The sequence below is a fragment of the Shewanella sp. HN-41 genome (assembly GCF_000217915.1).
Lineage (GTDB): Bacteria > Pseudomonadota > Gammaproteobacteria > Enterobacterales > Shewanellaceae > Shewanella.
Genome location: NZ_AFOZ01000018.1, coordinates 1 through 57,671 on the forward strand (window position 1 = coordinate 1; position 57,671 = coordinate 57,671).

The 57,671-nt window shown below is 46.0% G+C and carries 44 protein-coding genes and 3 pseudogenes; 27 read left to right on the forward strand and 20 right to left on the reverse strand.

From position 1 onward, the window contains the following. Together SOHN41_RS20080 and SOHN41_RS06890 are read left to right on the forward strand one after the other, a co-directional pair. Positions 1–145: pseudogene (locus tag SOHN41_RS20080) on the forward strand (IS3 family transposase); the annotation flags it as partial. Between the two features lie 66 nt (positions 146–211). Continuing rightward, on the forward strand, positions 212–1,654 hold the full coding sequence (locus SOHN41_RS06890; protein ID WP_237703912.1) for a carotenoid oxygenase family protein: 1,443 nt from the start codon (positions 212–214) through the stop codon (positions 1,652–1,654). A 64-nt stretch (positions 1,655–1,718) separates the two neighbouring features. Here SOHN41_RS06890 and SOHN41_RS06895 read toward each other — a convergent pair whose 3' ends face one another. Next, positions 1,719–2,441, reverse strand: coding sequence for a YebC/PmpR family DNA-binding transcriptional regulator (locus SOHN41_RS06895; protein ID WP_007647002.1), 723 nt, complete (start codon positions 2,439–2,441; stop codon positions 1,719–1,721). Between the two features lie 418 nt (positions 2,442–2,859). Here SOHN41_RS06895 and SOHN41_RS06900 point away from each other — a divergent pair, with 418 nt between their 5' ends. Then, positions 2,860–4,428 (forward strand): methyl-accepting chemotaxis protein, encoded by a 1,569-nt coding sequence (locus SOHN41_RS06900; RefSeq protein ID WP_007647005.1) that lies wholly within the window; start codon positions 2,860–2,862, stop codon positions 4,426–4,428. 320 nt (positions 4,429–4,748) lie between these two features. Next, complete coding sequence (locus tag SOHN41_RS06905; protein ID WP_007647006.1) at positions 4,749–4,973, forward strand: TIGR02922 family protein; 225 nt, start codon at positions 4,749–4,751, stop codon at positions 4,971–4,973. A gap of 146 nt (positions 4,974–5,119) precedes the next feature. Here SOHN41_RS06905 and SOHN41_RS06910 read toward each other — a convergent pair whose 3' ends face one another. Beyond that, a complete protein-coding gene (locus tag SOHN41_RS06910; RefSeq protein ID WP_007647008.1) occupies positions 5,120–5,701 on the reverse strand; it encodes a TetR/AcrR family transcriptional regulator in 582 nt (193 codons plus the stop codon). A 132-nt stretch (positions 5,702–5,833) separates the two neighbouring features. On the opposite strand from SOHN41_RS06910, the pseudogene SOHN41_RS06915 reads away from it, so the two are divergent. Then, positions 5,834–6,888: pseudogene (locus SOHN41_RS06915) on the forward strand (alkene reductase). 56 nt (positions 6,889–6,944) lie between these two features. On the opposite strand, the gene SOHN41_RS06920 reads toward SOHN41_RS06915, so the two are convergent. Then, the gene (locus SOHN41_RS06920; protein WP_007647013.1) at positions 6,945–9,380 is read right to left on the reverse strand and encodes a Lon protease family protein; all 2,436 of its coding nucleotides are present in this window, start codon (positions 9,378–9,380) and stop codon (positions 6,945–6,947) included. Positions 9,381–9,768: 388 nt separating this feature from the next. Between SOHN41_RS06920 and SOHN41_RS06925 the strand changes: the two genes are divergently transcribed. Together SOHN41_RS06925 and SOHN41_RS06930 are read left to right on the forward strand one after the other, a co-directional pair. Next, the gene (locus SOHN41_RS06925; protein ID WP_007647014.1) at positions 9,769–12,411 is read left to right on the forward strand and encodes a bifunctional diguanylate cyclase/phosphodiesterase; all 2,643 of its coding nucleotides are present in this window, start codon (positions 9,769–9,771) and stop codon (positions 12,409–12,411) included. An 89-nt stretch (positions 12,412–12,500) separates the two neighbouring features. Continuing rightward, entirely contained in the window at positions 12,501–13,730 is a 1,230-nt protein-coding gene (locus tag SOHN41_RS06930) for a DEAD/DEAH box helicase (protein WP_007647015.1), read from the forward strand. A 493-nt stretch (positions 13,731–14,223) separates the two neighbouring features. Here SOHN41_RS06930 and SOHN41_RS06935 read toward each other — a convergent pair whose 3' ends face one another. Continuing rightward, a complete protein-coding gene (locus SOHN41_RS06935; RefSeq protein ID WP_007647017.1) occupies positions 14,224–15,258 on the reverse strand; it encodes a transposase in 1,035 nt (344 codons plus the stop codon). Between the two features lie 900 nt (positions 15,259–16,158). On the opposite strand from SOHN41_RS06935, the gene SOHN41_RS20495 reads away from it, so the two are divergent. Further along, the gene (locus tag SOHN41_RS20495; protein ID WP_272941526.1) at positions 16,159–16,293 is read left to right on the forward strand and encodes a hypothetical protein; all 135 of its coding nucleotides are present in this window, start codon (positions 16,159–16,161) and stop codon (positions 16,291–16,293) included. Positions 16,294–16,520: 227 nt separating this feature from the next. Here SOHN41_RS20495 and SOHN41_RS06945 read toward each other — a convergent pair whose 3' ends face one another. After that, positions 16,521–16,916: a VOC family protein gene (locus tag SOHN41_RS06945; protein WP_007647021.1), complete on the reverse strand. Its 396-nt coding sequence runs from the start codon at positions 16,914–16,916 to the stop codon at positions 16,521–16,523. 160 nt (positions 16,917–17,076) lie between these two features. Here SOHN41_RS06945 and SOHN41_RS06950 point away from each other — a divergent pair, with 160 nt between their 5' ends. The 3 genes from SOHN41_RS06950 (at position 17,077) to SOHN41_RS06960 (ending at position 20,498) form a co-directional block, all read left to right on the forward strand. Further along, the gene (locus tag SOHN41_RS06950) at positions 17,077–17,685 is read left to right on the forward strand and encodes a DUF502 domain-containing protein (protein WP_007647023.1); all 609 of its coding nucleotides are present in this window, start codon (positions 17,077–17,079) and stop codon (positions 17,683–17,685) included. Positions 17,686–18,056: 371 nt separating this feature from the next. Beyond that, on the forward strand, positions 18,057–20,033 hold the full coding sequence (locus tag SOHN41_RS06955) for a BCCT family transporter (protein WP_007647025.1): 1,977 nt from the start codon (positions 18,057–18,059) through the stop codon (positions 20,031–20,033). 102 nt (positions 20,034–20,135) lie between these two features. Then, complete coding sequence (locus tag SOHN41_RS06960; protein ID WP_007647030.1) at positions 20,136–20,498, forward strand: YajD family HNH nuclease; 363 nt, start codon at positions 20,136–20,138, stop codon at positions 20,496–20,498. A gap of 26 nt (positions 20,499–20,524) precedes the next feature. On the opposite strand, the gene SOHN41_RS06965 is transcribed toward SOHN41_RS06960, so the two are convergent. After that, positions 20,525–20,755, reverse strand: coding sequence for a DUF1289 domain-containing protein (locus tag SOHN41_RS06965; protein ID WP_037458369.1), 231 nt, complete (start codon positions 20,753–20,755; stop codon positions 20,525–20,527). Between the two features lie 149 nt (positions 20,756–20,904). Between SOHN41_RS06965 and SOHN41_RS06970 the strand changes: the two genes are divergently transcribed. The 14 genes from SOHN41_RS06970 (at position 20,905) to SOHN41_RS07035 (ending at position 38,721) form a co-directional block, all read left to right on the forward strand. Then, the gene (locus SOHN41_RS06970; RefSeq protein ID WP_007647034.1) at positions 20,905–22,206 is read left to right on the forward strand and encodes a methyltransferase; all 1,302 of its coding nucleotides are present in this window, start codon (positions 20,905–20,907) and stop codon (positions 22,204–22,206) included. A 253-nt stretch (positions 22,207–22,459) separates the two neighbouring features. Continuing rightward, positions 22,460–23,509 carry a 3-oxoacyl-ACP synthase III gene (locus SOHN41_RS06975; RefSeq protein WP_007647036.1) on the forward strand — a complete coding sequence of 350 codons (1,050 nt, stop codon included), beginning with the start codon at positions 22,460–22,462 and terminating at the stop codon, positions 23,507–23,509. A gap of 116 nt (positions 23,510–23,625) precedes the next feature. Beyond that, positions 23,626–24,537: an alpha/beta fold hydrolase gene (locus tag SOHN41_RS06980; RefSeq protein WP_007647038.1), complete on the forward strand. Its 912-nt coding sequence runs from the start codon at positions 23,626–23,628 to the stop codon at positions 24,535–24,537. A 62-nt stretch (positions 24,538–24,599) separates the two neighbouring features. Continuing rightward, a complete protein-coding gene (oleC, locus tag SOHN41_RS06985; protein WP_007647040.1) occupies positions 24,600–26,333 on the forward strand; it encodes an olefin beta-lactone synthetase in 1,734 nt (577 codons plus the stop codon). A gap of 128 nt (positions 26,334–26,461) precedes the next feature. Continuing rightward, positions 26,462–27,619 (forward strand): 2-alkyl-3-oxoalkanoate reductase, encoded by a 1,158-nt coding sequence (gene oleD / locus SOHN41_RS06990; RefSeq protein WP_007647041.1) that lies wholly within the window; start codon positions 26,462–26,464, stop codon positions 27,617–27,619. 28 nt (positions 27,620–27,647) lie between these two features. Next, positions 27,648–27,887 (forward strand): DUF3624 domain-containing protein, encoded by a 240-nt coding sequence (locus SOHN41_RS06995; protein ID WP_007647042.1) that lies wholly within the window; start codon positions 27,648–27,650, stop codon positions 27,885–27,887. Between the two features lie 223 nt (positions 27,888–28,110). After that, positions 28,111–28,659: a hypothetical protein gene (locus SOHN41_RS20355; RefSeq protein WP_007647043.1), complete on the forward strand. Its 549-nt coding sequence runs from the start codon at positions 28,111–28,113 to the stop codon at positions 28,657–28,659. A 165-nt stretch (positions 28,660–28,824) separates the two neighbouring features. Then, a complete protein-coding gene (locus SOHN41_RS07005; protein WP_007647045.1) occupies positions 28,825–29,811 on the forward strand; it encodes a TerC family protein in 987 nt (328 codons plus the stop codon). 211 nt (positions 29,812–30,022) lie between these two features. After that, positions 30,023–31,561 (forward strand): hypothetical protein, encoded by a 1,539-nt coding sequence (locus SOHN41_RS07010; protein WP_007647047.1) that lies wholly within the window; start codon positions 30,023–30,025, stop codon positions 31,559–31,561. A 191-nt stretch (positions 31,562–31,752) separates the two neighbouring features. Next, the gene (locus SOHN41_RS07015) at positions 31,753–33,474 is read left to right on the forward strand and encodes a phospho-sugar mutase (protein WP_007647050.1); all 1,722 of its coding nucleotides are present in this window, start codon (positions 31,753–31,755) and stop codon (positions 33,472–33,474) included. Between the two features lie 153 nt (positions 33,475–33,627). Next, complete coding sequence (locus tag SOHN41_RS07020; RefSeq protein ID WP_007647056.1) at positions 33,628–34,011, forward strand: VOC family protein; 384 nt, start codon at positions 33,628–33,630, stop codon at positions 34,009–34,011. A gap of 84 nt (positions 34,012–34,095) precedes the next feature. Further along, positions 34,096–34,545, forward strand: a complete 450-nt coding sequence (locus SOHN41_RS07025; protein ID WP_037458385.1) for a GyrI-like domain-containing protein — start codon at positions 34,096–34,098, stop codon at positions 34,543–34,545. A 109-nt stretch (positions 34,546–34,654) separates the two neighbouring features. Continuing rightward, positions 34,655–35,326, forward strand: coding sequence for a helix-turn-helix transcriptional regulator (locus SOHN41_RS07030; RefSeq protein ID WP_007647059.1), 672 nt, complete (start codon positions 34,655–34,657; stop codon positions 35,324–35,326). Positions 35,327–35,814: 488 nt separating this feature from the next. Then, positions 35,815–38,721 (forward strand): TonB-dependent receptor domain-containing protein, encoded by a 2,907-nt coding sequence (locus SOHN41_RS07035; RefSeq protein ID WP_007647062.1) that lies wholly within the window; start codon positions 35,815–35,817, stop codon positions 38,719–38,721. 333 nt (positions 38,722–39,054) lie between these two features. Here the strand turns inward: SOHN41_RS07035 and SOHN41_RS07040 are convergent, their stop codons facing one another. Further along, entirely contained in the window at positions 39,055–39,570 is a 516-nt protein-coding gene (locus tag SOHN41_RS07040) for a lactoylglutathione lyase family protein (protein WP_007647064.1), read from the reverse strand. A 200-nt stretch (positions 39,571–39,770) separates the two neighbouring features. Here SOHN41_RS07040 and SOHN41_RS07045 point away from each other — a divergent pair, with 200 nt between their 5' ends. Continuing rightward, positions 39,771–40,715 (forward strand): LysR family transcriptional regulator, encoded by a 945-nt coding sequence (locus SOHN41_RS07045; protein WP_007647066.1) that lies wholly within the window; start codon positions 39,771–39,773, stop codon positions 40,713–40,715. A gap of 7 nt (positions 40,716–40,722) precedes the next feature. On the opposite strand, the gene SOHN41_RS07050 is transcribed toward SOHN41_RS07045, so the two are convergent. The 11 genes and pseudogenes from SOHN41_RS07050 to SOHN41_RS07110 form a co-directional block, all read right to left on the reverse strand. Then, positions 40,723–41,097 (reverse strand): hypothetical protein, encoded by a 375-nt coding sequence (locus tag SOHN41_RS07050; protein ID WP_007647068.1) that lies wholly within the window; start codon positions 41,095–41,097, stop codon positions 40,723–40,725. A 241-nt stretch (positions 41,098–41,338) separates the two neighbouring features. Further along, positions 41,339–41,641 carry an AzlD domain-containing protein gene (locus SOHN41_RS07055; RefSeq protein WP_007647070.1) on the reverse strand — a complete coding sequence of 101 codons (303 nt, stop codon included), beginning with the start codon at positions 41,639–41,641 and terminating at the stop codon, positions 41,339–41,341. After that, complete coding sequence (locus tag SOHN41_RS07060) at positions 41,638–42,417, reverse strand: AzlC family ABC transporter permease (RefSeq protein WP_007647072.1); 780 nt, start codon at positions 42,415–42,417, stop codon at positions 41,638–41,640. The genes SOHN41_RS07055 and SOHN41_RS07060 overlap by 4 nt, the downstream gene beginning before the upstream one ends. A 144-nt stretch (positions 42,418–42,561) precedes the next feature. Beyond that, a pseudogene (locus tag SOHN41_RS07065) lies at positions 42,562–42,854 on the reverse strand (helix-turn-helix transcriptional regulator); the annotation flags it as partial. 223 nt (positions 42,855–43,077) lie between these two features. Then, positions 43,078–43,542, reverse strand: coding sequence for a hypothetical protein (locus SOHN41_RS07070; protein ID WP_007647076.1), 465 nt, complete (start codon positions 43,540–43,542; stop codon positions 43,078–43,080). 1,402 nt (positions 43,543–44,944) lie between these two features. Further along, complete coding sequence (locus SOHN41_RS07085; protein WP_007647078.1) at positions 44,945–46,651, reverse strand: HEPN domain-containing protein; 1,707 nt, start codon at positions 46,649–46,651, stop codon at positions 44,945–44,947. Positions 46,652–47,139: 488 nt separating this feature from the next. Next, positions 47,140–48,789: a pyridoxal-dependent aspartate 1-decarboxylase PanP gene (gene panP / locus SOHN41_RS07090; protein WP_007647082.1), complete on the reverse strand. Its 1,650-nt coding sequence runs from the start codon at positions 48,787–48,789 to the stop codon at positions 47,140–47,142. Between the two features lie 229 nt (positions 48,790–49,018). Then, positions 49,019–50,191, reverse strand: coding sequence for a glycerate kinase (locus SOHN41_RS07095; RefSeq protein WP_007647088.1), 1,173 nt, complete (start codon positions 50,189–50,191; stop codon positions 49,019–49,021). An 82-nt stretch (positions 50,192–50,273) separates the two neighbouring features. After that, on the reverse strand, positions 50,274–51,632 hold the full coding sequence (locus tag SOHN41_RS07100; RefSeq protein ID WP_007647089.1) for a GntP family permease: 1,359 nt from the start codon (positions 51,630–51,632) through the stop codon (positions 50,274–50,276). 321 nt (positions 51,633–51,953) lie between these two features. Next, on the reverse strand, positions 51,954–52,961 hold the full coding sequence (locus tag SOHN41_RS07105; RefSeq protein ID WP_007647091.1) for a catalase family peroxidase: 1,008 nt from the start codon (positions 52,959–52,961) through the stop codon (positions 51,954–51,956). A gap of 274 nt (positions 52,962–53,235) precedes the next feature. Next, positions 53,236–54,465: a sugar diacid recognition domain-containing protein gene (locus SOHN41_RS07110; protein WP_007647093.1), complete on the reverse strand. Its 1,230-nt coding sequence runs from the start codon at positions 54,463–54,465 to the stop codon at positions 53,236–53,238. A gap of 244 nt (positions 54,466–54,709) precedes the next feature. Between SOHN41_RS07110 and SOHN41_RS07115 the strand changes: the two genes are divergently transcribed. Next, positions 54,710–56,197 carry a M4 family metallopeptidase gene (locus SOHN41_RS07115; RefSeq protein ID WP_007647095.1) on the forward strand — a complete coding sequence of 496 codons (1,488 nt, stop codon included), beginning with the start codon at positions 54,710–54,712 and terminating at the stop codon, positions 56,195–56,197. A gap of 56 nt (positions 56,198–56,253) precedes the next feature. Here SOHN41_RS07115 and SOHN41_RS07120 read toward each other — a convergent pair whose 3' ends face one another. Beyond that, positions 56,254–56,943, reverse strand: coding sequence for a uracil-DNA glycosylase family protein (locus tag SOHN41_RS07120; protein ID WP_037458387.1), 690 nt, complete (start codon positions 56,941–56,943; stop codon positions 56,254–56,256). Between the two features lie 73 nt (positions 56,944–57,016). Next, entirely contained in the window at positions 57,017–57,631 is a 615-nt protein-coding gene (locus SOHN41_RS07125; protein ID WP_007647099.1) for a hypothetical protein, read from the reverse strand. Between the last annotated feature and the right edge of the window lie 40 nt (positions 57,632–57,671).

Consider the following 57,671-nt stretch of genomic DNA (forward strand, 5'->3'; position numbering starts at 1 on the left):
GCAACACGCGTTGTCGATAGGTCGAGATAAGCTGTTTACCCTGCTGCGCGTGCACCGGCTGTTGGTAGCAACCAAGCGTGCATATCATCGCACCACGAACAGCCATCATCGGTTTCGTTGCCATCCTAATTTACTGAAATCAGGGTATAAAGCGACCAAGCCGTGGGCGATTGGCTTTAATGGGGCTGAAGGCGACTATCCGCCGCTCACTATGCAGGTCTCGGGTGAGTGGCCGGCGCAATTGAGTGGCAATTTATATCGTAATGGACCAGCGAAAATGTCTCGGGCGGGTAGGGCATACCAGCATTGGTTCGATGGCGATGGTATGGTGCAGCAGTTCAGTCTGGCCAATGGGCAAATTCAGCATCAGGCCAAGTTTATCCAAACAAAGAAGTTTAAAGTGGAGGAGGCCGCTGGCGCATTTAAATATTCTACCGCTGGTACTGTGATCCCTAATGCTTTGCCCATTCGCAATAACGATGATTTGAATGTCGCTAACACCAGTTTATTGCCGCGCCACGGCGAGTTGCTTGCCTTATGGGAGGCGGGTTCGCCCTATCGACTCGATACGAAGACCTTAACCACGCTTGGCGTGAAAAGCTTTGGTGACAAGTTTAAGGGCTTGCCCTTTTCTGCTCACCCGCTTGCTGACGGACAAGGTGGGCTGTGGAATTTTGGCGTCTGGTATGTCGGTGGCGAGAAGCAATTACGTGTGTACCAAGTGGCCGCCGATGACAGCATTGCCAGAATGGAAGTGATTGAATTACCACAGGCGAGCTACTTACATGCCTTCGCTCAGAGTGAAAATAAGCTAGTGTTTTACATTTCCTCCTGCGTCTATGATGAGGGCGAAACCTATATCGATGCCTTTAAATGGCGCCCCGAATTGCCGTCACAGTTACTGGTTATAGACAAAGCCGATTTTAGGGCGCGCCAGTTACACCCGTTGCCTGCAGGATTTGTGTTTCACTTTGGTCAAGCCATTGATAAAAATGATGAACTTTCAGTGCAGCTTTGCCTCTACCCTAATTCGGCCATTTTAACTCAAGGGATGAAGGGGTTACTGACAGGGGTGCGTAAAACTAAGACACCCCATGCAGAGTTAGTGACTATCACTGTACCTTTGGCTGAGGCGCAGTCTTCCCCAGCACGCATTAACCGCAGCGGCGTGATGATGGAGTTTCCCCAGTTTGGGCAGCAAACTATGAGTAATAAAGAGTTTGTGCAGCAAACTATGAGTAAAACAGAGTTTGTCCCTCTATTTGGCATCGAAGCACGCTCAGATCTTGGCTCTCACTCTGAATTAGAGGCTGAATTAGCGTCTGAGTCAGGGCTGAGTAACACCCTGTATTGTATTCATAATACAAAGGACAGCAGCAAGCTTGCTGCCGATACGCTTGGTAACAGGGGACTTAGTGTTGACAGCTATAGTGCGTATTATCTGGGTAAAGGCAAGATAGCCGAAGAGCCGCTTTATATCCCCGCCACTGAGCAGCATGAAGCCTATGTTTTGATGACTTGGCTCGATTACCACAATGCACGGTCCGGTCTATCTTTGTTTCGTGCCAGTGATATCTGCGCTGGCCCTATCGCCTCGGCACAGATGAATAGGGTATTACCCTTAGGGTTTCATGGCTGTTTTATTAATGCTTAATATCTTGACCTATAAACGAAAAACGCAGCCAAGGGCTGCGTTTTCATTTCAGGCGAAAGGGTGATTACTCTTCAATTTCCGCATTGTGGTAGACGTTTTGCACATCGTCACAATCTTCTAATGCGGCGATAAACTTATCGAATACGGCCACATCCTCACCAGTCACTTTAGTCATAGTTTGCGGGACGAAGGTGATGTTTTCTATTTCAAAGTTAATCTCTGGCATGGCATCGGTCAGTGCCGTTTTTACCTTGAAAAATTCAGTGTGTGGGGCAAATACGCTGATCATGCCATCTTCAACTTCGACATCACTCACATCCACATCGGCCATCATTAGGATTTCTAAAATAGCGTCTTCATCATCGCCAGGGAAAACAAAAACGGCTGAATGATCAAACATATGGCCAACAGTGCCTGGGCTACCGAGTTTGGCATCGTTCTTCACAAAGGCTTGACGCACTTCGGTGAAGGTACGTTTTACGTTATCGGTTAAACAGTCGACAATCACCATGCAGTTGCCTGGGCCAAAACCTTCATAACGGGCTGTATCGTAATCTTCACCGCCGCCACCTTTGGCTTTTTCAATAGCACGTTCAATAACATGCGCTGGAACTTGGTCTTTCTTCGCACGCTCAATTAAACGACGTAGTGATAAGTTACCATCTGGCTCTACACCACCTTGTTTAGCGACAACGTAAATTTCTTTACCGTAGCGCGAGTAAAGGCGGGTTTTCTGGCCTGCAGTTTTCGCCATGGATTCTTTACGATTTTGATATGCTCTGCCCATCTTGATCTCGTTAGCTCAAAAAAATTGCGCCGATATTAGCAGTTTTCTTGATAGAAGTGCAGTCGTCTAGGAGGGAATATTGCCTAGAAGACGATACGGACCGCATTTCTGAGCACTTTAGGGAGATAAAGTTTTAACCTCCGATAGAGAGCAATATGTGACTTTTCATACTAAGGTCTAATGCCATAAGTTCGATAGACTGTCGATGATATGCTATTGGTCTTATTTTTAGCCAAAGCGTGAATTGTTTTCTGAGTCAGAGGGATAGGCTAGTTGCATCTGCCTTAAGATCCTTTCTGTCTTATCGGTTTCGCTGCTAGTTCTAGAGTGGCAATGGATGGCTATTACTCGTTAATCTTGAGTCGACTTCCCTTAATCGAGCCCTTCACCCTTTGTGTGCGCTGTTGTGAGAATAGATATGGAAATACAACATAAAGTCGCGGTAGCTCTGAGTTTTACCATAGTCATGCTGGGCAGTTTATTGCTCTCAGTGCTGGCGCTTCCCAGCCTTATTCAGGCGATTGTGTTAGGTGTGCTGGCAGGGGGATTTCTACTTGAGATAGCGATGCGCTCCGTGGCTACTCAACAGCGGGCTAATGCGACCGAGGCTCATCGCCTTAAGACGCAAAATGCCTCGGCACACGAGATCAGCACACAAACGAGTAAAATGGCTATCGGCTCGGCCGAAGTCTCACATTTTATTGATTTGTTGAATAAATCAATTGAATCTAACGGTGAACATGCCAGCGCCATTGCCGTTGCCGCCGAGCAACTCAGCCATACAACGGCGCTGCTTGGTGATAATGCCGCCAATATTTTAGTGCAGGCCCAAGAAGCTGAGCGATTCAGCGTACAAGGTCGAACTCAGGCACAAAAAGGGGTGGAGGCGATTCAATCTCTTAGTGCTGATATCGATACCGCCGCGGAGCAGGTACAGTCGCTTAAGTCCAGAGCCGAACAAATTCAAAAGATTACTGAAGTGATTAATGCTGTTGCAGAGCAAACGAATCTTCTGGCATTAAACGCTGCGATTGAGGCGGCTCGCGCGGGTGAGCAGGGCCGAGGGTTTGCTGTGGTTGCGGATGAAGTCCGCAATCTCGCGGCTAAAACTGCTGGTGCAACCCAAGATATTGGCAGAATGTTATTAGAGATCCGCAGCGAAACCGACAAAACCTCGGGCTTGATGGAGCGGGTCGTTTCTCAGACCGCGGATGTTGTCACTGCAATGGGGAGATTAGATGAACATTTCGCTGAAATATCGACTTCGGTGACACACTCCGCCCATGCCCTTGGTGATATGGAGAATTCACTTAAACAATATAACAATACCACAAATGATATCAGCTGTTCGGTCAGCCAAATTCGGGACTCCTTAAACTTGACTGGAAAACAGAGCCATCAAGTGTCCGAGCAGGCATTTACCCTTTCTTTAACGACAGAGGGGATTTTTAAAGCTCTGTCCAACTGGGACACACAAACCTTCGACCAACGGGTGTTGGTGTTAGCCAATGCGGCTGCAACGGCCTGCGGCGAAAAGCTCGCCGAAGGTTTAGCAAAGGGAAGTTTTAGCGAGGCAGAACTGTTTAATCCCAGGTATCAACCCATTGCGAATACACAACCACAGAAATACAGCACGGCTTTCGACAGGTTTACCGATCAACATTTCCCTGAGATCCAAGAACCTATTTTGGCAAAATATAACGAAATTATTTATGCAGGAGCCGTGGATAAAAAAGGCTATTTCCCGACCCATAACAAGCGCTTTAGCCAGGCCCTAACGGGAAAAGTCGAAGTCGATATAATTCATAATCGCACCAAACGCCTCTTTAATGATCCAACAGGGATCCGCTGTGGTGACCATACAGAGCCTGTGTTATTGCAAACCTATAAACGGGACACGGGTGAAGTGATGCACGATTTATCCGTGCCTATTTACGTCAATGGAAAACATTGGGGGGGATTCAGAGTTGGATTTAAAGCCAAGTAATCGCGATTAACCCTATATAGGAGTGAAGTTTATCGCATAAAACTCAGGCCAACAAAATTAACACCTGTGATCAATTGCGCGAAATTGATTAACAAAATAGAAATAGATTGGCATCTATTTGCCGAAGTGCTTAAATAACAAAATATTGATGGCGCTAAGATATTCAAGCATATTCAGTTGAAGCTGTAGGGTTGGTTTTTTTTAGCGAATTGATTTTAAATAGTAAAATTTTTTCTAAGTTTTGCTGTCTAAGAGAGTAAGGGAGACTCTTGTCATCTAGGTCGATAGCAGCAGGCGCTGCTTAATGTGAGTTAAAAGCTATGCAAGCACAACAAGCGATTGTAACCGTTTTGTATTATGATGCACCTGTAGGGTTAATTATGCACAATGCTGTGCTAGATGGTTTGCCTGTTAGCGACTCTGGCCGAGTGATGATCCCAGCCAGTTTCCGTAAGGGAAAATCCATCATAGCTGTCCTAGAAGGTGAATGTAAGATTTTGAACTCCTTAGGAGAACGAGTCTTTGCTCAGGCGAATATAGGTTAAGACTACCCTGCGGGTCGAAAACGGCACAGACAATGGGGGACGGTAAAGATGATTTACCGTCCCCTTAACTTTTTGGGTGCCTATGGTGAATAAAGCGTCGCTCTCTTCCTAAACCAAAGCCGTTCACCAACTAACCCCGGCAGTGCCTATCGACAGACTTCGATAAAGAGCTTATCCGCTAATTGCTGTAAAATTTGTGGCTGTGGATGGGTGTGGGCGAAGGTTCTCAGGCCGTATATTCCCATCATCAAGTATTGGGCCCTTTGCGTGCTATTGCGTTCTCCCTCAAGCAACCCTTGCGTGGCGGCAAAGTCGAATTGTTGCGTCAGTGCATCCTGCCATATCTGTAGATTATTATTGATAATCTTTTGTATTTCATCATCTTGCTCTGCAATTTCGTTCAATGCCTTAGTGAGCAAGCAAGCTTGCGCACTGTCGCAACTTAAACATTCGACGACCAGATTATCTAAGTAGTGCTTTAGGTTCGCGAGGACATCGGCACTATGGGTAAAGAGGAGGCTGAACTGCGCATTTCTATCGAGCTGATATTGTTCGATTGCTGCGATTAAGAGCCCACGTTTATTCGTAAAGGCGCAGTAGATCGAGCCTGGATGTAATCCCGTGGCTTGGGTGAGATCTTGCATGCTGGTTTTAGTGTAACCCTTGTGCATGAAGGCGGTCATAGCACCGCGAAGAACTTGTTCTCGGTTGAACTCTGCATTGCGCATCGACTTTATTTGACTCGTCTAGAAAAACTTAACTTCATTCTACCTAATTTTGAACGCACATTCAAAAATAAACTTGAATGTTCATTCAAATAATATTATCTTGAACGCACATTCAAGATTGAGATTGAAATTATGACCACACACGCCACATCAAATCTTTTTGAAACCTATAAACTTAATGATGCCATTACCTTAAATAACCGTATTTTAATGGCACCCCTAACCCGTTGTATGGCGGATGCCGATCTGGTGCCGACCGAAGATATGGTCGCCTATTATGCGCGCCGTGCCGAGGCGGGTTTGATCATCACAGAGGCGACAATTATTCGCCCCGACGGCCAAGGTTACCCCAATACCCCAGGTATTTTTACTCAGGCACAAATTGCTGGTTGGCGTAAGGTAACCGATGCGGTGCATGCCAAAGGTGGAAAAATTTTTGTGCAGTTATGGCATACGGGGCGCGTAGCGCACCCGCACTTTTTGGTGGTGGCGATGTGCTCGCCCCATCGGCACAGAAGATTGAAGGCTCAGTCCCCAGAATGCGTGAACTGACCTATGTCACGCCAAAACCTGCAACACTGGAGGATATTCAGGAGCTGGTGCGCGATTATGCCAAGGCGGCTGAGAATGCGATGGAAGCCGGTTTCGATGGGGTTGAAATCCATGGTGCAAATGGTTATTTGATCGATGCCTTCCTACACCATGACAGCAACCGCCGCACCGACGAATACGGTGGTACACCCGCTAAGATGGCGCGCTTTGCCCTCGAAGTCGTTGATGCTGTTGTCGCTCGAATTGGTAAAGATAGAACCGGTTTGCGTCTGTCTCCCGGTGCTTATTTTAATATGGCCACCGATAGTCGCGATCGGGCTGTATTTGACTATCTATTGCCTGAACTCGAACAACGCGATATCGCCTTTGTGCATATAGGTATTTTTGATGACAGTATGGAGTTTGACTATTTAGGCGGTCGAGCTTCCAGCTATGTGCGAGCACACTATGGCAAAACGTTAGTAGGTGTCGGCAGTTATAGTGCCCAGAGTGCAAGTGAAGCGATTGCCGCAGATAAGTTTGATTTGATTGCTATCGGCCGCCCCTTTATCGCCAATCCAGACTATGTCGCTCGAGTGCGCGCTAGCGAGGAACTAGTGCCCTACAGCGATGACATGTTGACAACACTAGTTTAATTATCCAACTATAAAAACAAAGGGTTAGCTAATTGCTAACCCTTTTGTTTTCTCCCTTATTTATCGTGTTTTACGAGGGCCCTGAGGGCCGTGAGTTTTTCCTGGGCAATACCGAAAACACTCTCGGGTGCATATTGCCCTTGGTTTTTAGTCTCTTTTTCAATCTGCGTATCTGCAGCTTTGCCAAGTAACAGCTCCATGGCTTGGGTGACATGGGTGATGGCCCAAATATGGAATTCTCCGAGTTGGACCGCTTCGACAATATCTTTACGTAACATAAGGTTGGGAACATTTGAGGCGGGAATGATTACACCTTGGCTCGATGAGCGCCCCTTTATTTTGCAGACGTCGAAGAAACCCTCAATTTTCTCATTCACACCACCAATTGGCTGCGCCTCTCCGAATTGATTCATCGAACCTGTGATCGCAATATCTTGCCTAATCGGTTGTTCGCTTATGGCTGAGATGATGGCACAGCATTCGGCCATAGAAGCGCTATCGCCATCAACCCCGCTATAGGACTGTTCAAAGGTGAGATAAGTCGTTAATGGGATTTGTGCTGTCTTGCCTAAAACCGAAGCTAAATAAGCGGTTAAGATCAGCACTCCCTTAGAATGGATCCGCCCACCCAGTTTGACTCTATGTTCAATATCTAACACTTCACCCTTACCAAAGGCTGTGGTTGCTGTGATGCGGTTAGGCATGCCAAATTGATGGTCAGAGGTGGAAATAACGGATAAGGCATTGATTTGACCGACGACTTTATCGTGGGTATTGATCAAGGTCGTGCCATTAATAAAGCTTTCCATTATGCTGTCGTGCAGGCGGGAGACCCTTTTTTCTTGATTGCGAAGCGCCTGCTCTACATGGGGCACCAAAATTTGATCGCTGCCAGCGGACTTAGCGCAGTAATTAGACTCGCGCAGTAAATTGGCAATATTAGCGGAGTGCAGTGAGAGTTTTTGCTGATCCTGCGCCTCGCGGGAACTGTATTCGATGATCCTCGCAATGGCGCTACGCTCGCAGTGCAGCATATTGTTGTCGTGCACTATGCTGGATATAAAACGTGCATAGTGGGCCTCAGAGGCATGGGTTCTGTCCATCACATCCTCAAAATCGGCGGTGACACGGAACAGTTCACTAAAGTCAGGATCATAGTGCTGCAATAGTTGATAGGTTTCGTGATCGCCAAACAGAATGATTTTAACGTCTAAGGGGATAGGCTCTGGCGCGAGGGAAATCGTGCCCGAGAGTGAGACCTCACGCTCGAGTGAGCTTAGGTCTAATTTGCGGGAACGTAGGGCGCGTTTTAATCCATCCCAAACATAGGGGCGTTCAAGCACTTTCACCGCGTCCATCAATAGGACGCCGCCATTCGCTTTATGTAGGCTACCGGAGCGGATCAACGAGAAGTCGGTGAATACTGTGCCCCTAAAGGTCGCGTTTTCCACATAGCCGAACAGGCTGTGATAACTCGGGCTTTCTTCAACGACGATGGGAAATTGTTGTGAGCCTTGGCAAACCAACACATTCACTTGGTAACGCCGAGGCATTTTCTTTTCGAGGGAGGCGTAGGCGAGGGCAAGTTGTTCTTCACTCTCCTCTAAAAAAATATCCAAATTGCTTAAAATATCCGCCTGCATACCATTTAAAAAGGCTCTCACTTCGGGCTGATGTTTGTACTTGTCCTTCAGTGGCTTGAAAAAGTGGATAAGTACATCCTTAGCGACTTGTTCATCATGTTCCTGCTGGGTGTCGCTAAACTCTTCTTCCCATTCGGTATTTTGGCGAATAATGCCACGCAATTTGACCTCAAGTCCGTTAATATTGCTTTCAAATTGACTGCGTTCGGCCTCACTCAGGGCATTGAAGGAGGCTTCATCGTGGGGCTCGTCTTCACCCTTGAGCGCGATCATTTGATAATCGCCCTGCAGGGTTAAGCTGAGGCTGATCCCTTTTTGCTTAGCTTCCTCACTTAATTCGGTCAGTGCGGTTTCTTGCTTTTGGGCTAGTTGACTCTTTAGTTTTTCAGCTCGCGCATAATACATTTCATTATCAAAGGCTAAGGGGAGCGCCTTGACTAACTTGAGCATGAGTTTTTCGATGGCTTTTTTAAATTCGAGCCCAGTGCCTGCCGCCAGTTTAAGGACCTTAGGGCTGCGGGTATCGTCGAAGTTAACCACATAGCACCAATCGTGTAGATTGTGATCGCTCGGCTCGTGACGATTAAGATAGCGCAGCATCATAGTGCGTTTTCCTAATCCATTCTGGCCTATGGCATAAATGTTATAACCTTTTTCTTTTATACCCATGGCAAATTCCACCGCTTGCTGGGCGCGTTCTTGGCCGACGATATCATCGAGAGGAGTCAGCTCGGCGGTCGATTGGCAATGGAGACTTAATTCTTTTAGTTCACATTTGCGATACAGTTGTTGGCTGGTTAATTGAATGGCTTGATTCGGCTTAGTATGAGATGAGTGGTCAGTGGGCATAAATATCCTTGAATTGTCAGCCTTAATATTTCCATTGTAGACAATAAGATAGCATCGTTGTCAATTAAAAGTCGGTTATTTCCCTAATCTGCCGAGTGGCGTATAACTGCACCGGCATTCCTGCTCTTTATTTCATTAATTATTTATGTATTAGAAAATAACGATGGTTTGGCCTCTATACTGATAATTGCTGATATGATGCAATTATCATCTTGTATTTATAGCAAAGGGTGTGCGCCGACAAGGCCCTATGGTCTACAATGCCAGTGATGTTGTACTGCCGGTGACTTGTATTCTTCTTCCGTGTCGGTGTATAAGGCTATAAGGGCGCTTTGAGAGTTCAGAGTCAGTCAAAATTCAGTAGTACAAGGCGTTGGTTGGCAACTATATGATTGATGTGATCATTCCACAACAGCAGCAAGACAGTTGGTTAAGTGACTTAAATTTAGTCGCTGGGATGTTTGCATGCCATGGGCTTATCTTCGCCCGTGATGGTTCGGGGCCGTTGAGGCTATTATTAAAGTCAATGGCGGCCACGGATGAGGATATTGCATCGATACTCGGTCAGCTCAATGCTCATCACGGTTTTAAGCTACAGCAAAGCGTTACTCCACATATTAAAGCCACAGATATCTCTCAAACTGAGCCCGCTGATGAGTCGAGTGTCATCCATAGTTATCAAGCTATGGTCTCCAATGCCCAAGTGCAACTCACGCCACATTTACTGGCTACCCCATTAGTCACAGACACCTCATTGGATCCGTTTTGGCAACAATACAATAGCTTAGGCAGTCTGATTTGCTTGCCGATATTATGGCCATCGGGGGCCAGTTTTGGTGTCCTGTGTTTGTACCATAGTGCATCCCATCATTTAACGGGGCAGTCGCTGCAACTTGCTCAACTTAACGTTAATAGCATCCAGCTCGGTTTAACCGAGATCCTACGTCAGCATAGGGCCGATGAAGCACGGGCTCGTGGTGAGCAAAGCAACTTACAAGTGCTAGATTTACAAACTTTTATCGATAGCTTTGAGGAGCATATTTGGGTCAAGAATGTCGATGGGATTTACACTAGCTGTAATCTGAGTGTTGAAAAAGCCTGGGAAATGCCGCGCAATGAGATTGTGGGTAAGACAGATGTTGAATTATTCGGTAAAGATATCGCCGATATTTTCCTCGATGGTGACAGGCTCGCCATCGAAACGGGCACCCCCATTATCGTTGCCGAATGTTTAGATGGTAGCGAGCAGACAAAACACCTCTGGCTAGAAACCCTAAAAATGCCTGCCTTCACCGCAGATGGTCAGTTAGCGGGCGTGATTGGTATGACGCGCAATATCTCTAAACATAAGGAAGTAGAAGAGCAACTTACACTCGCAACGAATGTATTTAAAAACTCAGTAGAAGGTGTCGTAGTAACCGATAGGCACGGCAATATCACGGATGTGAATGGTGCCTTTTACGAAATAACGGGTTACTCCCGTGAGGAATTGCTCGGACAAAACCCACGGCTGTTCAATTCGGAACGCCATGATAAAGCGTTTTTCGATGCCATGTGGAATGCCCTGTTAGAGACTGGTAAGTGGAACGGCGAGATCTGGAATCGCCGTAAAAATGGCACTATCTTCCCGCAAAATATCACTATCAGCACTATTTATGACGATGTGGGGGATATCCGTTATTTCGTGGCGGTGTTTTCAGATATTTCCGCACAAAAACAGAGTGAAGCTCAACTCGCTCATTTAGCCTATTTCGATCCCCTGACGCACCTGCCGAATCGGATGAAATTAATGATGCAGTTAAAACAAGAGGTGAGGCACGCTAAGCGCCTGAATGCACAACTTGCGACTGTGATTATCGACGTCGACTTGTTTAAGCACATTAATGACAGCTTTGGCCATAGCATAGGTGATGAGATGCTAGTGGAACTAGCGAAGCGACTACGTAGCAAAGTAGGTGATCAGGATGTGTTGTCGCGTATTGGCGGTGATGAGTTTGTCGCATTGATCTCCGGTATTCAAAACTATGAGGATGCCACCCATGCGGTCAATCAATTGCGTGAGGTTTTTGAGCAACCTTTTGTGGTGAGCACTGGTGATCATCTACGCTTGACTGCAAGCATGGGCGTCTCACTCTACCCGAACGATGGCACCGATGCGGACACCCTATTGCGCAACGCGGATGCGGCCATGTATCGGGCGAAGAACTATGGTCGCAATGATTTTGCCTTCTACACTGAGTCTTTGACCAAACAATCGTTTGAGCATTTAAAGCTACAGAACGCCCTCTATGGTGCCATTGCCCAGAACGCTTTGTATTTGATGTACCAGCCAAAACTGGATTTATCAACCCGTAAAACTGTGGGGTTTGAGGCACTGCTTCGCTGGAATGATCCGCAATTGGGGCAAATATCGCCAGCGGTGTTTATTCCCGTAGCCGAAAAAATTGGCCTTATTCATGATATTGGGTTGTGGGTGCTTGAAACGGCCTGCCGCCAAGGTGTTACTTGGCTGGCCGAAGGGCGGCATTTTGGGCGCATCGCCGTGAACGTAGCGGGCCAGCAATTGCAACGCAGCACTTTTGTTGACGATGTTAAACGGGTACTAGAGAAAACAGGCTTGCCAGCCAAATACTTAGAGTTAGAAGTCACTGAGAGTGTGATGATGCAGAATCCTGATCTGGCTATCCGAGACTTAAAGCTGCTTGGGGATCTGGGCATTGAATTGTCAGTGGATGATTTTGGGACAGGCTATTCATCACTGAATTATCTAAACAAATTGCCGATCCATAAACTCAAAATCGATCAATCCTTTGTGCGTGACATTCCCTTCGATACTAACAATACCGCCATTGCGAAGGCCGTGATTGCCCTTGGCCATGCCCTAAAATTAGAGATTATTGCCGAAGGGGTTGAAACCGAGGAACAGGCGGATTTTCTAAGACAAAATCGGTGTGATCAAGCCCAGGGTTATCTCTTTAGTCGGCCCCAGTTACCCTCTGAGCTCGAGGCATTTTTCGCCAATCCTGAGTGATTACCAATGCTATGCTGCTCGACCTTGCGGCTAGTCGCACCCTGCCCAGTCTGTTAACATTGGCTCATTATGATTTGTGGTGATTTCCAATGTCTTTCAACTCCCTTTCTTTGCACTCCCAGCTAGTGAACACCTTAGCCGAACTAGGCTATCAGCAACCGACACCTATCCAAGTTGAGGCTATTCCTGTGATTTTGGCAAAACAGGATCTGATGGCGGGAGCACAAACGGGGACGGGAAAGACGGCCGCATTTGCTTTACCGATTTTGCATGGACTGATGGCGGCCCCCTTAACGGAGGAGGCCCCAAGGCATATACGTGCCTTAGTGTTGGTCCCTACACGGGAGCTTGCGGTGCAAGTCCAGCAAAGTTTTGTTAACTATGCGAAAGGCACAGATATTCGTATTGGGATAGCCTATGGTGGCGTCAGTATCGATGCACAGGTCGAGGTGTTTAAAGCGGGAATCGATGTACTCATTGCGACTCCAGGGCGTTTGCTCGATCATCTACGTCAAGGCGCACTGAATCTTAAGCAGTTGAATGTGCTGGTGTTTGATGAGGCAGATCGCATGCTCGATATGGGTTTTATGGATGAAATAAAGGCGGTACTCAAACAAGTGCCAGCAAAGAGACAAACCCTATTGTTTTCCGCCACCTTAGACGATGCCATTTTCTCTTTGAGTAAAAGTTTGCTGCGTGAGCCTAAATGGATTGAAGTGGCTAAACGCAATACCACGGCCACACAGGTAGAACAGCGGGTTTATGCTATAGATAGCGACCGTAAAACCGAATTTGTGAGCCACTTAATTCGCAGCCAAAATTGGCATCAAGTGCTTATTTTTAGCCGCACTAAACAGGGTGTCGATAAACTTGCCTTGCAACTCAATAAACTCGACATTGCTACCCAAGCATTCCACGGTGATTTGTCCCAGGGGGCGCGAGAAAAAGTGCTGCAGGATTTTAAACAGGGCAAAATTCAAGTACTAGTGGCGACCGATGTGGCGGCTAGGGGGCTGGATATTGTTGAATTACAATATGTCATCAACTTTGAGCTGCCTTTTATTGCCGAAGATTATATTCATCGTATCGGTCGCACGGGCCGAGCGGGCAACGCAGGTCTGGCCATTACCCTATTTAGTCAAGAAGATGCCTTGTTGCTCGAAGAAGTCGAGGCAGTGCTCGATAAGCGTCTGCCCCAGCAATGGTATCCAGGCTTTGAGCCCGATTTTAATAAAATGGCCCCCGAGCCCCGACGCAACAGTAAAGCCGCCCAAAAACAGCGCGCCAAAAAACGCGCCCTCGGCGGCAAAAAGCGTTAAGCATAAGGGGGAGAGGGCAGAGTCTTAAGTTGTTGGGATCTTAGCGTTTGCAGATATCCACTTATCGGCTTGCCATGGTATTCGCTGCCAACACGGTTAATAGAAACCTAGGGTTTCTAAGTTTATTAACGAGAGCTGTGGTCGTTCTCATGTATCCCTGCATTGCACGACATTCAGGTGTCCAGCCTATCAGATGGCGAACTGGCAGTTAAACAGAGATGTTGTTCAAATCCCTAGATGCTCGACCTCCCCGTCTGATGTGAAAGGATTCACAAATGCCGCGATGGCATGGATGCCCAAAAGCGGCCATGGGGTGGACGGTCGTCTCGCTAATCACCATGGCTCACCTGTTTAACATCGGTGTAGCCTGTTTGTTTTAAAGTAGATATGTGACTCGTTTGGGGACAGAAGCGTACTGAGTTTTCACGGAATTATCTTCATTTCGGATAAACAAAAAATAATCCCAAGAGCTGAATCGTGAGCGGTGACGAACTTAAGGATGTAACGCTTGGCTTGACGCTTTACCTTTACTCCATTTCCCACAGTTGTGCTGCTTTTTAAACTCGCACATGCTATCCCATCGACCACTTATGCCACTGTATTGACGGCGAAATTCTTTGGCTGAAGTCAACCAAGCATCGGGCGTAATGCCTAACTCATTGAGCAGTTTTGGCCGTTGGTTATCGATATAACCTTTTTTATCAAGGCGAATCGCTCGGCCTGTCCAATCAATCAGTTCGAGATAATCGGCAAAATGAAACGGAATGCCAGATTGCTGACTTAGATGTGTTGAACCATCAAATTTGGCGAGGGATGGGTATGTTGTTTGCGGTCGTTTATTTGCGGATTGAGCCAGTGTGTTAAGTGAGGGGAAAGCGTCATCTTGCGGGTCTAGCGAGCTAATTCTTTCTTGAATCGATGTAAAATCAGAGGATTGCAAAGAGTCAGCAATGCCTGCTCTTATAGGATTTAAATCCACATACATCATGCACGCCAGCAAAGCTTGTTCATCTAACAGTGCTTGTGATTTAAACCGACCTTCCCAAAAGGCCCCTTTACACTCATCTTCACGATTGGCCTTACGGGCAATTTCTTCATTTAAACAGCGCATAAACCAAGATATGCTGGATAAACGCTCATGCCACTCGGCAAGTAAGCTATCGAGTAACATGACTTCAGCGTCGATTAAAGCATCACCATTTATATATTTAGTGGCGACTGAATGGCCCTTAGTGATTTGACGCCAGCGGCTGATAATGTCTTTTTGCGTTAACGATTTTGCCTTGTCGACGTCAATTTTAAGCACTAAATGATAGTGGTTATTCATCACCGCATAAGCGCAAATATCAATGCAAAAAATTGCAGATAATGCTTTGATTTTATCGACAATCCAGCCACGTCTATGCTCATAACTACGACCTGTGAGTTTATCTTCACCACACAAAAAAGCCCTACGAACACAGCGGTTTATCACATGATAGAAAGGCGTTGCATTGGCATCAATTAACTGTCTTCTGGCCGAGGTCATCACAAACTCCACACAGACAAAATCAAGATAATTTAAAGCCTAGTAGAAGGGGCTGAAAAACACAAAAAGATATGGCTGTCCCAACTTTCTCTGCCCAGCGCAGCTGCCAATCACTCTCTTTGGGGCAAATTCCGTTTGCCCTCGATTAATCCTGTCAGCTGCTTTAAGAGAAGGGGCTGAAAAACACAAAAAGATATGGCTGTCCCAACTTTTCATGTTGATTGACGGCATTTTGGCCTCGCATTCAGGCTGATACTCGTATGACATTTTCTCATTGGCTCACGTGAATGCGGTTGGATAAAACTGATAAGGCCAGAGCTCTGTAGCATTACTAAAATTGGGTCAATGTTTTGATGTTGGAGTTAGCTAGATGCCACTTTGATAAAGCGCAATGGGGCACCACATTTTAGCGTTTACGAGGTTTAAAGCTTTTAAAAATAACTTTTGCATTATGGAAAGAATTTCTTAATGGCAGGAACAGCTGAACGGAACAAATTCCATATATAAATGCTACACCCAGTGTGTAGGCTAAACCATCGCTTATCCCATAACTGATTAGCAAAAGCGGAACGGTCGTTGAAACCGTGACAAGCGAATATAGGTTAGGATAATCCCTAACTGTATAGACAGTTATGTAGCCCGCAGCTATACAAGCCACAATCGAAATTAAAAGGCCATTTAGAGAATCGTCCACATCCAATAGTGAAATGAACGCTCCTAGAAGTAATCCTAGGATACTGCAGATAACTAATGGTTTCCCCATGAAATCCTCGTTTAGGTAGAACGAATGGCAATCAATACTAACTTTCACTCATTACTAAAGTTTGGTCAACAAACCTGTAGCTGGAAGAGCTAGTTAAAAAAGGCGAAACAAGCTTTGGGGCAAAAGCTTTTAGTCAGATGAACAGTTCAATGGTCGTTAAGATTGCCACTGTTACAACAGTGACCGTTGGCGGCATGGCCGCTCTTTCACATCTGACCCATAGGGATGTGGGGAATGTCACTATGATGTCTGGAACATTATTGACCATGTGAACGCGGCATTTACACTTCCATGCGTTGCAGATGCCGCCGTCGAGCCTATAGGGATAACTCTTGTTAAATTAAATGGCGGCGTGTCACTGGGGAAACCGTGGCAATGCATATCACGCAATATATGATTCAGTCGTCTTGCTTTGGGGCAAATTCCGTTTGCCCTCGTAATCCTGTCAGCTGCTTTAAGAGCCTATTTCGCTGAGATTAAGCAAGGTTTGTGTAAGCAATCACAGTGTGCAGGCGGGCAAATATTCGGATAATTCCAATAGATTCAAATCGGGGTCGCGGATATAGACGGAGTTGATGCGGCCGGTGGCGCCGGTGCGTAGCACTGGGCCTTCAATAATTGGCACCTCAAGTGCGTTTAAGTGGCTGATCACTTCTTCCATGCTGTGGCTGACTACAAAACACAAGTCTGCACTGCCGGGTGTGGCGAGGGCGGCCTTAGGTTCAAACTCGGCGCCCGCTTGATGGAGATTGATTTTTTGATCGCCAAAACTCAAGGCGATACGGCCCTGACCAAATACGGATTTTTTCATCCCTAACACGCTTTGATAAAAGTCGACGCTGGCTTCGATATCTTTTACGGTTAACACTAAATGGTCTAGGCGGGTCACGCGCATATTCTTTCCCTCGATGCCGTAGCGGTTTGTTCTTGGTTTTCTCTGAGTCTTACCTTACATCAAGTGCTGGTGCAAAAGTGACTCTGTGGTAGCATTTAACGCGCTTTTGGGCGTAAATATTTTATGCCTTTTTTTATCCCATTGATTAAATGAGACTGTAATGAAGAAAACCTTAGCCCGTGGCTTAATGAATCTGCTACCCATGGCGCTCAGCCTGTGGTTGTTCTGGTCACTGTTTGTGTCTCTAGATGGTTTGGGGATTTTTATTTTAGCGTTGGTAGGGATTAACCAACATTTTGTCGGCGCGGGCTTTATCTTAGTGGTGGCCCTCGTATTTGCGGTCGGTTTGCTGTTTTCGGTTAGTCCAATTGTGTGGCTCTATGGTTGGATTGAACGCCAGCTAATGCGTTTCCCACTGTTTAAATCTGTCTATGGCAGTATCCGCGATATCGCCTCCTTGATGAACCGTGAGGGGAAGACCCATACCCAACAAACGGTGTTGGTAAAACAAGCAAACGGAGGATATGTGGTGGGTTTTATTATGACAGACACACCGCCACAGCCCTTGCTCGATGCGTTGCCTGAGGGCGATTGGGTGCCAGTATTATTCCAGTTAAGTTATCAGATGGCGGGGGTGACAAGCCTAGTCAAGCGTGATGACTTGATCCTCGTCGACTGGTCGTTTGAAGAGGCGATGCGCTTTAATTTAACGGCGGGAATTTCACAGACTCCCAATTCGGCGAAGGTTAACGCGACTAAACCCGTTTAACGGCTGTTTTGGTATTAAAAGTCAAAATAACCTTACTTTGTGGTATAATTGCTTGGCGACTTTATTTGGTCGCCATTTTTTATGCTGATTACTCCGACTAAACTTAGCGTTATATTGTGCGTTATGCGCAGGTTTTTATCGTTTAAATACCTATACCCAAACAACCTTATTACACATCTTCGTATATTGAGGTCGGTTGGATATAAGTATGACATAACAAGGTATTACAGCAATGTAGTCTATGTTATTGATGCTTTTGGGTGTGCTTAATACCGCGAGTGTTGGAATGATCGTGAGTTGACTATTTGGCTAAAGCTTAGGCGCTTCGGCTGGGGGCGTCTATCGGAAACCTGTCACGACTAGGGGTATTCATGTCGATTAAATCGAGTATTAACCCGCCAGTATTTTATTCGGCGGTCTTCTTCATTATTTTAATGGTAATGATCTGTGCAATTTGGCCAATCGAGGCCAACCTTTTTTTTAAGTCAATGCAGTCATGGATAGAAGTTAAAGCCGGTTGGCTTTACATTTTAAGCGTTGCTATTTTTTTGATTTTCATCATTTTTGTGATGGTGAGTCGCTTTGGTGATATCAAACTCGGCCCCGATCATTCAGTGCCTGACTATAGCTATAAAAGCTGGATAGCCATGCTATTTTCTGCGGGTATGGGTATAGGTTTAATGTTTTTTGGGGTGGCCGAGCCGGTGATGCATTATCTGGCGCCGCCCGATGCCACACCAGAGAGCTTGGCCGCAGCAAAAGAGGCGATGAAGATTACTTTCTTCCACTGGGGGATCCACGCATGGGCCATTTATGCTGTGGTTGCCCTGAGTCTAGCGTATTTTGCCTATCGCCATAAATTGCCCCTATTACCCCGCAGTGCCCTCTATCCCTTAATCGGTGAACGTATTCATGGCCCGATTGGGCACTGTGTCGACACTTTCGCCGTGCTCGGCACTATGTTTGGGGTGGCTACATCCTTGGGTTTTGGTGTGCTACAGGTCAATTCGGGTTTAAGTTATCTGTTTAAGGGCTTTCCTAATAACACCTTAGTACAGGTCGCTTTGATCGTTGGCATTACATTACTTGCAACGCTTTCGGTATTTTCGGGGTTAGATAAGGGGGTTAAACGACTGAGCGAACTTAACCTTGGCTTAGCACTTATCCTTCTACTTATCGTCTTAATCCTTGGCCCAACCGTGATGCTCTTGCAGGCATTTGTCCAAAATACAGGCAGTTACCTAAGCGATATTGTCAATAAAACCTTTAACCTCTATGCCTATCAACACAAGGAGGACTGGCTCGGCGGTTGGACGCTACTCTATTGGGGTTGGTGGATCTCATGGTCGCCATTTGTTGGAACCTTTATTGCGCGAGTGAGCCGTGGCCGTACTATCCGTGAATTTTTAATTGGTGTGTTGTTTGTTCCCTCGTCGCTGACCTTTCTGTGGATGACTGTGTTTGGCAATTCCGCCATCGACGCCATTATGAATCAAGGTGCGACTTACTTGGCCGATGCCGTGAATACCGATGTACCTGTGGCTCTATTTACATTTTTTGAGCATATGCCTTTTCCGAGCCTATTGTCGGGGATAGGGATTTGTTTAGTCGTGACTTTCTTTGTCACCTCCTCGGATTCCGGCTCCTTAGTGATAGATAATCTCACCTCAGGTGGTGATAAGAATGCCCCCGTATGGCAACGGGTGTTTTGGGCTCTACTGCAAGGTGTCGTGGCATCTGTACTGCTATTAGCGGGTGGCTTACAGGCGTTGCAAACGGCGGCAATCGCCAGTGCTTTGCCATTTTTATGTGTGATGTTACTGATGTGTCTTGGGCTCTATAAGGCGCTTAAGGATGACTGGCTTAAGATCAACAGTGTGCAGTTGCATACAACCAGTGTGCAATATGCCAAAACCAATATCAGTTGGGAGGAACGCATCGAGGTTTTGGTTTCGCATCCCACCGAAGAAGAGGCGCGCATCTTCCTGAATAATGTCGCAACCCCTGCATTATCTAAGGTGTGTCAGCAGTTTATGAGTAAAGGCATTGTGGCCGATCTTGAGTATTTAGACGGAAAAGTGCGCCTTGTGATTAGCAACGAAGCATACCAACCCTTTGTTTACGGGGTGCGGATGCGTTGTTTTGAAATCGTTAATCCCATGGGCGAGGAGTTGGAGCAGGGCAACAACTGGTATTATCGTGCCGAAGTTTACCTAGAGCAGGGTGGCCAGCATTATGATGTTATGGGTTATACCGAAGAGCAGCTCCTTGCAGATGTGGTGACCCAATACGAAAAATATCTGCACTATTTGCACCTTTCTAATGCCGACCAAGGACATGTGGCTTAGGCGCAGTGGGCATTTTGCTAAAACGGGATATATTGCCCCAAGTGGTAACTCGGATTATCCTTGGGGGAATTATCAGTGGTTGTTTTTAGGTTAGGTGTGAGCATGTCAACAAATCAAGGCCAGAGTAAGTTAGATCAAGTGTTAGCCGAGGCGCGGGAATACAAAGCCAAACGCGAGAGTGGTTATCGCGAACAGGCATTAAAATTGTACCCTTGGGTGTGTGGCCGTTGCACCCGTGAATTCACCCCGAAAAATTTGAGCGAGCTGACCGTTCACCACAGAGACCATAACCACGATAACAATCCATCCGACGGTTCTAACTGGGAATTACTGTGCCTATACTGCCACGACAATGAACATTCCCGCTTCGAAGAACTGATCCGTTACGGTAACACCACAGAAACTAAGCAAGCGGCGGCGACCTATAATCCCTTTGCCGATTTAAAGGCCATGATGAAGAAATAACTGAGGTAAGCGCTGAGCCCGTTCTATTATTTTTTAGCTAAGCGCACCTCTGCCTCTAACCATTTGGTTCGGCTCAGGATATGTTTATTTTCAGCGCCTTCGAAATGTGCCTTGCGGGCCGCGAGTTTGTTGATTATTGAATGTTGCTCGGCTTCACTGGCATCGCGCCAAGCGACAATTTCGTCAATATGGCGAAAGCAGCCCATACAATAGTCTTCATCGTTTAAGCCACAGCGGGCAACGCAGGGTGAAAGCATGAGTATCTTCTTAGTCTATCCCTTACTGGGTTTTGTCGACGGCCAATAGTGGGAGTGGTTAAGTTAAGGCGCGAAATACTAACAGACTTTCCGTTAAAGTCAGCCTTAGTCCCTCGAACGATCACAAGTATTTTTATACCGGGTATCTAGTGAATCAAGCAAATCCTCAGAATACATCTAGCGACAAAGAGCAATTTAATAAGATTAATCAATTGCTCGAGCAGAGTCGCCCCCTATGGCAAGTGCGAGCCTTTGAGGCCAATGTCCTGCCATGGCAGGCGGATTTCCCTTGTTTGGCACAGAGGCTGTGGGACATCAGTGATGATGATCTCGATAGCCTAGATGCCGAGCAAGATAGGCTAGTCAAAGCCCTATTACCCGCGTTAAATCAAGATCTTCATCTGCTAGGGCTAGATTGGGATCTGTCTTTATTGGCGGTTCCTGCCAGTGGCGGGGCATTAGTACAAACGCCTGAAATTCAATTTGACGATAGCGCACATTTCAGCGCCCATATTAAGGGGCGTAAATGGGCACAAATTACCGCCTTTGCGCAACATTTACCCGAGTACGATTTACCTGTGCTGGAGTGGTGTGCGGGCAAGGGGCACCTAGGAAGATTGATCGCTAAGACCCGCGGCGTCGATGTGATCAGCCTAGAGTGGCAAGCAAAGCTTTGTGAAGAGGGACAAGCCTTTGCGCAACAATGGCAGTTATCCCAACATTTTATATGTGCCGATGCCTTCACTATTGGGACTGACACAGGGATTAATGAGGGAGAGAGCCTCAATCGAGCAAATGAAAATCCGTTGACGAGTCAGCAACAGGCGATTGCGCTCCATGCCTGTGGCGATTTGCATGTGCGTTTATTGAAGCTTGCCACCGAGGCAGGCACTCGGGCGCTGGCGATTTCCCCCTGTTGTTACCATTTAATTCAAGCGAGTCATTATCAACCCTTGTCGACAGTTGCGAAGCTGAGCACACTTAAGCTCAGCCGACACGATTTGCAGTTGCCACTGCAGCAGAGTGTGATTGCTAATCCAAAACAACAGGCGCTGCGGCATCAAGAAATCGCGTGGCGCTTAGGTTTTGATGCGCTGCAACGTCAGTGTCGCAGCATGGATACGTATTTGCCGCTGCCTTCCATTAAACAAAGCCAACTCAGTGGCAGTTTTGCCGATTTTTGCCTGTGGGCCGCGCAGCAAAAATCCGTCCTAGTAGCACAAAATTGTGATTTTGCGGCTTGGCTCGAACTTGGGCGGCAAAGGCAAAGATTGACTCGGCGTATCGATTTAGTGGCGCATTTATTTCGCAGCCTACTCGAGCGGTGGTTAATCCTCGATCGCTGCTGTTTTTTGCAAGAGCATGGCTATCGGGTTATTGTGGGCGAATTTTGTGCAAACAGTGTCACGCCGAGAAATGCGTTGATTTTGGCATTAAAATCGACCGATTAAAAAACAGTGTCTTAAAATGTGCTGTACAGCAATGTTTTTTATGAAATATTTCTGTATTAGTAAATTTGAATTTGAGTTTACCTGTGCCTATGCCCCTAGGCTTATGTGAGTAGGTGTGAGACAAGTCTTACGCTGAAGATGGTTTTTTATTGAATCATCGGGCTTTTCTTGTTCAAATGTCGCATTAATGACGAATAACAACTGAAAGCTGGCTCTTAGGTCAGTCATTCTAGTAAGTGAATAAAACAGTTTCATGAAATATTCCCGCGTATTTATTAATAGCCTGGCCTATGAACTGGCACCTGTAGTGGTCTCCAGTAGCGAGCTAGAGTCTCGTCTTGCGCCTTTGTATCAAAAGTTCCGCATACCTATGGGACAGTTGGCAGCATTGACTGGCATCACGGAGCGTCGCTGGTGGCCAAAAGGACATCAATTGTCTGACGGGGCGATTAAAGCTGCCCATAAAGCCATGGTTGAAACGGGAATAGATGTCGCCGATTTGGGTGCTGTGGTGTACACGGGGGTGTGCCGCGATCAGCACGAACCCGCGACGGCATGCCGCATTGCCGCCGAACTTGGCGTGTCAAAGGATACGGCAATCTACGATATCAGCAATGCTTGCCTTGGGGTGCTATCGGGCATTCTAGATATCGCTAACCGTATTGAACTCGGACAGATCAAGGCGGGCATGGTGGTGTCCTGTGAATCGGCGCGGGATATTGTCGATGTTACTATTGATAATATGTTGGCCGATCCGACTATGCAGAATTTTGCTCAATCCCTCGCGACCTTAACCGGTGGTTCTGGCGCCGTTGCCGTGATCCTGACCGATGGTAGCTTACCGCTTGCGAATGTGCGTCAACACCAATTGCTTGGAGCATCTCACCTCTCCGCACCGCAGCACCACCAGTTGTGTCAGTGGGGGTTACAGGAAGTTGGTCATAATATCTACCGTGAGTTTATGCGTACCGATGCGGTGACGCTCCTTAAAGAGGGGGTCGAGCTGGCTAAGCACACTTGGGAGCATTTCCTCGAGCAGCGCAATTGGTTGGTCGAGCAAGTGGATAAGGTGATTTGCCACCAAGTGGGTGCATCGAACCGCAAGCAAGTGTTGAGTGCACTCAATATCCCACCAGAAAAAGAATTTCCGACATATCAATTGCTGGGCAATATGGGCACGGTTTCTTTGCCCGTGACCGCCGCTATGGCCCACGATCAGGGTTTTTTACGCCCTGGGGACCAGGTGAGCTTTTTAGGCATTGGCAGTGGCTTAAATTGCATGATGTTAGGCATTAAGTGGTAAAGGCGCCTCGCGCCTTTACCTGCACCATTGTGCTGGTTACCAAATAATATCGCCTATAAGCCTAGGTGATTCGCTCACATCAGCTTGAATAAATAAAACCAAAGATAGGAAGCGTCATGTTAGACACTCTGTTGCCCTTTAAACGTCATTTTCTGAGCCTTAATGGCAACAAGTTACACTACATCAACGAAGGCCAAGGTGAACCAGTGGTCATGGTGCATGGTAATCCTAGCTGGTCGTTTTACTATCGCAATCTCGTTAGTGCCTTAAAAGACACCCACCAATGCATAGTGCCGGATCATATCGGCTGTGGCCTGTCGGATAAGCCAGATGATAGCGGTTATGACTATACCCTTAAGCGCCGCATCGACGATCTCGAAGCCTTGCTCGATAGCCTAAGTATCAAAGAAAACATTACCTTAGTCGTACACGATTGGGGTGGCATGATAGGTATGGGTTACGCGGCGCGCTATCCCGAGCGCATTAAACGTCTAGTGATATTGAACACGGGCGCTTTTCATCTGCCCGAGACTAAGCCTTTCCCTTGGCCGCTGTGGATCTGCCGTGATACCTTGCTCGGTACTGTGCTAGTGCGTGGTTTTAATGCTTTTTCATCCATCGCCTCTTATGTTGGGGTAAAGCGCCAACCGATGTCGAAATACATTCGTGAGGCCTATGTTGCGCCCTTTAATTCCTGGGCGAATCGTATTTCTACCCTACGTTTTGTGCAGGATATTCCGCTGCGTGAAGGGGACAGAAACTATCAATTAGTCTCTGACATTGCGGCAAGCTTGCCAAAGTTTGCCAAAGTGCCAACCCTGATTTGTTGGGGACTGAAGGACTTTGTGTTCGATAAGCACTTTTTAGCCAAATGGCGCGAGCATATGCCCCATGCGGCAGTGCATGAATTTGCCGATTGCGGCCACTATATTCTCGAAGATGCCAGCGATGAAGTGATCCACCAGATCAAACACTTTATGGGCGATGAAGTGACTGCAAAGGCGCAATTCGAACAGGCCGCTGGCTAATGTCGCCCTTGCGTGGAACCGATTTTTCAACCTTGCACTGTGATGACTCTTCGCCATCAACGATGGGCTGTGATGCCAATATTTGCCGTCATCTTAAACAAGCGGCACGTGTCATTCCCCATCACTTGGCGGTTGCTGTGCAAAAGGCTAGGGGCTCTGGGCCTTTCAATCAAAGCTGTGCCCCTGCCAATCTCAGTTATCAAGAACTCGATTTTGTAAGTTTAGATAGGCAAAGCGATGCCATTGCCTTTGCCCTTAATGCCCACGGTATAAAACGTGGCATGAAGGCGGTATTGATGGTGACGCCGAGCCTCGATTTTTTTGCGCTCACCTTCGGACTCTTTAAGGCCGGGGTTATTCCCATTCTCGTCGATCCCGGTATGGGAATTAACAACCTCAAGCAATGTTTTGTTGAAGCCGCCCCCGATGTCTTTATTGGTATTCCTAAGGCGCATATTGCGCGGCGGCTATTTGGCTGGGGTAAGGGCAGTGTGAAGTGCTTGCTCAATGTCGATAGTGGTAAGCCGGGCCTGTCAGCCAAGTTAACGCAAATGCTTACGGGTGCACCGAGCTTAGCGTCGTTGCTAAGGTTGCACTCTGGCGAGCAGATTGAATATCCCATGGTCATGCTAAAGCCCGACGAGATGGCGGCGATACTCTTTACCAGCGGCAGCACGGGGACGCCAAAGGGCGTGGTCTATAGCCATGGGATGTTTGAGGCACAAATTCAAGCACTGAAAAACGATTATGGGATTGCCCATGGTGAGCGTGATTTAGCTACTTTCCCGTTATTTTCCCTCTTTGGTCCAGCACTCGGTATGGCGTCCATCGTGCCTGAAATGGATGCGAGCAAACCTATTACCGCCAATCCCGAATTTTTATTTGCCGCGATTGAGAAATATCAGTGCAGTAATATTTTTGTTAATCCGGCCCTACTGGAGCGCTTAGGCCGTGCGGGAGAACTAAAGCAGCATAAATTGCCCAGCGTGCAGCGGGTGATCTCGGCGGGTGCGCCTGCGACCATCGCCTCTATTGCTCGGTTTAGTCAGATGCTGAGCCAAGGCGTGCCCATTTTAAACTCCTACGGTGCGACCGAATCCTTGCCCATTAGCATGATCGCCAGCGACGCCTTATTGGCCACTACCGAGATTACCGATAACGGTGGTGGCATCTGTGTTGGCCGTGGGATTAAGGGCGTCGATATAGGCATTATCGAGATTTCTGAAGAGGTTATCCCAGGGTGGGATGATGCCTTACTGCTGAATAGCGGTGAAATTGGCGAGATAGTTGTGCGGGGACCTATGGTCAGTCAGTCCTATTATCAACGGGATAGCGCAACGGCAGCGGCGAAAATATGGGACGAAGCGACCCAAACCTATCGGCATCGTATGGGTGATTTAGGTTATCTCGATACCGAAGGGCGGTTGTGGATGTGTGGGCGTAAGGCCCATAGGGTCGATACGACCCATAATGGTCAATTTGCTAAGCGGTATTATTCGATTCCCTGTGAGCGTATTTTTAATACCCATCCCAATGTGAAGCGCTCGGCCCTCGTAGGAGTCACAGTAGCGAACGAGATCGAGCCGTTAATTTGTATTGAACTCGACCAATCATTGGTGTGCAATAAGAGCCAGCAGTTGTACCAAGATTTGATCACCATTGCCGAGCAATTTGCCCAGACTAAGGGGATCAGACGTTTTCTTATCCATCCTGACTTTCCCGTGGATGTGCGGCATAATGCTAAAATTTTTAGAGAAAAATTAGCCGTTTGGGCACAATCTCAGACCAAAGGTTAATTTCAGTTTAGACTCATTTTTTCCGTAAAATTTGCGTTATATTCTGTGTTCATTTGAGCCACAGTTTATTTTTATTCCCCTATGTTTATTGCACTGGCTTATATAACAGCGGTGGAACTGGATATCTAATGACGAACAACCCAAGCAAACGTTTGACACTGACACCATTGGAAGTGCAAGAGCAAAATGCCCTCACGCAGCTTGCTTTAAAGGTAAGCCATGCTTTTGTCACTGGCGCGGGGGGATTTTTAGGTAAGGCCATATGTTTAAGATTGTTAGCCGCAGGGATTAAGGTGACAGGTTTTGCCCGTGGAGATTATCCCGAACTGGCATCCCTCGGCGTTGTTATGGTGCAGGGGGATCTCGTCAATAAGGAGCAAGTCCAACAGGCGATGCAGGGCTGCGATATCGTGTTCCATGTGGCGTCAAAAGCCGGGGTATGGGGGGATAGGGACAGTTATTTTTGCCCGAATGTGAAGGGAACGGCTAATGTGATTGCTGCGTGCAAGGCATTAAAAATAAATAAATTAGTCTATACCAGTACGCCGAGTGTGACCTTTGCTGGGCAGGATGAGTCAGGTATTGATGAGTCCACGCCCCATGCGGCTCAATTTCTCAATTATTACGCCCATTCCAAGGCCATCGCCGAGAAGATGGTGCTCGATGCGAATCAAGCGGGTGACGTGCCGCTTGAAAATACCGATGCAACCCAATTATCTCCCCAATTCGCTATCCCAGTAACGAGTCCGCTAACTGCGCCCTATGTATTAAAAACCGTTGCACTGCGGCCACATTTAATCTGGGGCCCTAATGATCCCCATCTTGTGCCTCGAGTACTCGCGCGCGGCCGTTTAGGCAAATTAAAATTGGTTGGCCGTGAAGATAAATTGGTCGATACCATCTATATAGATAACGCCGCCTATGCCCATGTGCTCGCGGCGCTCGAACTCTGTGAGCCCCAGCCTAAGTGTCAGGGAAAAGCCTATTTTCTCAGTAATGACGAGCCTGTCACTATGGCTAAAATGCTTAACTTGATTTTGGCCTGTGATGGCTTGCCGCCAGTGACCAAGCGGGTTTCTCGAACTGTGGCCTATATCGCGGGGGCGGTCCTCGAGGGGATGTATCTTCTCTTAAAAAAACAACAGGAACCGTTAATGACCCGCTTTGTGGCTCGTCAGCTATCCTGCAGCCATTATTTTGATATTAGCGCCGCTAAACGGGATTTAGGCTATCGTCCGCTGATCTCTATCGATGAAGGGATGAAACGTCTTAAAGCATCGCGCTAAATGGATTGTCGGCAAATTAGGTGGAATGATGGGGTGTAATGATTGCAACACTTCGATTTTTAAACAAAAAATTGGCCGTTGCCAGTCTTGTATGTGGCAACTTACAGGCTTATCCGCTATCGGTTGGCCGCTGTGGTGGTTTCTCTATTGGGAAACTCCGCGGGAGGTCAACTCCATCGCATTATTGTTTTTCTGCTCAGCCTTTACCGGCTTGTTGTTACTGCATCTTGTTGTGTTAGCTGTGCGTTGGATCCTCGGACGCAAATAAGTACCTTCCTCAACATGTTGTCCGTTTGAGTGAGCCTGCTCATGTTTTTCCCTATCCTTGATGGTGGCGAGTGGTTGCCATTGATCACATTTCTGTTTGGTATTTTATGCGATTTTAGTACGGTGAATTTTCCATACGGGAATACCTTGATTGTACTTGCCCCCTTATCGGGGTAGCTTAAAGGGAAAATGATCATTCACATGATTAACAAGGAATTTCGGTAGTGGACAATATCAAGGCAAAGAATTTGATGGCGTTAAACTTGTTAAGGCTAGGTCAGTTAAAGCCGTTTTCAGGAAAGCGCGTTTTCAACACTGTACTCATTGCATTCTGTTTAGTGGTGGGCGCGGTAAGCGACCTCTCTGCGGCAGAGGATCTTCTCCCTAGAATCGATGGCTTAAAACCAGTTCAACCGAATCAAGCTTTGCTTGGTAGCTGGCAGTTAGTATCGGGGCAGTACTTAGATGACAAGGCGCAGTGGGTGGATTATCAAACACTTAATCTAACTGCTATCAAAGTGATCTCCGAAGGCCATTTCAGTTTTACCACCATGAAAGTGGTGGAGGGTAAACGTCAGTTTTGGGCTGCAGGTGCGGGAACTTATCAAGCGACAGCCACCGAGTACCGTGAGCGACCTGAGCTAAATTCGTTTGGGGTAAGCGATAGGGCAGAATTTGTTTTTAGCTATCGAATAGAAGGCCATCAATGGCATACCCAAAGGTTTGAAGAAGGGGAGCTTAAAGAGACTGAAGTGTGGCAACGACTCGACTAAACAGTAGACTATTTGTGCTGAAGAGGAATGCCTGAGTGCGTGAATTTAAACAAATTAAGTCTGATATTCTGGATACTTTATATTGTTCACTGTTTAAGTAAGCAGTCAGTTCTCCCATTGTGACTAGGCCGAATATGTCAAAATTTTAGATTTTTAAGGAGAGGCATGGTGCTTTTTACCACCTTATTTGCGGGCTACCCGATTTGGGTTTGGTTGATGTTCTTTGGCTTTGTATTAGCCCTGCTGGCCTTTGATTTAGGTGTGTTGCATAAGGACCAACATGAAATCACCGTCTCTGAAAGCTTAAAACTCTCTGCGTTTTATATTTGTATGGCGATGTTATTTGGTGTTTGGCTTTGGTGGTATAGGGGACCAACGGCAGGGATGGAATACCTGACGGGTTATCTGATTGAAAAGTCACTGTCTATGGATAACATATTTGTTATCGCGCTTATTTTCAGTAGTTTAGGTATTCCACGTCTATATCAACATCGCGTGCTGTTCTGGGGGATTATTGGCGTGATTATGTTACGCGCCATCATGATCGGTCTCGGGGCCGTACTTGTGGCAAAGTATCAGGGTGTTTTGGTGTTGTTTGGCCTGTTCTTGATTTTCACCGGTGTGAAGATGTTGTTCTCGCAGGAGGAACATAGGGATATTCAAGACAATAAGCTGTACAAGTGGTTACGTACTAAAATGCGTTTTACGCCAACCCTGCATGGGGAAAAATTTGGGGTACGTGGCGAGGATCACCAGTTAAGTAAAGGCTGGTGGGCGACACCGTTATTTTTGGCGCTAATTCTGATTGAAACCGCGGATTTAGTCTTTGCGGTTGACAGTATCCCTGCAATATTTGCCATCACTCAAGATCCTTTTATTATCTATACCTCTAATATCTTCGCTATTCTGGGACTGCGGGCGCTGTACTTTGCTTTAGCAGCCATGGTGCATCGTTTCGAGTACCTTAAGTATGCCCTGTCTGTGGTGTTGATTTTTATCGGTGCCAAGGTCGGCTTAGTGTATTTCTATCATATAGGATTAGTGGGCTTTACCATCCCAACGGCACTTTCTTTAGGAGTCACCTTTGGCCTGTTAGTCGCAGGAGTACTCTACTCACTTTGGAAAACCCGCGGACAAGCAGCCGAGAAGTAAAATTGCTTGTTTACCCCCTGGTGATATTAAGCCGTTTAACCTGAGTTAAGCGGCTTAACTATTACGCCTAAATAATACGCCTAAATAAAAATCATGTTTAAATAAAAAGTTAAAAATTAGACTATGCTTAAATACGTTTGATATAAATACTACCGCCATTTATATCAAACTCAGGGGATTTTTGAGATTAACCTTCATCAAGGACGATACTATGAAACTCAACATTGCCGTCATACTCATATTCTCAGCTTGTACATTGACCGCTGTCGGTGCAGAAGCCGCAGACAGCCAATCTAATATGGCTAACTCTAATCCAACTTCCACTTGTACAGGTGCCTACCCGAGTTACTTCCAAGATCCCGCCTTTACTAAAACGGGGATGTGGGACAACCAAGTGATCATTAATCAGGCTTACCCTGGATGGAAAGGTCCCATTTTTCGTCTAAGCGATGCGTACACTAGCGCTAAACCCGATGATGAAACCCCTTGGCTTAAATTTAATCCCTTCGATAAAAGCCTGAGTGAAAAAGATAAAAATACCCAAGCATGGAACTACCTTTGGGCGGTCATGAAATATATCCAAGCAGGGAATGTTGATAGTGGGGATGTGAATAGAGACTGGGATCTGTGCAATAACAAAGTTCGTTCTTGGTATCACATTCCCTACCAAACCTACGATCCCATGAGCGGTCGGGAGTTTGTGCATGGATTGACCCGTGAAGCCCCCGTCACAATGGCGATTAAAGGCCAGGGGGACATTAAAACCACTATGTGGGCGGTGGGGTTTTATAATCCTCAGGCGGCAAATAGCATTGGCAAGGTATGGACGGGAGCTCCATCGCCGGTGATGCCACAAACCAATTTTGTATTTAATGAGGGTAGCGTCATTGGCAAGTTGCTATTCACCACGGCGACTCCCAGTAATTATCCCTTCTTAGAAAATGTGCCCGTATGGCAAGCCAATATCAGCGCCAGTGATTTTTGTGAATGTAAGAATGCCGATGGCAGCGCTTGCAGCTTCCAACAGGAAACAGAGCAATGCCCACGCACAGTTGCCGATGTTTACCTATTGCAGTTTGACATAGCGGTGCGTGACAGCCGCTCTCCCGTAGGCTGGGCCTATGGCACCTTTGTGGCCGATGGTCAGTTTAAGGCTCAGGAGAAAAATCCTTGGGATCGTATTTCACCACTTGGGCTGATGTGGGGTAATGATACACCGCCTGCGACCGTGGGCGCGGCAGCATTTCCGCAAAATCCGGTGACAGAACTTAAGGATAGCGCGGTATTTCAAGAGGTTGTTGGACGTTTAAATGAAAAAACCAATGCGGGGCATTTAGGCTGCAATGGACGTTTAAACGGCCCTGCGGACAATGCCTTAAGCAGCTGTTTATCCTGCCATCAAACTGCGTCAGTGCCCGATAGCACTAACAATACCCCGGCGATTATGTACCAGTTTGCTTCGTATCAGGAGCAGGGCAGTGGGCAATGCTTAACTTCACCTAGCAAACTCGATCTCGCGATTGACCAAGTGTACTTTAAGTCCTTCCAGTGTTCTGAATCCTTCAGCGGCCCTAAAAATATTGTGCCGATACCTCAATATGCTCAAGGGCAGACACAGTGGATCTCTACGGATTTCTCCTTGCAACTCAGCATCAGTCTTACTCAATGGCAAGAGTGGCAACAGGATCAGGAAAATCTGAAGAAAAATATTAAGGTTCGCGTATTCGATGGCACGCTACCATCCCGTTAATGTTGAAGTTTGTGTCAGGTTAACACCTACGCACTATCCGGCATGAATGGCTAGATAGTGCGTTTTTTATGCTCATCCTTAGTTGATGCCGAAATTAAGCCTCAGCTGATTTTGAAATTAATGCAAATTAGCTTGTTCTTCGCCGCTGTTTTTCCTAAGGTAATTGCAAATGATTTTCAATGAGGCGTGTTATGAATACTCCACTGCAATTACAGGTTAAACATTGGCTTGAAAATGATCCTGACCCCCGCACTCAAACCCAATTACAAACCCTAATTGATAACGGCAATGAAGCCGAACTCGCGGCGCGCTTTGCCGGTCGCTTGGAGTTTGGCACCGCGGGGTTACGCGGTGTTGTCGGCGCGGGGCCTATGGGGATGAACCGTCTGGTGATCCGTCAAACCTCGGCTGGCCTTGGTGCTTATCTGCTTGATCAGATTAAAGATGCCGCCGAGCGTGGCGTGGTGATAGGTTATGATGGCCGCCACGATTCACGTACCTTTGCCCATGATACGGCCAGCGTGTTGACCGCCATGGGATTCAAGGTGCGACTCACTAGCAAAGTGGCACCGACTCCCTTGGTCGCCTTTGGGGTGAAGCATTTTAACGCGGCGGCGGGCATTGTCGTGACCGCCAGCCATAATCCACCACAATACAATGGTTATAAGGTGTATTGGGAGAATGGCGCCCAGATCATTCCACCACACGATTCGGGTATCGCCGCGCAAATTGAACTGGCGGCCACCAAGGCCATCCCATTTTTAGCGCAAGATGAGGCGGTTGCACAGGGTAAGTTGATTTGGCTTAATGAGGGTTACTACGAAACCTATCGGAACGGCGTAAAGCAATCCTCTGTACTACAAAATCATACCGCCCCTGAAAAAGTCACTTTAGCCTATACTGCGATGCACGGTGTGGGGGCTGAAATGGCTGAAACTGTGCTGAAAGATGCAGGGTTTACCCAAGTGTATTCCGTGGCGGCGCAGCGCGAGCCCGATGGGGATTTCCCGACGGTGAACTTCCCCAATCCGGAAGAAAAGGGCGCGATGGATTTAGTCATCGCCGAGGCGAAAAAATACGGCACTATGCTCGCCTGTGCCAACGATCCCGATGCCGACCGTTTTGCGGTGGCGGTGCGTAAGGGAGAGGGGGAATATCAAATGTTGACGGGGGATCAAGTGGGCATCCTCCTTGGTCATTATCTGTTAAGCCATGCCCCTGAGCATCGAGGTTTAACTGGGACGACTATAGTCTCATCGAGCCTGTTATCTAAGATTGCTAAGAGCTTTAGTCGCCAAAGTTATACCACGCTCACTGGCTTTAAATGGCTGATGAATGTGGGAATTGTTAAGAGCCAGCCCGATAATCCATTCCTATTTGCCTACGAAGAAGCCCTAGGCTACACCGTCGGTAGCATGGTGTGGGATAAAGACGGCCTGTCGGCGCTGGTGGCCTTTGCCCAATTAACCGCCGAGCTTGTCGTCAATGGACAAACCATTTGGGACAGACTCGAGCAAATTTACCGTGAGCATGGCTTCCATCTCAACGCGCAGGTGAGTATTGCGCTAAAACCTGACACGCCCAAGATTGGCGCCTATTTGCGCGAGCACCCACCGCTGAAGATTGGTGAGCTAGACGTACTCTCAACCGATGATTTAAAGGCGCTTGAGCGCCGTTTTGCCGATGGACGCGTCGAGAAAATTGATTTGCCATCGAGTGATGTTTTGACCTATTGCCTAGCGGGTGGCGCTCGGGTGATCGTCAGACCTTCGGGTACAGAGCCCAAAATCAAATGTTATTACGAAGTGGTCGAGCCTATGATGGCGGATGACACCCTCGCTAGCGCCCAAAGCCGAGCAACTCAGGCAATGGAGGTATTTATCGCGGCCCACCAAGCCAGTTTGCCAAAATAACGCCCTAGGCCAAAAACTCAACATTCACTTTTATTAAAAGGCTACTGACATCATGTTGTCAGTAGCCTTGTTTTATTCTTGTTGTTGCCCGCTGGTGGTCCAGATTAATAACCTTATGGATCATTGGTATTTTTCAACAAGGAGAAAGTGAAAATGTTATCTATTGCACCGTTAGTTTGGGGTGAAATTCCTGTCAGTGATATGAATCGTGCCGTTGCTTTTTATCAGCAGCATTTTGGCGTTGAGTTTAAGCGTGACGATATGGAAGACATGGAATACGCCACCATAGTGACCGAAGACGTTAGCGCCGCTAGTATTGGGCTAGTCAAATGCAGCATGAGCCAACCGTCGATGCAGGGCAGCACTGTGTATTTGCATTTCAGCACCCAATTGCAGCCCTTAGTGGATAAACTCACCGCGGCTAATGTCAATATTCTGCTGCCAGTAACCCCGATCAAAGAAGGGGAATGTGGTTATATTGCCCTCTTTGTCGACAGTGAAGGCAATAAAGTGGGTCTGTGGTCTAAGGATAAGTAGGCGATTTTTTAACCTACCAGAGTCGTGCACTCAGGGCACGACTCTGATTAACTTATTGGTTTGGCTATATATGGAAAAACAATGATGGACCTGGTTTATATTGATGCTCGACCGCTACTAGGGCTTAGCAGCCGCACGAACAATCGGGCCGAGATGTCCGTCGATAGCGCTAAAATTGGCGGCCTGTGGCAAGATTTTTTTGAATCATCCCAGCTCACGGCTATGCTCAATTCGCCCATGTACGGCGTGTATTATGACTATGAGTCAGACATGAATGGCGAGTTTGCTGTGCTGGTGGGCAAGGCAATTGATGCCCCTGTCGAAGCAAACCACTTCACGTCGCTGGAGCTTGAAGCTGGTAAGTACCTTAAATTTACGGCCCAGGGGGAAATGCCCCAGTGTGTTATCGATCTTTGGGGACAAGTGTGGGGCTATTTTGGTACTAACGATTGTCCACATCAGCGGCGCTATCAAACTGATTTTGAAGTTTACCTTAGCACCACTGAGGTTGAGATTTATATCGGGATTTTATGATTTAAATCGTAAACTATCACTCAAGCGAGTATAAGGATATGCCAGTGATTTATGTAAACTAACACTGCTTAATCAACTTATTGACAAATAAAGGATTAAATCAGAGTCCATGCGCCGCGCCGATCGCCTATTTCAAATAGTGCAAATTCTTAAACATAAACGCCTGACTACAGCCTTGGAGCTAGCCGAACGGTTAGAGGTTTCCACGCGCACGATTTACCGTGATGTGCAGGATTTGTGTTTAAGCGGCATTCCCATCGAAGGGGAGGCGGGGGTAGGCTATTTATTGCGCCATGAAGTCAATGTGCCGCCGTTAATGTTCAACGAAGCCGAACTCGAAGCGATTCAAGTGGGCATGCGTATGGTGCAAACCTGGGGGGGAAAAGAACTCGGTAGCGCGGCGCGCCAAGCGATGATCAAAGTCGAAGCCGTGCTGCCTAAGCGATTACAAGCCTATCAATCCTTGATGTTTTCGCCCGATTTTTATTTAGATTCCAATGAGTTTCAATTCCTTGATCCTTTGCGTAATGCCGCACAGCGCCGCGAATATGTCAAACTCTTCTATCAAGACGTCAAACTCGATGTCACCGAGCGGGAAGTTAGACCGCTTGCCATCTATTTTTGGCGTGGCACTTGGACCTTGCTGACTTGGTGTGAGCTACGTTCGGCTTTTCGTAATTTCAGGGTCGATCGCATCACTGGTCTTGTGCGGTTGAACCGTTATTTTCCGATAACTTCAGGGCAAGAATTAGATGATTTTATTGTAATGACTAAATATTGATTAGTTTACCGTTCTTGCTGCCATTAAGTGTTAACTGTAAAAAATTGTAAGAATTTATATTTAATTTTTTTCAGTTTATTTCCTGCTCATAACTTATTTTAATTGTGCTTATTTTTAAGATTTTGAAGATGTTTAATGTCTCCAATAAATTTCACTTTTTATTAACAATTCTGTGTGGTAATGTTAATAATATTATAAGTCTTTAGTTTGATTTTTTGTTATTTCATTTATTTTAATCATCAATTCCCATCTTTTGCTTATTTGTATGTGTTTGATATTTAATGCTTTAATCTTATATTGTTTTGCTTGGTAAAAAAACAATTGTTAACCAATTTAAAACTTATGTTTATAAAATGTTTTAACTTCTTCGTTATTGTTGCATTATATATTTAAGTGGAAATGTTAGTTGTCTTACTCTCTAGCTGATAACTGGGTTTTTACTTTGAAGGAACATATAAAAATATTTTAATGTTAAAGGGATATATAACATGTTTAAGGATTCTAAATTAGCCTGCTCAATTAAGCTAGCCTGTGCATTCGGAGTTGTTGCATCTTGCACTTTTCCTGTAATTGCAGAGGAAGCACAAGCAAATGATCAAATAGAAAAAGTTGCTGTAACTGGCTCTCGTATTGCTAAACCAGAATTAACTCAACCATCCCCAATCGTTAGTATTGGAGCTGAAGAATTGGCTAAGTTTGGTAACTCTGACCTTGCCAGCATACTTTCTGAGTTACCTTCTATTGGCGCGACGAATACTATTATTGGTAATAATAATAGTAATGAGAGCGCAGGTGTGAGCTCTGCTGACTTGCGACGTTTAGGTGCAAACCGTACTCTTGTACTCGTTAACGGCAAGCGACATGTAGCAGGCGAACCTGGTTCTGCTCAGGTTGATTTATCGACCATTCCAGCAAGCATGATTTCAAGAGTTGAAATCGTGACTGGTGGCGCCTCAGCTATTTATGGCTCCGATGCAGTATCTGGTGTTATTAACATTATCTTAAAAGAAAACTATCAAGGTTTTGAGTTTAATGCTCGGACCTCAGGCTCATTAGAAGGTGTCGGTACGCAAGAGCATTCTTTTGACATGCTAACAGGTGCTGATATTGTCGATGGACGCGGTAATGTGACTTTCTTCGCTGGTTATGACCGCACTAAAGAAGTGATGTCACGTGATATTCGCCAGTTTGATTCATGGGGAACAATTATCAACCCTGATAGTAAAGGGGAAGACGATGGAATTCCAGATAGATTACGCGTGCCGAAGGTCTATTCAGAAATGATTAGCGCTACGGGCGTTATCAATGCCTTTGGTGGTGCAGGTGGTCGTTGGACATTTGATCAGGCTGGTAACCCTCTAGTGCAAGTTGAACGTGACGGTGATAATAGTTTCGCATTTGGTTCTTTCCCTAATGGTTGTGATACCTGTTTTGATTCCGAGTCCTATGAAAACTACATCCCAGGAGTTGAGCGTATTACTGTTGGATCATCATTCAATTTTGATTTAAATGATAATATTCAACTATATAGCGACTTTAAATATGTTAAGGCGGATATTCGTCAACAGTTCCAGCCATCATTCCGTTTTGGTGATGACACAATTAATGTTGTAGATAATGCCTTTTTAGATGAAGGTTTACGTAAAACGCTCTTAGATGCTGGTCAAACAGAAGTTGTTTTTGCAAAGTTTTTTGATGAGTTAGGCAACCGCAGTGCCGATAATACCCGTGAGTTGTTCCGTTATGTAGGTGGATTTAAAGGTGGCTTTACTTTAAGTGAAACAATTTTTAATTATGATACTTACTTTGTATATGGTGAAACTCGAAATCAACGTAAAACATTGAATGATTTAATACCAGATAATTTTGTTGCTGCATTAGATTCGGTGATCGATCCTGCAACAGGTTTAGCTGCGTGTCGAAGCCAAGTGCCTAGTGCACAGGGGCCTGGGTATAAAGATCCAGCATCTGTCAACGGTGGTGATTGTGTTGCTTATAATCCTTTTGGTTTAGGCCAAGCATCCGCTGAAGCACGTGATTGGATATCTGCTGACGTTACACGTGAAGATAAAATTACTCAGCAAGTAATTGGTGGAACATTAGCAACCGATTCAGCCGAGCTATTTGAACTTCAAGGTGGCCCAGTTGCTATGGTTGTTGGTTTCGAATATCGCGAAGAAACTTCTGCTTCCGTTACCGATGAATTTACTAAGGCTGGATTTTTAACGAATGCTGCAACACCTGACTCTTATGGTGAATACGATGTAATGGAATACTTCATTGAAGTAAACATTCCATTAATCAAAGATTTAGCATTTGCTCACGAGTTAAGTGTTGATGGTGCTTATCGCGATGCTGATTACTCACATTCAGGGAAAACTGAAGCTTGGAAAGTTGGGTTGTTTTATGCTCCATTCGAACAACTGAGTTTACGTGGTACTTATGGTGAGGCTGTACGTGCTCCTAATATAGCCGAGGCATTTAGCCCTCGTTCACCAGGATTTGCTCGTGTCTCTGATCCATGTGATGCCGATAATATTAATGATGATCCCGATCGCGTTGCAAACTGTGCAGCTCTTGGCGTTCCTGTAGGCTTCCAAGCTAACGATAACGTTTCTGTTGATATTATCTCTGGAGGTAACTCTGAATTAGATCCAGAAACATCAACTTCCTTTACTGGTGGTATTGTTTGGGAACCTACTTTTGTTGATAAATTAGCGTTCACAATTGATTATTATGATATTGAAATCAAAGATGCTATTACATCAATTGAAGCACAGGTAGTTGCTGATAACTGTGTTGATGCAACAGGTTCTCCTGATAGTACATTCTGTTCTCAAGTTGACCGAGATCCTACTACTCATGATATTACTTTGGTTCGTTCTGGATATTTAAATACTTCAGCACTTTATACTAGAGGTATTGAGTTTCAAGCAAGCTACGGTTTGGATTTAGCTAGCTTTAACGCACCTGGTGAGTTGAAGTTTAATTTACTTGCAAACCAATTGCTTGAGCTTGAACAGCTCGAGTTCCAGAATCGTCCTGATGAAGTGAATGATGAAAAAGGCGAAGTGGGAGATCCAGAATTACAATTCCGTTTAAGTGCTGATTACCGTTTAGATGATTTAACTGTAAGTTGGTCAACCCGTTACATTGATCGTGTTGTTACTTATGATATATCTAAAAATGGTGGTTCACCTGAGGATTTAGCTCCTGGATACATTGGTTCTATGACTACACATGATTTATCTGCAACATATTATTTAAGTGATAACGTCATGATCAATGGTGGTATTCGTAACCTATTTGACTCTTTACCACCTGGTTATACTAATGATGCTTTGTATGACTTAGTCGGCCGTAGAGCTTTCCTAGGCATAAAAGTGAACATGTAATTTAAGCGATTATAGGTTTTTTAAGATGCAATCCTCATGGGTTGCATTTTTTTTAACCAATTAGATTAAACATTTTAGTTATGTTTGCATACATTTTGGCTGGTAAAGTAGATGCACTATACGATCAGAACTTAAATATAAGCCACTCGAATGAGTGGCTTGTTTTTACAGCATATTTTTAACGTAACTAGAAAAACGCATTTACAAAAGTATCGTGCATGACCAAGTGACTTTGGGGCCATAAATGAACGATAACGTTGTACAGCGACATATCCTAGTGGATAAAGAAAAATAGTCACATACTCAACACCCTGGCCAGCAAGGTATTACGGGTTATCTTTTCAACTCGTTGTATGCGCCACTGGCGTAATGTAATTCATAGCTGTGACTGTATATTTCTAAAATATTTCCGAAGGGATCTTCCATGTAAATCATGCGGTAAGGTTTTTCACCCGGATAGTAATAACGGGGAGCCTTCATGCGTTTTTTGCCGCCAGCGGCTACAATTTTTTCGGCTAATTCTTCCACATTTGGATCTTGTACGCAGAAATGGAAGATACCCGTTTTCCAGTATTCAAAATTGTTCTCTGGGTTGACTTGATTAGCAAATTGAAACAGCTCGACTCCAATCCTATCACCCGTTGATAAGTGGGCAATTTTGAACGAGCCCCAATTTGGCCCAAAGACATCGGTACACATTTGTCCGATAGCTGAGTCGTCTTCGACGATTTCAGTCGGTTCCATAATGAGATACCAACCGAGGATTTCGGTGTAGAATTTTACCGCGGCATCTAAATCGGGTACTGAAATACCAATATGGGAAAAGGTACGTGGATAAGGTTGATTCATGGTGACTCCTAATGAGTAAACAGCGATTGTCAGCTAAAACCTGTGCTGGGTTTGTGGTACTTCTGATTGAATGAACTCAGTTTACTGCGGACAAAACGCTATTAAAAATTATCAATAGTTCTTATTTTGATAATTTAAAATTATTAAAATGCGTTTTTTTAGCTACACTCATGATTTAACAATGGCTGTCTGGAACGATAATGCTAAATCAGCAATGGCTAATGACTTTTATGACCTTGGTTGAGGTGGGACATTTTACCCACACAGCCCATAAACTATTTATGACTCAGCCTGGCGTCAGTCAGCACATTAAAAAGCTCGAGCAGCAGGTCGGTGCGCCTTTATTGCAACGGATAGGTAAGCGTTTTGAATTAACCGCCGCGGGTGAGATCCTCTATCGTTACGCTCGTCAGCGAGCGATTGACGAAACTCAGCTACTGAGTCAGCTACAAACCGATCATGAGTATGTGGGCGATTGTCGCTTTGGTTGCTCAGGTGCGATTGCGAGTCTGCTTTACCCACATTTTCTTGAGTATCAGAGGCAACATTCTGGGCTGACAGTCACTATGGAGGCTGCGCCGAATAAACGTATAGTCACGGCCATTCTAGATAACCAGTTGGATATTGGCATTGTGACTCGGGTAGGTGATGAGGTTGAACTGAGTTATGAGGCGATAGGCCATGCGCCTTTATCCTTGGTATTACCCAGCCAGTATCGGGACCAAGTGCTGGATATTGAGTTGTTAAATCGCATTGGTTTTATCAATCACCCCGACGGGGAATATTACTTGCAGCAAGTGTTACAAACTAATTTTCAAACCTTGCCTAAGGGCGCAGTCTCAACGACAGTGGCTGCTCAAGATTTTTCCATACAATCCTCAAAAGTGGCATCTATTCGCCGGACTGGTTATGTAAATCAACTTAGCCAAATTTTATTACCTGTATCGAAAGGCTTAGGCTTTACTGTTCTGCCACAAAGTACAGTGGATGCCTTTATTGCACAGGAAAGTTTATGGTCTGTAAGGTTGGCGCAATCGGTGCGAGAAGCACATTATCTTGTTCATAAGTCACATAGACCACTGCCAAGGCGTTACCATGGCTTCATTGATTTAATTGGCCAATTAATAGGTAAGCAGGTTGGATAACTGTCTATTAACTGTAACTAGCTGAATAAATCAACAATAAAGGTAGTGGGACGGAAAATAGACCGATAAAACGGAATTTATTTTTGAAGTAGTGCGCCGACCATAGGGCAAACTTTCTATGCAATCTCGCAGGTGTGAACGCTAAGCCCACCCCGACGCAAACTAATACAATACCTATCGCAAAAATAGCCTGCGGAAACAGGGTATCGGCTGAATAATGGATAAAAATAAGACCCGCAATAATTCGGCTACTCACTTCAACAATATGGAAGTAGGGCTGCTCGCTAAATGAAATAATGCCCTTAGAGAAAGACTCAGGTTTTACTACCATCACTAGGTTTAATAACAGCATCAACAGACCAGCAAACGCAATAAAGTACATAGTGATCCCTTGATGTTGGAACTATAAATCCAGCGGTAAAATTTAGCACTCTCATTCCAGTGACACGCCCCTGTCGCCAACGGTCACTTCCATGGGAGTGCTTAATTGTTGTTAATTCCTGCGTAACTTTACCTCCAGTTTTTACACTATATCTTCCATTTTCGAGTAGATACATCAGTGTATATTCCCTTTTAACCATAGAGATATATGGATGTCCTCACTCTTCTAGCCAACCGCCTGACTAATGAATAACGAAAAATAGCCCCATACTCAACACTGTGGTCAGCAAGGTATTACGGGTGACGAGAGCGAGTACCGTCGCGACCACGGCGCAGATGAGGTAGCTGTTGTCCAAGCTGAGATCGAGCTGGCCTTCTTGCACAAAGACTATGGGCGCGAAGATAGCGGTGAGGACTGCAGGGGCTGAGTAACTTAAAAAAGTTTGGGTGCCCTTACTTAATCGCAGCGGTAATTTAGGTTCGAGTAGTAAATGACGACTGATAAACACGATCGCCGCCATCGAGAAAATCATTAACCAGATCATAGGGTTTCCTCAGTTTGTGTGGCTGTGGTTTCGGCTTTTACGGCTTGTTTATCTTCCCCGGTGACTTTGGCATAGAGCACACCTGCGGTCATCCCCGACAGGGCGGCAATTAAGAGCCCCGCCTGAATATTAAGCACGGCGCATACTACCGCTAAGGTGAGCGAAACCAGCACACAGACTAAGATGGACGGCTTTTTCACCGTGGGGACCACGAGTGCTATAAAGGTCGCAGCAATGGCGAAGTCGAGTCCTAATTCGCCTAAGTTGTCGATGGCATTGCCGGCGATAATGCCGAGCAGGGTGGCGAGGTTCCAACCGATATAAAAACTCAAGCCGCCGCCAAGGGCGTACCAAGGATCGAACCTATGTAACTTGCCTTGATTGGCGATGGCAAAGAGTTCATCCGTGAGCAAAAAGCCCAACGTTAGGCGCCACTTTAACGGCAAGGGACTGATCTGACTGCGCATCGCCATGGCGTATAACAAGTGGCGCGAAGTGATAAGTAAAGTGGTGATTAAGATACTCCACAGGCCAATACCGGCTTTGACCATCCCCAGTGCCACTAACTGAGCGGCACCCGCATAGATAATCGCCGACATGGCCTGACTTTCTATGGGCGTGAGCCCGACTTCAATGGCGAATGAGCCCGCTAAAATGCCCCAAGGTACAACCGCTATCGTCAGCGGCATCATGGCTAAGGTGCCTTTTAAAAAAGCCTTGGTTTTGGTGGGATGCGCGGGAGCAACCTCAGGTTCTATAAGTTTGTCGGTGGTCACTTAGGCTCCTAAAAATAGTGGCGACGCTAGGGCCGCGGTTAAACAAAGAATGCTTACATAAGGTTTGCTTACTCTGTTAAGACCACTCAGTGATGACAGGATGTAAGCAAGCATGAGCATGGCAGATTAACCTAAAGTGGTTGTTTAGGCTTGGATAATATTGCGGCCTATTTCTTTAGCAAATTGCCCTGGGGTTACGCCGACGGTCTTTTAAAATGCCGATTCAAATGACTTTGATCGTGAAAACCACAATCGAGGGCGACATCGAGTAGCCTGTGTGCCTTGTTTAATTTACCCTTGGCGAGTCTCACTCTGGCCTGAATTTGGTAAGCGTGGGGCGGTAAGCCGTAATAATGTTGAAATTGCTTGAGTAAATAATAGGGGCTTAATCCCGCAAGTGTTGCCAGCTCTCCAAGGGAGATATCGACCGCAGGGTGGATGTGAAAGAGCGGCCATGCCGTCAACGGTCACTTCCATGAGAGTGCTTAATCTCGTTAATTCTTGTGCATCTTTTAGCGGCAGTTTTCACACTATCATCTTTTATTTTCAAGTAGATGCTTTAGATGCACACTTTTTCATCTCAGAAACATGTGGGTGTCCTGTCTTCTTGGTCTTTTTTGGTATTTATGAATAAGAAAGCGTTAGTTGTTGTCGCTTGTTCTACTTTAACTTGAATCGCAATTGTTCTATCTGCTTATCGATAGACGCAACCTGTGTATCTGCTTGCTGCGCCACTGCCGACATTTCTTGCGCCAAGCTTTGCTCCCAAGTCGCTCCAGCAAGATTGTTATTGGCGTAACTTCTATCGTTTCTCAGCGCTACAATACGTTTATCCCTTTGGTCGATAATGAGTTTTCGGTCGTTCTCTAGTTTAGTGATTTCGCGGCTAATGCGTTGTTTATCAATAAAATCGGTGATTTCTTGTTTTTTATCTGTGTGAGTAATAGTGTTTGCATGGGCAGTATCAGGACCTTTAACGACGCTACCTATACCACTAAGGTCGACGGGTTGACTATTTTCATCACAGGGTTCGGCCTGATATTTCCCGTCGGCACAGTGATATACGGCGGCATTGGCCGAAAAAGGCTGGATAAGTGTAAGTAGCAATAATGATTTTCTGTCCATAGAACACCCCATTGTCGATTTTGGCTAGATTACTCTGTCGTGGCGTAAAAAACAAAACAAGGTCGTGGGGTTTCCCCCCACACCCGACCAAGGAGGACTGCTCGTCCTTGCACCTGCGAAAGCTAGCTCGGCATCCATGTCGAGACTCACGCAATTTATCTATTCGCCCTGCGGTAACACCGAGGGGAGGTGTATTCTGTTACTTCGGAGTTAACTGTTAATCCCGAGAGATTCAAGCCTGTCCTGTCTTTCTCTTAATTTCGTTAATTCCTGTGTACCTTTTTAGTCAGTTTTCACACTATCAATTTCCATTTTCAAGTCGGCACATCAGGACATATATTCACTTTTAACCTTAAAAATATGTGGATGTCCTTACTCTTTTTACTCTTTTTTGAGGCTATAAGTCCGTCTTTACAATTAAGCACTCTCATTCCAGTGACACGCCATGAACTCATCCCTGAGGGCTCGACGGCGGCATCCATGCCGCCAACGGTCACTTCCATGAGAGTGCTTAATCTCGTTAATTCCTGTGCATCTTTTAGCGGCAGTTTTCACACTATCATCTTTTATTTTCAAGTAGATGCTTTAGATGCACACTTTTTCATCTCAGAAACATGTGGGTGTCCTGTCTTTTTCCTCGTCCTATCCTCCTTGCCTATTGTTTTCACATCAGCCAAGACGCCCCTAACGGAGTTGAAAGCCCCTTGTGCTCATTGGCAAATTTGCTATCGCATCCGAAGGATGCGCTTTACATCCATGTAAAGCCCCCAGTTCGGCAGTCCCTGCCTCTCGCTCATAAGCGCGAAAATCACCGATTTTCATTCGCCCCTGCACCTGCGAAAGCTAGCTCGGCATCCATGCCGAGACTCACGCAATTTGTCTATTCGCCCTGCGGTAACTCCGAGGGGAGGTGTATTCTGTTACTTCGGAGTTAACTGTTAATCCCGAGAGATTCAAGCCTGTCCTGTCTTTCTCTCATCAGGACATATATTCACTTTTAACCTTAAAAATATGTGGATGTCCTTACTCTTTTTACTCTTTTTTGAGGCTATAAGTCCGTCTTTACAATTAAGCACTCTCATTCCAGTGACACGCCATGAACTCATCCCTGAGGGCTCGACGGCGGCATCCATGCCGCCAACGGTCACTTCCATGAGAGTGCTTAATCTCGTTAATTCCTGTGCATCTTTAGCGGTAGTTTTCACACTATCATCTTTTATTTTCAAGTAGATGCTTTAGATGCACACTTTTTCATCTCAGAAACATGTGGGTGTCCTGTCTTTTATTTGGTATGCCTGATCGTCTGTTATTTACAATTAGGGCATTTTAATAATTTAACAATAAGTGTCTCGTTAAATTAAAATGCTATGTTAAATGTGCTCGGGGGAAGTTCATTGAAACTTCATTTATGAGTTAACACAATTGCGCCATAGTAGCATTTTTCATCTGCACCACTGGAAAGATATAAAGTATTTACATATTCAATTTCAAAATCGATATTTTGGAGAAGTTTGCTCCTAATAAAATCTCTAACATCGGCTATACCGCTATTACGCTTGTTATGCTTTATTTCATAGGATAGGTGTTCATTTAATGTAAACTGGCCAGATTTAGCATCATGATCAATAACAAGACAATCAACAAAACTAAATCGATTAAGATCAATTTCTTCATGTAATGTTATGAAACTAGCAGTACCAGCTAGCTTATCTCTCGCCCTTTTATTGAGGTCGGCGTTATGTATAAATGGGTTAAATGTTTTGCTCATATTTTGAGCTATTTGAGTGTCACTAAAACCAAGTTCGCGAAACACAAAATACATTAAAAGCACTAAAAGACGATCCTTTAGTTGAACTTCTTTTGTGATTTCACCGTCTATCACAGTCTTGTAATCTAGGCCATGTGCAACAGAGTTCCTGAGCCTTTTCAACACATCAAAATCAGAATTGCTGAATGAAATAGCTTCTTTAATATCATTACTCGTCTTGCTCATTAAGAAATCATATTTGTGCTGTAGCGTGGGGTGGGAAGTATTTTTAAGGTTGGTAATAACACTCTCAATACCATCTATGACTAATTTTTCATCCTCGGAGAATTCATTCGATTCAATAAAAGTTTGCAACGTATCATTGAGCTGTGACCTTAGCTCGTTAAACTTCGCTCTGTTTAGTTTATGCCCTTTTCCCTTAGACTCCTGCTCGCAGTACATTTCAAGCGTTACAACGACAGATAAAATTCGATATTGCCAAATCTCTGTACGTGAGTTTGAAAAAGATACTACTAGGCGGTTCCATATTGTTCGGAACGATTTAACTTTGAAGTAGTTGGTTATGATCGTTTCCCAAAGCTCCCAGCCAGACACATTATTATAGTGACAGAGTGTGTCGTGATGATTCTTAAATGGTATTTTTTCGAAGATTATGCTTGAGAAAATGATGGATTTATAATCATGCCTCTTACTGGATGAGAAAACGTATAAATTTTTGATTGATAACGAATATCCCAGAAGGAGAGAAAAAAGATTTCGTATCTCTAATGTAAGCTTTTCTACTTCACGTAACGTAAATTTGTCATTTTTCTTTTTGATGATAAAGCAGTCTTCAATTTGGATTAGATGCTCAGTTGGTGTGGTTGTTGGTGATGATACATAACGGTGGTTTTCTATCGAGTAGTCATTTTTTTGATAGGTAAAGTCAACTAAAAACTTGTCTATGGCTGTATTTCGCTTTAACTCCGTGTCTGTTATTTCAGTGGTTCGTAATCTTTCAAACCAAGTTGAAATACCTGTAAGGTGTACTTCAAACTGGTCAATGTCATTCGAGAGCAAAGAGCCTGTAGTGATATATCTACAAGTTATCTGCCCACCTCTTTGAAGCTCTGATTGATGTAGAGTAAATGTTTTTCGCGAACCAATCTCATAACAAATGATTGGTAAATTGATTACTCTATCTTCATCTGCAAACAGCAAGTCGTGCTTATCGGTGTGAATTACAAGATTTAGGATTTGGCTTGCATTTATCGATAGAACACCAGTGTATTCTTCACAATCAAGACTAAACTTTACAGTATGCCTGTATTCTTCAAAGAAACTTAATTCCCTTTGCGACACTCTTGTATTCCCTTAAGTCTCATTAAAGAAATCACACTTTAATCAAGTAATAACGGAAAGGCTAGCAAAAAAGAGTAAGGATACCCACACCATCATAATTACTTTTGAAAACATAACCCCTATGGGCAGAGGTTGACTTTTCAACGCTGTTTTCACGGTATTTTTGCCAGCAAATTACACCGAGATTTGCTAAGGCGAATTCGATTGCGGACGTGACCTTCGATGACATGGATGTCATCGTAGAGCCGCCATGGATGGCTTCACGGCGTGTCACGGAAGCAGTTGAATTCGGCGTACAACAGAGTGATGGATAAATGCTTTGAACTCTACCCTACTTTTAATCTTAGAAGGGTTGCTAAAGCTTCTCGCTTGGCCAACGTTGCACTAACTTTGTATCACTAAGCAAACAGCCGCAAATAATTTACGGCTGTTTTGCTATTGAAGTGCTTTATTTGAGTTGCGATTTGTAACTTTCGCTAAACAACTCGCTATTCAGCCACCATCGCCATTAGCGCGGGCAAAAACTCGTTATCTAGTGCTGCGATTTCGCCTTGTTCGACCAGCACTTGATTGAGGATCTCATGGCTAGTCAAAGGGTTGGCGAGTACTACGCGAAACACCACGGTCGCTTGCCTAAAATAGCGGGCTGGCTGAATGCGGGTGCGGGAGACGAAGGATTTACCCTGTTCGCGTTGGTGCTTTTGAATAAACTGGGTCAGGCCATCGAGCAGCTCGTTAAAGCGCGCAAGTTTTACTGTGTCTGCTTGCTCACAGGCAAGCTGCATGACGGCTTGCACTTTAGCGGGGACATAACGATAGGTGAGCAGGCACAGCTCTGGTTCAGTGACCAGCTCAAAATCCTCATGGGCTTTGATTTGCTCGGCAAAATAGCCCGCTTTTTCAAGGCTGTTATTGATTAAGATTTCATACCCATCGCGGCCGATAATTTGCAAGCAAGCGTGCACTAACATTGCCATGCCGGGGCGTGAGCCTTCCAGGGTTTGGCTACCGAGATCCTTAGAACCGCGGCGCAGAATATATTCGGCGTGATGGGCAATGGCGTGGGCAAACTCTGGGTCCTTAAATAACACCATGCCCGCGCCCATGGGCACATACATTTGTTTGTGGGCATCGATAGTCACCGAATCAGCAAGTTCGATACCTGCGAGTAAGTGGCGGTATTTATGGGATAATAAACTCGCGCCGCCCCAGGCTGCATCCACATGGAAATGACAATTTAACTCTTTTGCGAGCGTCGCTAACTCAATCAGCGGGTCAACATTACCTGTCTCAGTGGTGCCAGCCACGCCAACAATCGCCAATACCTTGATATTTTTACTGGCAAGTTCAAGGGCCGCTTGGCGCATTTTAGCCACATCGACCTTGTTATCACTACCCGTGGGAATGCTGATGATATTGTCGCGGCCAATGCCAAGCAGATCGACGGCTTTGCCCAGCGAATAGTGACCGCGCTCCGAGACTAAAATCGCTAAATCATCATAGCCATAGTGGCGCAGCGCCTTGAGTAACCCTTCGCGGGTCACGCCTTTAAAGTCGCCATCGGCCCTTAATAATTGATTGCGGGCAATCCACAGGGCGGTAATGTTGGCAACTGTGCCGCCGGAGCAAAATGCCCCGAGGGAATGATTGGCGCTGTGCATCCAGCTTTGATAAAAATCCGTATCTTGGGCGTAAATCAAATGGTGCATCATGCCGAGCACTTGGCGCTCAAGGGGCGTAAATGCCTTGGATGTCTCGATTTTTACCAAGTTTTGATTGAGCCCCACCATCATCTTCGACAGCGGTAACACAAAGTAGGGCAGTGCCGAAGTCATGTGGCCGATAAAACTGGGCGCCGCCGTATGGACCGAATGGGCCACCAGATTTTGCATGATCTCGTCGGTGTAATCGGAGACAAAACGCGGCTGAGTTGGGATCTCAAAGGCCTGAAAATCGGTTTCAATTTCCGATAAGGGCTTTTCGAGCGCGGCAATGCTGTCACCCAAAAAACCTGCTAAATCCTCGGAAAGCTTCTGCTCGATAATACTTAAGGTCGATTCTGCATCTTCCGGCACAGTAAATATGCGCATCAGACTGGCTTCGGATGCCGTGGCTTGGCGAGGGAGTTTTTGAGTCATGGGGCTTGCCGTCTATTAATTCTTATAGTGAAACCGCAAATTTGTTCAAAGAGTATAACCAAATCAGTGACTCTCGAAAGCAATCAAGGCGGATTACCAAAAAGGGAGCTCACTTTACTGCAAGGCCTTTTAGTCATCAAGCATTAAAATCTAGTGCAGGCTCGGCGGCGAGGTAAAAAACAAGGCGCCATGTGGGCGCCTTTGCTCGATTTTCCCTTGGCCTTATGGTCTAGGGTTTGCCTAACATCAGCACAGCACCAATATTACGGGCGGTGTTACAAAGGTTTAGCTTGGCATTGGCCAACACATTCTCAAGCGAACTTAGGGCCGGAATAATAGGGAAAATTGCCGACATACCTTGATCCAGAATGGCATTGGCGTTTTCACCTAGGCAGCCGGCAATACCAATAGTGGGAATCCCCTGCAGTCTGGCTTGCTTTAACACGCCCATCGGGGTTTTACCAAATACAGTTTGACCATCGATGCGGCCTTCACCTGTGATCACTAAATCGGCACCGCGAATTTTGTCAGCGAGGCCAACGGTTTGCATTACAATCTCGACACCGGGTTTGAGTTCGGCATTTAAAAAAGCCATCACACCAAGGCCCATACCGCCCGCCGCACCCGCGCCAGCTTGCCCACGGTGATCGGCAACGCCACTTTGGACTATCATATCGGCGTAGTGGGCAAGGGCCGTATCTAGCTGCTTAACCATCTCGGGGGTAGCGCCTTTTTGCGGACCAAAAATCGCCGATGCACCACGCTCACCACACAGAGGGTTGTCAACATCACAGGCGACTTCGAAGCTACATTGGCTCAGTAGTGGATGGGCGTTTGTCATATCAATACGGGCAAGATTGGCTAGCGCAGCGCCGCCAGCGGGCAAGGTTTTACCTTGGCTGTCGAGCAATAAAATATCCAACGCTTGGGCCATACCCGCACCACCATCGTTGGTGGCACTGCCGCCTAAGCCTAAAATGATGTGCTTTATCCCCCGATTAAGCGCATCACAAATCAACTCGCCCGTACCATAACTTGTGGTGAGCAGCGGATTTCGTTGCTCCCTTGGTACATGGTGTAGCCCAGAGGCTGAGGCCATTTCAATTACGGCAATAGCACCAGTATCTGAATGAGTTGCAGCACTACCATTTGAACCATTGCCGAGGATGCCATAGTGCGCCTGTACTCTATTTCCGAGTGGGCCCATGACCTCTAAATTGACAATACTGCCACCTGTGGCATCGACCATAGACTGCACTGTACCTTCGCCGCCATCGGCAACGGGGATTTTGACTATATCGCAGTCGGGGAGCACTTGTTTTAAGCCCTGTTCAATCGCGTTGGCGACTTCGAGTGCGCTTAAGCTTTCTTTAAAGGAGTCGGGGGCGATAACTATTTTCATTAAAAATCCTACAACTAAATGGGCGCAGTATGCGCCCAAGGACACAATATCGAATCAAGGTCAAACCAAGGTCAAATCAATATTAGAGCAAGACTAAGCTCAGCACATACACAGTCACCATGGCGGTGACACCTTGGATTAGGGTTGCCATGGTTTGTGCCTTATAGGCTTGTTTCACACTCATGCGGCTAAATTGGGTCACGACCCAGAAAAAACTGTCATTGGCGTGGGAAACCGTCATCGCGCCCGCACCAATTGCCATTACCGTTAATACGCGGCCCATATCGCTGCCAAGACCTATATCACCTAGCATAGGCGCAACCAGTGCCGAGGTCGCAACTAACGCCACAGTGGATGAACCCTGCGCCGATTTAAGCGCCGCGGCGACGATAAAGGGCATAAAGATACCGATACCTAGCGCCGACAGTGAGCTACCTAAAAAGTCGCCTATAGGCGTGGCTTTTAAGACTGCACCAAAGGCGCCACCCGCACCTGTGATCAAGATAATCGGCGCGGCTGTGACGAGTCCTTGGCTAATGCGCTCACTAAATTCACTGATCTTATTCTCACCTTTTAATAACAACAGGGATAAAAACAGGCCAATCATCAGGGCATTAACGGGCTGGCCGAGGAATACGAGTGCGGTAAATAAACCTTCTTTACCTAAGGGAGCCGAGGGGAAATTAGCGATGGAACCTAGACAAATTAATATGATCGGCACAAAAATTGGCGCGAAGGCTTTTAGTGGATTGGGCAGAGTGCCATAGCTTTTTTTCAGTGATTCATAATCATCTAGCTGTGCCTTCAGCTCTTCTGCACCTTCACCATCGGGCTCAACATCGGCAAAACGGTTTGCCCATAACATACCCGCAAGCGCGGCAACGGCGGCGACAAATAGACCCACGCCGATCACTAAACCTAAATTAGACTCTAAGCCTAAGTTACCTGCGGCGGCGATAGGGCCAGGCGTTGGCGGTACAAAGGTGTGAGTGGCATACAACCCCGTGGCTAAGGCAACGCTCATGGAGACACTAGAGACCTTCATGCGGTTAGCCATGGATTGTTTTAACGAGTTTAAGATCACAAAGCCCGAGTCACAGAATACGGGGATAGACACGAGATAACCTATGATGGACATAGTGAGCGTCGGGAAGCGTTTACCCAATAGCTTGATCACCACGTCGGCCATGGTAATGGCTGCGCCGCTCTTTTCGAGAATAATCCCGATAATCGTCCCCAATACGATCACTAGGCCGATATAACCTAAAATATTGCCAAACCCTGTGGTAATGGTTTTAGCGATTTCTCCGCTCGGTAAGCCATAGGCGAAGGCTGCGATAAAGGCGGCTAAAATTAAGGTTAGAAAGGGGTGGAGTTTAAATTTTGAGGTCGCGAAAACAATAAATGCAATCACGCCGATAAGAATAAGCACTAAGTTCATAGTTTGTCCCGTTCAGTTCTTGGCTGAAGTTTTTGAGTAAGTTTCTTAAGTGAGTTTTGACGGATATTGTAGGGCGCAGTGTTCATTTAGGCCTGAGTCCAAATGAAGGCTGCCTTAAGGTCATCCTATTATTGTGCAGGCATATTTGAATAGCTTTGGCTAAACCGACGGACTTACCGCCATATGACAGGCTATTTTTGTGCGCATGCACAAAAAGACTTAAGTGAATTCGAATGTAAGAGGGTTAATTTTGTCTATAGAGTTGGCAAATATGGCTATTTGCCAACCTTAACAGGAGAGACTGGGCTTAACTCGGCGCACTTATTGACGACGAATAAAGGATTCTACATAGGCGGCGGTTCGGGCATTGAGTATAGGATCGGCCGATGCGGCAATGCCCTTAGGTAATAACAGCGGGTTGAAAATGCCTTTATCACACTGTTGAACTTGGGGATCGTTATCTCGTTCACCGTTAATCACCACTTGGCCGACGAGCAAACGCTGGCGAGTCTCAGGCCAAATCACGGTTGGATCATTAATCTCATCGCCCGCTTCAGCCAGTTGAATATAGAGGTTCCATTGTGCAGGCTGGGTTTTAATGCGCTGGAGTAGTTCAGCCTTTAAAAAATCATCGCCAAGCTCAGCCAGTTCGCTGGCTGACAACGCCGCCGTGCCTGCGACGGGTTCAAAAATCCACTTACCCGCGACCGTTTCACCTTGCTGGGCGCTGTCTTTTTGCGTACTAAACAGGAAACTATTTACGCCATAGTAGCGGCTGTTGGCGAAACTTGGGCTGGGAGGCAGTTGTTTTACATAGTCGAAAAAGGTTTTAGCGCTGGGTTGATTGTCGATAAGCCACTGTTTACCTTCAGCGCCCTGTTTCACTTTGGTTTGAAAGTTAAAAAACTCTTCAAGATTACTGGCAAAGAAAACGGGAATATTAGTTGTGACAAAGTTAAGGTTTTCTTTATCGCCATCAATTTTGAGTGACATAAAGCGCCCTGCGGTTTTATCGGAGATCTGCGGATTTGTGCCGCCAAGGGAAAAACGGGCAGTGATCTTAATCGAATCTTGATTAAAAAATGGGATCGCCAATGTTTGTTGTAGTTGCGGATCCGGTTTAAAACTGCCTGAGGTACAAAATCCTTTAGTGTGATTGCGCAGTTTGACTTTTTTACCCGCCTCGCGACTTGCCGCATCGGGTGTGCCATTAACGGCATCGACCAGCTCGGGAATGGTTTTTTCGGCAGCGATTAATGTCGGTGAAGTCAGTGCAATACCACTAATTAGACAAGCCTTGGCGAGTAAAGTCAGTTTGATGAGGTTCATAGCAATTCCTTTTAATGGACTGGGTCGAGCGTTCGAAATGTCGACGCGAGACGGTTATCAGAGACTATAGGAAAGGGGATACGGTATAAATCTTTCAATCAGGCTTCCAATAAATGCCAAGTTTTATTCAATGACACGGAAATAACGTCAGTACTTTTTATGATCTCTATCTGTTTGCCTGTTTCTCGTTGGCTCCTTAAACCCATCAGCGACTCAATCCGTCACACCGCTAGGCATAGTTGCTAAACCTATGTGCGGTTAAACATAGAGGCTGTTAAGTTGAGCCAGTCGAAGTATCAATCAATTGCCCAAGATACAGGCTTAATAGCCCATGCAGGGATTGAATATCTGTTTTAGTGAGCTGCTGAATTTTATCTAGTCGATATCTTAAGGTATTACGGTGAATAAACAGGGCATTAGCACATTGCTGCGCATCACCAAAGTGGGTGATATAGGCGGCTAAGGTTTTGCGTAATTGACCGTTTTTATCGGCCTTGGCGAGTTGTTGATAGGGCATTGCCAGTGCCTGACCACGCCAATCATGTTTAAGCCCTGCGAGTAGCACTTGCAGAGAATAATCTTCAAACAGGTATTTAGTGCCTTCAGGATTGAGCTGTTTACCTATGTTCAAGGTTTCCTGCGCCGTTTGGTAAGAGCGCGCTATACCGCCTTTTTCGGGGAAAAAATGGCCTAGGGCAATTTTAAAGTTTAAATCCATCTGGGCGGGTAAACGTTGCAGCAATTTATCAATACGTTGGTTTTCAAGTTCAGGATCCCATTGTTTTCCGTCCAAAAAAGCCGGTTTTAAGATCACTAGCTGTGACATGGAAGTCATGGCGATTAAATTGCCGCGATCAGGATTTTGCAGTAGATGTAACACTTGTTTTAGGGTTTCGCTCACTCGGGGATTTTGCCTATCATTGCTTTGCTCAGCCTTGCTTAACCCATTAAAAGGGGGCTTGTCCTCTACAAGGGGGTGTCGGTGCTTTTCACTGACCTCAATAATGGCCGCGACCCGTGGTTGGCTGATATCAATGTCGAGTTGTTTGGCCCAGCGGTGTAGTTGCTCATCATCAACGGTTTGTGCCTTGATCAGTTGTAGAATAAATTCTTCCCGCTGGCGGTTCTCCCACTGCAATTTATCCTGCAAATTAGCTTGTTCGACTATCATTTCGGCGGTCATTTTGAGTAACTCGCCGTAATGGGCGAACTCACTGGGATCACCTGTAATGCCGACAACACCTATGATTTGTCCTTGATAATGCAAGGGTAAATTGATACCGGGCTTAACGCCATGGAGCCCTGAGGCTACTTCCTGACTTATTTCCACATTGCGATTTTGTGCAATCGCCAGTAGCGCGCCTTCATGAGTAGAACCAATACGTTTAGGATCTCCTGAACCTAGGATCACCCCTTGGCCGTTCATCACATTAATATTGTGGCCGATAATTTTCATCGTACGACTCACAATTTGTTTGGCAATTTGCTGATCTAAAACATACATAACTAACCTTAGATTTCAGTCTATTAATAAACATTGCATGGCTAGATTTACTGATAACCAAGCCAATAGCAAGCGCCTTAAAAAAGCAGGTGTTTTTATAATCTTCTATACTTATTTTGTATTTGGTTTGTTAAATTATTAACCGTAATGCAACAAATTAATTTGTAAGCCTGTTTTATTTGTGACACTTTGTATCCGCTGAGTGCCGTCTATCCAGCATCGGAAAATGACAAAGGACATGATAATGAAGATCTATACCTTACCTTCGGCTCTGGCTATTTGCATAGCGAGCAGCTTGCAAGCACAAGCAGTTGAAATAAAAGTTAATCATGGTCAATCGCTTCAATCTGCGGCGGGATTAAGCCAAGGACATAGTTTCAAAGAAACGAAGGCGATTACCACTGCCCGTGGGCAGAAAAAAACCAAAGAACAGCAATATTACAATGGTGTATTGGTCTACGGGCATCATTTGGTTGTGAGCCACGATGGTTTAGCGCAAACCGCCATGGGCGACGTTGCGCAAATCGAGGATGATTTTTCCGTGGAAGCGGGGATCACTCAAGGTCAGGCAATTGCGGCGCTGAATAAGCTATATCCGGGATCGGCGGCATCGGGTAAAAAAGAGATTGAACTGGTCATTTTAATGGAGGGGGGGGTGCCTAGATTGGTGTATCGCGTTTCTTACTTAAGCGATCAAACCGATGAGCTTTCTCGACCAACGGGCTTTGTCGATGCACAAACCGGTGATGTGATCAGGCACTGGAACGAGATCATGACCGCGAAAGGAGGCAAACCTGGCGGTGGTGGCTCAGGTGGGGGCACAAGCATATCTTTTGATGCCTCGGGTCCGGGTGGAAATGCCAAAATCGGTCAGTACTATTATGGTAGCGATTATGGCTATCTTAAGGTGAGTGAGTCTAATAGTGTTTGCACTATGCAAAATACCAATGTGAAGACTGTCAATATGGCGAATGCTACGCGCCGTGGCACGACTTACTCTTTTACCTGCCCTGAGAATACCTACAAGTTGACTAATGGTGCCTATTCACCGCTCAACGATGCCCACTACTTTGGTGGGGTCATTTTCAACATGTATAAAGATTGGTATAACACCGCACCATTGACTTTCCAGTTAGAAATGCGGGTGCATTATGGTCGCAACTATGAAAACGCTTTCTGGGATGGCTCGGCCATGTCCTTTGGGGATGGAGCAAGTTACTTCTATCCCTTGGTAAGCTTAGATGTGTCGGCCCATGAGGTGAGCCATGGCTTTACCGAGCAAAACTCAGGGTTAAATTACAGTGGTCAATCGGGTGGTATCAATGAGGCTTTCTCTGATATTGCAGGTGAAGCGGCCGAGTATTATATGCGTGGCAGCAACGATTGGAAGGTGGGTTATGACATAGTCAAAAGCTCGGGGGCGCTACGTTATATGAATGATCCCACCCTGGATGGGCGCTCTATCGGTGATGCTGCCGATTATACCAGCAGTATGGATGTGCATTACTCTTCCGGTGTGTATAACAAAGCATTCTACTTGTTAGCGAGTAAAAGTGGTTGGAATACCCGTAAGGCATTTGATGTATTTGTATTAGCAAATCAGTTGTATTGGAATCCAACATCAGGTTTCAATCAAGCTGCCTGCGGAGTGCAAACTGCGGCAAATGACTATGGTTACTCCGTTGCCGATGTGACTTCCGCATTTTCATCTGTAGGTGTTACTTGCCAGTAACATATTGATTTTAGTGATACTAAGACTAGAGCCTCGAGCAATTAACTCGAGGCTCTTTAGTTTGATGGGGGCAGTGAAACCTCGAGTAATGTTGCAATCCTTTGCCTCAGTCTTGGCAGCATATCGCGTTCAAACTCAGGGTGTTGCTTAAGCCAGAGATTATTGCGTGGGCTAGGGTGTGGCAAAACGATAAACTTGGGCCAATATTGCTGCCACTGTGCCGTTGCCTGAGTCACTGTGATGCCCTTTGCCTTCGCTCTTGCTTGCGTATTGGGAGTGGGAGCTGAGCTTGTATTTGTCGGGGTATCTATAGCGGTTGTATCAATCCCATTAGAGGCTAAGTGGTAATCGATGGCATATTGGCCGAGGATCACGATTAACTCTATTTGTGGCATCAGCGCCAGTAGTTGCCTATGCCAAGTGGCGGCGCATTCGGGCCGAGGCGCCTTATCGCCCAATTTTTTACCGTTTTTCTCTATGCTTCCTGGAAAACAAAATCCCATTGGCACTATGGCAAATAGGGTAGGATCGTAAAATTGCTCACGGGTGACATTTAACCAAGCGCGTAGCCTCTCACCGCTGGCATCATCAAAAGGAATGCCTTTATGGTGAGTTTTAATCCCCGGCGCTTGGCCGGCAATTAAGATCCGTGCCTGGTGACTGGCTTGTAAAATAGGTTGAGCTGGTAGCGGCAAATGGGCTTGGCAGAGTGTGCAGGCCCTGATTTTTATTAATAGCGCGTCCATGGCAGTTAAGCCTATTGGTTCCGGCGCTTGCCCTTGTGCTTGTTTCACCATATTGAGTATCTAAGCCGAGTATTTAAGCCAGTGAGGATTGGAACATGACTAGCGTTTGGTATAGCCAGTAACCAAATAGGCCATAGCCACCCACTAAAGCTAAATAATTTAATAGTTTAGGTATTTGTTTCGGTGTAGAGGCTAAGCCAATATGGGCAACGATAATGGCAAAAAGCGCTAGCGGGGCAATGATATAGCTTAAGCCTAAAATCGTTAATGCCCCAAGGCTGAGGATCCAGTCGGCTTTTGCATGGACGGTTTTATCGATTTGATGGAGTTGCAGTGGCAGTAAGATCAGCCCTGTGCCTATGCAGATAATGCCGACATTGAGGGCGAAATCGCTCCAGCCCCTGTGGTCATAAATGGCCAGGGCGACGGCAATCAGCGGTATAAGTAAGGCGCAGATCACATGACGCTTGGCAAAAGTACGGCTGTGATAGCAACCAGCAAAGAAAAATAATCCCTGTAAAAGGAGATTGATTAAGGTAAAGCCACCTAGGCCTAAAATGATGAATAGGCTGGCCGTGCCACCCGAGGGATCGAAGGCAATGGCGGGCACTGGGAGTAAACTTAGCCCGAGTAATGCGGGTATAGATGCCAAGCGTTGGGGTTGGGGGGGCGACAAATGATTCAACATGGTTTTAGATGATTAACGAAAAGATTGAATTAAGATCCGC

What these genes read in the sequence shown, in the direction of transcription:
- SOHN41_RS06890 (WP_237703912.1), top strand. Translation starts at nt 212, where the DNA reads ATGCAGGTCTCGGGTGAGTGGCCGGCGCAATTGAGTGGCAATTTATAT.
- SOHN41_RS06895 (WP_007647002.1), bottom strand. Translation starts at nt 2,441, where the DNA reads ATGGGCAGAGCATATCAAAATCGTAAAGAATCCATGGCGAAAACTGCA.
- SOHN41_RS06900 (WP_007647005.1), top strand. Translation starts at nt 2,860, where the DNA reads ATGGAAATACAACATAAAGTCGCGGTAGCTCTGAGTTTTACCATAGTC.
- SOHN41_RS06905 (WP_007647006.1), top strand. Translation starts at nt 4,749, where the DNA reads ATGCAAGCACAACAAGCGATTGTAACCGTTTTGTATTATGATGCACCT.
- SOHN41_RS06910 (WP_007647008.1), bottom strand. Translation starts at nt 5,701, where the DNA reads ATGCGCAATGCAGAGTTCAACCGAGAACAAGTTCTTCGCGGTGCTATG.
- SOHN41_RS06920 (WP_007647013.1), bottom strand. Translation starts at nt 9,380, where the DNA reads ATGCCCACTGACCACTCATCTCATACTAAGCCGAATCAAGCCATTCAA.
- SOHN41_RS06925 (WP_007647014.1), top strand. Translation starts at nt 9,769, where the DNA reads ATGATTGATGTGATCATTCCACAACAGCAGCAAGACAGTTGGTTAAGT.
- SOHN41_RS06930 (WP_007647015.1), top strand. Translation starts at nt 12,501, where the DNA reads ATGTCTTTCAACTCCCTTTCTTTGCACTCCCAGCTAGTGAACACCTTA.
- SOHN41_RS06935 (WP_007647017.1), bottom strand. Translation starts at nt 15,258, where the DNA reads ATGACCTCGGCCAGAAGACAGTTAATTGATGCCAATGCAACGCCTTTC.
- SOHN41_RS20495 (WP_272941526.1), top strand. Translation starts at nt 16,159, where the DNA reads ATGAACAGTTCAATGGTCGTTAAGATTGCCACTGTTACAACAGTGACC.
- SOHN41_RS06945 (WP_007647021.1), bottom strand. Translation starts at nt 16,916, where the DNA reads ATGCGCGTGACCCGCCTAGACCATTTAGTGTTAACCGTAAAAGATATC.
- SOHN41_RS06950 (WP_007647023.1), top strand. Translation starts at nt 17,077, where the DNA reads ATGAAGAAAACCTTAGCCCGTGGCTTAATGAATCTGCTACCCATGGCG.
- SOHN41_RS06955 (WP_007647025.1), top strand. Translation starts at nt 18,057, where the DNA reads ATGTCGATTAAATCGAGTATTAACCCGCCAGTATTTTATTCGGCGGTC.
- SOHN41_RS06960 (WP_007647030.1), top strand. Translation starts at nt 20,136, where the DNA reads ATGTCAACAAATCAAGGCCAGAGTAAGTTAGATCAAGTGTTAGCCGAG.
- SOHN41_RS06965 (WP_037458369.1), bottom strand. Translation starts at nt 20,755, where the DNA reads ATGCTTTCACCCTGCGTTGCCCGCTGTGGCTTAAACGATGAAGACTAT.
- SOHN41_RS06975 (WP_007647036.1), top strand. Translation starts at nt 22,460, where the DNA reads ATGAAATATTCCCGCGTATTTATTAATAGCCTGGCCTATGAACTGGCA.
- SOHN41_RS06980 (WP_007647038.1), top strand. Translation starts at nt 23,626, where the DNA reads ATGTTAGACACTCTGTTGCCCTTTAAACGTCATTTTCTGAGCCTTAAT.
- oleC (WP_007647040.1), top strand. Translation starts at nt 24,600, where the DNA reads ATGGGCTGTGATGCCAATATTTGCCGTCATCTTAAACAAGCGGCACGT.
- oleD (WP_007647041.1), top strand. Translation starts at nt 26,462, where the DNA reads ATGACGAACAACCCAAGCAAACGTTTGACACTGACACCATTGGAAGTG.
- SOHN41_RS06995 (WP_007647042.1), top strand. Translation starts at nt 27,648, where the DNA reads ATGGGGTGTAATGATTGCAACACTTCGATTTTTAAACAAAAAATTGGC.
- SOHN41_RS07005 (WP_007647045.1), top strand. Translation starts at nt 28,825, where the DNA reads ATGGTGCTTTTTACCACCTTATTTGCGGGCTACCCGATTTGGGTTTGG.
- SOHN41_RS07010 (WP_007647047.1), top strand. Translation starts at nt 30,023, where the DNA reads ATGAAACTCAACATTGCCGTCATACTCATATTCTCAGCTTGTACATTG.
- SOHN41_RS07015 (WP_007647050.1), top strand. Translation starts at nt 31,753, where the DNA reads ATGAATACTCCACTGCAATTACAGGTTAAACATTGGCTTGAAAATGAT.
- SOHN41_RS07020 (WP_007647056.1), top strand. Translation starts at nt 33,628, where the DNA reads ATGTTATCTATTGCACCGTTAGTTTGGGGTGAAATTCCTGTCAGTGAT.
- SOHN41_RS07025 (WP_037458385.1), top strand. Translation starts at nt 34,096, where the DNA reads ATGGACCTGGTTTATATTGATGCTCGACCGCTACTAGGGCTTAGCAGC.
- SOHN41_RS07030 (WP_007647059.1), top strand. Translation starts at nt 34,655, where the DNA reads ATGCGCCGCGCCGATCGCCTATTTCAAATAGTGCAAATTCTTAAACAT.
- SOHN41_RS07035 (WP_007647062.1), top strand. Translation starts at nt 35,815, where the DNA reads ATGTTTAAGGATTCTAAATTAGCCTGCTCAATTAAGCTAGCCTGTGCA.
- SOHN41_RS07040 (WP_007647064.1), bottom strand. Translation starts at nt 39,570, where the DNA reads ATGAATCAACCTTATCCACGTACCTTTTCCCATATTGGTATTTCAGTA.
- SOHN41_RS07045 (WP_007647066.1), top strand. Translation starts at nt 39,771, where the DNA reads ATGCTAAATCAGCAATGGCTAATGACTTTTATGACCTTGGTTGAGGTG.
- SOHN41_RS07050 (WP_007647068.1), bottom strand. Translation starts at nt 41,097, where the DNA reads ATGTACTTTATTGCGTTTGCTGGTCTGTTGATGCTGTTATTAAACCTA.
- SOHN41_RS07055 (WP_007647070.1), bottom strand. Translation starts at nt 41,641, where the DNA reads ATGATCTGGTTAATGATTTTCTCGATGGCGGCGATCGTGTTTATCAGT.
- SOHN41_RS07070 (WP_007647076.1), bottom strand. Translation starts at nt 43,542, where the DNA reads ATGGACAGAAAATCATTATTGCTACTTACACTTATCCAGCCTTTTTCG.
- panP (WP_007647082.1), bottom strand. Translation starts at nt 48,789, where the DNA reads ATGACTCAAAAACTCCCTCGCCAAGCCACGGCATCCGAAGCCAGTCTG.
- SOHN41_RS07095 (WP_007647088.1), bottom strand. Translation starts at nt 50,191, where the DNA reads ATGAAAATAGTTATCGCCCCCGACTCCTTTAAAGAAAGCTTAAGCGCA.
- SOHN41_RS07100 (WP_007647089.1), bottom strand. Translation starts at nt 51,632, where the DNA reads ATGAACTTAGTGCTTATTCTTATCGGCGTGATTGCATTTATTGTTTTC.
- SOHN41_RS07105 (WP_007647091.1), bottom strand. Translation starts at nt 52,961, where the DNA reads ATGAACCTCATCAAACTGACTTTACTCGCCAAGGCTTGTCTAATTAGT.
- SOHN41_RS07110 (WP_007647093.1), bottom strand. Translation starts at nt 54,465, where the DNA reads ATGTATGTTTTAGATCAGCAAATTGCCAAACAAATTGTGAGTCGTACG.
- SOHN41_RS07115 (WP_007647095.1), top strand. Translation starts at nt 54,710, where the DNA reads ATGAAGATCTATACCTTACCTTCGGCTCTGGCTATTTGCATAGCGAGC.
- SOHN41_RS07120 (WP_037458387.1), bottom strand. Translation starts at nt 56,943, where the DNA reads ATGGACGCGCTATTAATAAAAATCAGGGCCTGCACACTCTGCCAAGCC.
- SOHN41_RS07125 (WP_007647099.1), bottom strand. Translation starts at nt 57,631, where the DNA reads ATGTTGAATCATTTGTCGCCCCCCCAACCCCAACGCTTGGCATCTATA.